The sequence below is a fragment of the Variovorax sp. GW823-FHT04F07 genome, assembly GCF_058795995.1.
On record NZ_JBXAIG010000001.1, the window covers coordinates 1,066,923 to 1,122,634 of the forward strand.

53 protein-coding genes and 1 tRNA gene (2 of these 54 cut by a window edge) are annotated in these 55,712 nt (G+C 67.6%); 15 read left to right on the forward strand and 39 right to left on the reverse strand.

Annotation, left to right across the window (positions count from 1 at the left end; genetic code table 11):
• Window positions 1-910 carry the 5' portion of a 2Fe-2S iron-sulfur cluster-binding protein gene (locus AC1RAA_RS05005; protein ID WP_492696345.1) on the reverse strand. It extends 80 nt beyond the left edge of the window, so the window shows 910 of its 990 coding nt (coding positions 1-910); it begins with the start codon at window positions 908-910; the stop codon falls past the left edge of the window.
• A 133-nt stretch (window positions 911-1,043) separates the two neighbouring features.
• Between AC1RAA_RS05005 and AC1RAA_RS05010 the strand changes: the two genes are divergently transcribed.
• The gene (locus tag AC1RAA_RS05010; RefSeq protein WP_062477812.1) at window positions 1,044-1,964 is read left to right on the forward strand and encodes a LysR family transcriptional regulator; all 921 of its coding nucleotides are present in this window, start codon (window positions 1,044-1,046) and stop codon (window positions 1,962-1,964) included.
• Here the strand turns inward: AC1RAA_RS05010 and AC1RAA_RS05015 are convergent.
• Window positions 1,961-2,410, reverse strand: coding sequence for a 2'-5' RNA ligase family protein (locus AC1RAA_RS05015; protein WP_492726893.1), 450 nt, complete (start codon window positions 2,408-2,410; stop codon window positions 1,961-1,963). The two genes, AC1RAA_RS05010 and AC1RAA_RS05015, sit on opposite strands and share 4 nt — an antisense overlap.
• A 335-nt stretch (window positions 2,411-2,745) precedes the next feature.
• On the opposite strand from AC1RAA_RS05015, the gene AC1RAA_RS05020 reads away from it, so the two are divergent.
• Window positions 2,746-3,360 carry a porin family protein gene (locus AC1RAA_RS05020; RefSeq protein ID WP_062477817.1) on the forward strand — a complete coding sequence of 205 codons (615 nt, stop codon included), beginning with the start codon at window positions 2,746-2,748 and terminating at the stop codon, window positions 3,358-3,360.
• Here the strand turns inward: AC1RAA_RS05020 and argE are convergent.
• The 9 genes from argE to guaB form a co-directional block, all read right to left on the reverse strand.
• The gene (argE, locus tag AC1RAA_RS05025; RefSeq protein WP_492726895.1) at window positions 3,357-4,463 is read right to left on the reverse strand and encodes an acetylornithine deacetylase; all 1,107 of its coding nucleotides are present in this window, start codon (window positions 4,461-4,463) and stop codon (window positions 3,357-3,359) included. The two genes, AC1RAA_RS05020 and argE, sit on opposite strands and share 4 nt — an antisense overlap.
• 4 nt (window positions 4,464-4,467) lie before the next feature.
• Window positions 4,468-5,391 (reverse strand): DMT family transporter, encoded by a 924-nt coding sequence (locus AC1RAA_RS05030; RefSeq protein ID WP_492726897.1) that lies wholly within the window; start codon window positions 5,389-5,391, stop codon window positions 4,468-4,470.
• A gap of 2 nt (window positions 5,392-5,393) precedes the next feature.
• Window positions 5,394-6,113, reverse strand: coding sequence for an alanyl-tRNA editing protein (locus AC1RAA_RS05035; RefSeq protein WP_492726900.1), 720 nt, complete (start codon window positions 6,111-6,113; stop codon window positions 5,394-5,396).
• 77 nt (window positions 6,114-6,190) lie between these two features.
• Window positions 6,191-7,021: a helix-turn-helix transcriptional regulator gene (locus AC1RAA_RS05040; RefSeq protein WP_492726902.1), complete on the reverse strand. Its 831-nt coding sequence runs from the start codon at window positions 7,019-7,021 to the stop codon at window positions 6,191-6,193.
• Between the two features lie 182 nt (window positions 7,022-7,203).
• Window positions 7,204-7,998 (reverse strand): restriction endonuclease, encoded by a 795-nt coding sequence (locus tag AC1RAA_RS05045; RefSeq protein ID WP_492726904.1) that lies wholly within the window; start codon window positions 7,996-7,998, stop codon window positions 7,204-7,206.
• A 446-nt stretch (window positions 7,999-8,444) separates the two neighbouring features.
• Window positions 8,445-10,061, reverse strand: coding sequence for a glutamine-hydrolyzing GMP synthase (guaA, locus tag AC1RAA_RS05050; RefSeq protein WP_159271746.1), 1,617 nt, complete (start codon window positions 10,059-10,061; stop codon window positions 8,445-8,447).
• 11 nt (window positions 10,062-10,072) lie between these two features.
• The gene (locus tag AC1RAA_RS05055) at window positions 10,073-10,507 is read right to left on the reverse strand and encodes a type II toxin-antitoxin system VapC family toxin (protein ID WP_070060761.1); all 435 of its coding nucleotides are present in this window, start codon (window positions 10,505-10,507) and stop codon (window positions 10,073-10,075) included.
• A complete protein-coding gene (locus AC1RAA_RS05060) occupies window positions 10,504-10,752 on the reverse strand; it encodes a type II toxin-antitoxin system Phd/YefM family antitoxin (protein ID WP_056580613.1) in 249 nt (82 codons plus the stop codon). The genes AC1RAA_RS05055 and AC1RAA_RS05060 overlap by 4 nt, the downstream gene beginning before the upstream one ends.
• A gap of 77 nt (window positions 10,753-10,829) precedes the next feature.
• Window positions 10,830-12,299 (reverse strand): IMP dehydrogenase, encoded by a 1,470-nt coding sequence (gene guaB, locus AC1RAA_RS05065; RefSeq protein ID WP_062477841.1) that lies wholly within the window; start codon window positions 12,297-12,299, stop codon window positions 10,830-10,832.
• Between the two features lie 128 nt (window positions 12,300-12,427).
• Between guaB and AC1RAA_RS05070 the strand changes: the two genes are divergently transcribed.
• Window positions 12,428-12,946, forward strand: coding sequence for a DUF4124 domain-containing protein (locus tag AC1RAA_RS05070; protein ID WP_095745380.1), 519 nt, complete (start codon window positions 12,428-12,430; stop codon window positions 12,944-12,946).
• Window positions 12,947-12,961: 15 nt separating this feature from the next.
• Here the strand turns inward: AC1RAA_RS05070 and AC1RAA_RS05075 are convergent, their stop codons facing one another.
• On the reverse strand, window positions 12,962-13,309 hold the full coding sequence (locus tag AC1RAA_RS05075; RefSeq protein WP_062477848.1) for an RnfH family protein: 348 nt from the start codon (window positions 13,307-13,309) through the stop codon (window positions 12,962-12,964).
• Window positions 13,309-13,755: a type II toxin-antitoxin system RatA family toxin gene (locus tag AC1RAA_RS05080; protein ID WP_062477851.1), complete on the reverse strand. Its 447-nt coding sequence runs from the start codon at window positions 13,753-13,755 to the stop codon at window positions 13,309-13,311. Before AC1RAA_RS05080 ends, AC1RAA_RS05075 begins: the two co-directional genes overlap by 1 nt.
• Before the next feature lie 62 nt (window positions 13,756-13,817).
• On the opposite strand from AC1RAA_RS05080, the gene smpB reads away from it, so the two are divergent.
• The 6 genes from smpB (at window position 13,818) to AC1RAA_RS05110 (ending at window position 17,392) form a co-directional block, all read left to right on the forward strand.
• Window positions 13,818-14,294 carry an SsrA-binding protein SmpB gene (smpB, locus tag AC1RAA_RS05085; protein WP_062477854.1) on the forward strand — a complete coding sequence of 159 codons (477 nt, stop codon included), beginning with the start codon at window positions 13,818-13,820 and terminating at the stop codon, window positions 14,292-14,294.
• 95 nt (window positions 14,295-14,389) lie between these two features.
• The gene (locus tag AC1RAA_RS05090) at window positions 14,390-14,770 is read left to right on the forward strand and encodes a COG4315 family predicted lipoprotein (RefSeq protein ID WP_492726907.1); all 381 of its coding nucleotides are present in this window, start codon (window positions 14,390-14,392) and stop codon (window positions 14,768-14,770) included.
• Between the two features lie 24 nt (window positions 14,771-14,794).
• Window positions 14,795-15,301, forward strand: a complete 507-nt coding sequence (locus AC1RAA_RS05095) for an RNA polymerase sigma factor (RefSeq protein ID WP_307635791.1) — start codon at window positions 14,795-14,797, stop codon at window positions 15,299-15,301.
• 15 nt (window positions 15,302-15,316) lie between these two features.
• A complete protein-coding gene (locus AC1RAA_RS05100) occupies window positions 15,317-16,141 on the forward strand; it encodes an anti-sigma factor family protein (protein ID WP_492726909.1) in 825 nt (274 codons plus the stop codon).
• Window positions 16,142-16,218: 77 nt separating this feature from the next.
• Window positions 16,219-16,614 carry a COG4315 family predicted lipoprotein gene (locus AC1RAA_RS05105; RefSeq protein WP_119556624.1) on the forward strand — a complete coding sequence of 132 codons (396 nt, stop codon included), beginning with the start codon at window positions 16,219-16,221 and terminating at the stop codon, window positions 16,612-16,614.
• A gap of 100 nt (window positions 16,615-16,714) precedes the next feature.
• Window positions 16,715-17,392: a hypothetical protein gene (locus tag AC1RAA_RS05110; protein WP_492726911.1), complete on the forward strand. Its 678-nt coding sequence runs from the start codon at window positions 16,715-16,717 to the stop codon at window positions 17,390-17,392.
• A gap of 13 nt (window positions 17,393-17,405) precedes the next feature.
• Here AC1RAA_RS05110 and AC1RAA_RS05115 read toward each other — a convergent pair whose 3' ends face one another.
• The 12 genes from AC1RAA_RS05115 to AC1RAA_RS05170 all read right to left on the reverse strand — a co-directional run bounded on the left by AC1RAA_RS05115 (window position 17,406) and on the right by AC1RAA_RS05170 (window position 33,611).
• Window positions 17,406-18,323, reverse strand: a complete 918-nt coding sequence (locus tag AC1RAA_RS05115) for a DMT family transporter (RefSeq protein ID WP_492726913.1) — start codon at window positions 18,321-18,323, stop codon at window positions 17,406-17,408.
• 16 nt (window positions 18,324-18,339) lie between these two features.
• Window positions 18,340-20,178 (reverse strand): translational GTPase TypA, encoded by a 1,839-nt coding sequence (gene typA, locus AC1RAA_RS05120; RefSeq protein WP_095745387.1) that lies wholly within the window; start codon window positions 20,176-20,178, stop codon window positions 18,340-18,342.
• A complete protein-coding gene (gene truB / locus AC1RAA_RS05125) occupies window positions 20,175-21,131 on the reverse strand; it encodes a tRNA pseudouridine(55) synthase TruB (protein ID WP_492726914.1) in 957 nt (318 codons plus the stop codon). The genes typA and truB overlap by 4 nt, the downstream gene beginning before the upstream one ends.
• A 2-nt stretch (window positions 21,132-21,133) precedes the next feature.
• On the reverse strand, window positions 21,134-21,505 hold the full coding sequence (rbfA, locus tag AC1RAA_RS05130) for a 30S ribosome-binding factor RbfA (RefSeq protein ID WP_070060772.1): 372 nt from the start codon (window positions 21,503-21,505) through the stop codon (window positions 21,134-21,136).
• A gap of 21 nt (window positions 21,506-21,526) precedes the next feature.
• Window positions 21,527-24,505, reverse strand: coding sequence for a translation initiation factor IF-2 (gene infB, locus AC1RAA_RS05135; RefSeq protein ID WP_447744320.1), 2,979 nt, complete (start codon window positions 24,503-24,505; stop codon window positions 21,527-21,529).
• Between the two features lie 23 nt (window positions 24,506-24,528).
• Window positions 24,529-26,013: a transcription termination factor NusA gene (gene nusA / locus AC1RAA_RS05140; RefSeq protein WP_062479821.1), complete on the reverse strand. Its 1,485-nt coding sequence runs from the start codon at window positions 26,011-26,013 to the stop codon at window positions 24,529-24,531.
• A gap of 17 nt (window positions 26,014-26,030) precedes the next feature.
• Window positions 26,031-26,660, reverse strand: coding sequence for a ribosome maturation factor RimP (rimP, locus tag AC1RAA_RS05145; protein WP_095745389.1), 630 nt, complete (start codon window positions 26,658-26,660; stop codon window positions 26,031-26,033).
• 187 nt (window positions 26,661-26,847) lie between these two features.
• Window positions 26,848-28,056: a YbfB/YjiJ family MFS transporter gene (locus AC1RAA_RS05150; RefSeq protein WP_492726917.1), complete on the reverse strand. Its 1,209-nt coding sequence runs from the start codon at window positions 28,054-28,056 to the stop codon at window positions 26,848-26,850.
• A 19-nt stretch (window positions 28,057-28,075) separates the two neighbouring features.
• Window positions 28,076-29,716, reverse strand: coding sequence for an ABC transporter ATP-binding protein (locus AC1RAA_RS05155; protein WP_492726919.1), 1,641 nt, complete (start codon window positions 29,714-29,716; stop codon window positions 28,076-28,078).
• Window positions 29,713-30,756, reverse strand: coding sequence for an ABC transporter permease (locus AC1RAA_RS05160; RefSeq protein ID WP_062479825.1), 1,044 nt, complete (start codon window positions 30,754-30,756; stop codon window positions 29,713-29,715). Before AC1RAA_RS05160 ends, AC1RAA_RS05155 begins: the two co-directional genes overlap by 4 nt.
• Window positions 30,749-31,762, reverse strand: a complete 1,014-nt coding sequence (locus AC1RAA_RS05165) for a microcin C ABC transporter permease YejB (RefSeq protein WP_062479827.1) — start codon at window positions 31,760-31,762, stop codon at window positions 30,749-30,751. Before AC1RAA_RS05165 ends, AC1RAA_RS05160 begins: the two co-directional genes overlap by 8 nt.
• 16 nt (window positions 31,763-31,778) lie before the next feature.
• Window positions 31,779-33,611 carry an extracellular solute-binding protein gene (locus AC1RAA_RS05170; RefSeq protein WP_354342079.1) on the reverse strand — a complete coding sequence of 611 codons (1,833 nt, stop codon included), beginning with the start codon at window positions 33,609-33,611 and terminating at the stop codon, window positions 31,779-31,781.
• Between the two features lie 37 nt (window positions 33,612-33,648).
• On the opposite strand from AC1RAA_RS05170, the gene fabI reads away from it, so the two are divergent.
• Together fabI and AC1RAA_RS05180 are read left to right on the forward strand one after the other, a co-directional pair.
• Window positions 33,649-34,431 carry an enoyl-ACP reductase FabI gene (fabI, locus tag AC1RAA_RS05175; protein WP_095745393.1) on the forward strand — a complete coding sequence of 261 codons (783 nt, stop codon included), beginning with the start codon at window positions 33,649-33,651 and terminating at the stop codon, window positions 34,429-34,431.
• Window positions 34,432-34,457: 26 nt separating this feature from the next.
• On the forward strand, window positions 34,458-35,306 hold the full coding sequence (locus AC1RAA_RS05180; RefSeq protein WP_492726922.1) for a DNA ligase: 849 nt from the start codon (window positions 34,458-34,460) through the stop codon (window positions 35,304-35,306).
• Between the two features lie 45 nt (window positions 35,307-35,351).
• On the opposite strand, the gene AC1RAA_RS05185 is transcribed toward AC1RAA_RS05180, so the two are convergent.
• On the reverse strand, window positions 35,352-37,649 hold the full coding sequence (locus AC1RAA_RS05185) for an arginine/lysine/ornithine decarboxylase (RefSeq protein WP_062479834.1): 2,298 nt from the start codon (window positions 37,647-37,649) through the stop codon (window positions 35,352-35,354).
• 216 nt (window positions 37,650-37,865) lie between these two features.
• Here AC1RAA_RS05185 and AC1RAA_RS05190 point away from each other — a divergent pair, with 216 nt between their 5' ends.
• From AC1RAA_RS05190 to AC1RAA_RS05200, 3 genes are all read left to right on the forward strand, one after another.
• Entirely contained in the window at window positions 37,866-38,291 is a 426-nt protein-coding gene (locus tag AC1RAA_RS05190; protein ID WP_139701638.1) for an NfeD family protein, read from the forward strand.
• Between the two features lie 58 nt (window positions 38,292-38,349).
• Entirely contained in the window at window positions 38,350-39,279 is a 930-nt protein-coding gene (locus tag AC1RAA_RS05195) for an SPFH domain-containing protein (protein ID WP_056580537.1), read from the forward strand.
• Between the two features lie 35 nt (window positions 39,280-39,314).
• Window positions 39,315-39,405, forward strand: a tRNA-Ser gene (locus AC1RAA_RS05200).
• 115 nt (window positions 39,406-39,520) lie between these two features.
• On the opposite strand, the gene AC1RAA_RS05205 is transcribed toward AC1RAA_RS05200, so the two are convergent.
• From AC1RAA_RS05205 to AC1RAA_RS05265, 13 genes are all read right to left on the reverse strand, one after another.
• The gene (locus AC1RAA_RS05205; protein WP_307588416.1) at window positions 39,521-40,264 is read right to left on the reverse strand and encodes a GntR family transcriptional regulator; all 744 of its coding nucleotides are present in this window, start codon (window positions 40,262-40,264) and stop codon (window positions 39,521-39,523) included.
• Window positions 40,265-40,322: 58 nt separating this feature from the next.
• Window positions 40,323-41,084 (reverse strand): aspartate/glutamate racemase family protein, encoded by a 762-nt coding sequence (locus AC1RAA_RS05210; protein ID WP_159271731.1) that lies wholly within the window; start codon window positions 41,082-41,084, stop codon window positions 40,323-40,325.
• A gap of 16 nt (window positions 41,085-41,100) precedes the next feature.
• A complete protein-coding gene (gene hydA / locus AC1RAA_RS05215) occupies window positions 41,101-42,528 on the reverse strand; it encodes a dihydropyrimidinase (RefSeq protein WP_492726925.1) in 1,428 nt (475 codons plus the stop codon).
• 50 nt (window positions 42,529-42,578) lie between these two features.
• A complete protein-coding gene (locus AC1RAA_RS05220; RefSeq protein WP_492726927.1) occupies window positions 42,579-43,307 on the reverse strand; it encodes a maleate cis-trans isomerase family protein in 729 nt (242 codons plus the stop codon).
• A 25-nt stretch (window positions 43,308-43,332) separates the two neighbouring features.
• Window positions 43,333-44,658 (reverse strand): MFS transporter, encoded by a 1,326-nt coding sequence (locus AC1RAA_RS05225; protein ID WP_062482552.1) that lies wholly within the window; start codon window positions 44,656-44,658, stop codon window positions 43,333-43,335.
• 218 nt (window positions 44,659-44,876) lie between these two features.
• Window positions 44,877-46,103: a pyridoxal-phosphate-dependent aminotransferase family protein gene (locus AC1RAA_RS05230; protein ID WP_492726931.1), complete on the reverse strand. Its 1,227-nt coding sequence runs from the start codon at window positions 46,101-46,103 to the stop codon at window positions 44,877-44,879.
• Window positions 46,104-46,140: 37 nt separating this feature from the next.
• Window positions 46,141-46,911 (reverse strand): fumarylacetoacetate hydrolase family protein, encoded by a 771-nt coding sequence (locus AC1RAA_RS05235; protein ID WP_492726934.1) that lies wholly within the window; start codon window positions 46,909-46,911, stop codon window positions 46,141-46,143.
• Window positions 46,912-46,944: 33 nt separating this feature from the next.
• The gene (locus AC1RAA_RS05240) at window positions 46,945-47,739 is read right to left on the reverse strand and encodes a 2-keto-4-pentenoate hydratase (RefSeq protein WP_492726936.1); all 795 of its coding nucleotides are present in this window, start codon (window positions 47,737-47,739) and stop codon (window positions 46,945-46,947) included.
• Complete coding sequence (locus AC1RAA_RS05245) at window positions 47,715-49,091, reverse strand: amidase (RefSeq protein ID WP_492726939.1); 1,377 nt, start codon at window positions 49,089-49,091, stop codon at window positions 47,715-47,717. The genes AC1RAA_RS05240 and AC1RAA_RS05245 overlap by 25 nt, the downstream gene beginning before the upstream one ends.
• A gap of 6 nt (window positions 49,092-49,097) precedes the next feature.
• Complete coding sequence (locus tag AC1RAA_RS05250) at window positions 49,098-50,138, reverse strand: TRAP transporter substrate-binding protein (protein WP_354342090.1); 1,041 nt, start codon at window positions 50,136-50,138, stop codon at window positions 49,098-49,100.
• A 55-nt stretch (window positions 50,139-50,193) separates the two neighbouring features.
• Entirely contained in the window at window positions 50,194-51,501 is a 1,308-nt protein-coding gene (locus AC1RAA_RS05255; RefSeq protein ID WP_095745403.1) for a TRAP transporter large permease, read from the reverse strand.
• Window positions 51,498-52,157 carry a TRAP transporter small permease subunit gene (locus tag AC1RAA_RS05260; protein ID WP_492726943.1) on the reverse strand — a complete coding sequence of 220 codons (660 nt, stop codon included), beginning with the start codon at window positions 52,155-52,157 and terminating at the stop codon, window positions 51,498-51,500. Before AC1RAA_RS05260 ends, AC1RAA_RS05255 begins: the two co-directional genes overlap by 4 nt.
• Window positions 52,158-52,305: 148 nt before the next feature.
• Entirely contained in the window at window positions 52,306-53,133 is an 828-nt protein-coding gene (locus tag AC1RAA_RS05265) for an IclR family transcriptional regulator (protein WP_159271724.1), read from the reverse strand.
• A gap of 252 nt (window positions 53,134-53,385) precedes the next feature.
• Between AC1RAA_RS05265 and AC1RAA_RS05270 the strand changes: the two genes are divergently transcribed.
• Window positions 53,386-55,712, forward strand: the 5' portion of a protein-coding gene (locus tag AC1RAA_RS05270; protein WP_492726945.1) for a hybrid sensor histidine kinase/response regulator. It continues 703 nt past the right edge of the window; only the first 2,327 of its 3,030 coding nucleotides appear in the window; the start codon lies at window positions 53,386-53,388; its stop codon lies off the right edge, out of view.

Consider the following 55,712-nt stretch of genomic DNA (forward strand, 5'->3'; position numbering starts at 1 on the left):
CCTCCACCATCGGCGGCGAGCCGCACAGGTAGGCACGCCAGCCGTCGAGCCCCGCGGGCAGGTCGGCGCGGATCGCATCGGTGATGAGGCCCAGCCGCTGGCCGTCGCGCGCAGGGCCGGCGACCACCACGACGTGCACCTTCAGGCCGGGGTGCTGCGCCTGCAATTCACGCAGCTCGGGCAGGCCGTACACGTCGGCGTCGGAACGCACGCCGAGGTAGAGGTGGATCGGCTGCATCAGCCCCGCCGCGACCGCGCCGCGCACGATCGACAGGATGGGCGCGAGCCCCGTGCCGCCCGCCGCGCAGAGCATCGGCCCGCGGTGCTTGGTGCGCAGGTAGGCGGTGCCCAGCGGGCCGCTCACGCGCACCGTGTCGCCCACGCGCAGCTGCTCGAAGATGTGGGCCGTGACGCGCCCGCCCGGCACGCGGCGCACATGGAATTCAAGCTCCGCGTCGCGGCTCAGCCCGGCCATCGAGTACGGCCGTGCCAGCTCGGGGCCGAACTGCAGCTGCGCGTACTGCCCCGGCGAGAACGCCAGCGGCTTGTTGGGCTTGAGGCGCAGGCGGCGGATGTCGTGCGTGAGCACGTCGATGCCCGTGACCGTGGCCTTGAGCACGCGCGCCGGGTGCACCACCACCTCGTCGGGCTCAGGAATCTCGATGGTGCAGCTTTCGGTCAGCGTGCTCTGGCAGGCCAGCACGTAGCGCTCGCCCTGCCCGTCGGGCCGGATCGCGTCCTGGCCGCCGTCGAGCAGCTGGCCCGACACCACCTTGCAGCGGCAGGTGCCGCAGCGCCCCGACATGCAGCTGTACGACACCGGCACCTGGTGCTCGCGCAGCACCTCGAGCAGGTTCGCGCCGGGGCGGACCTCGAGGGTGCGGGCAAGGGGGTGAATGTGCAGGTCCATCGTCGGGCTCTCTTTTTCTGGCGCCGGCGGCAGGGCCGGCTTGTCTCTGGGCACGGATGATGCGCGGCCTCTTCCGATTGACCAATAGAATCTGATGAATCGGCTGTATCACCGCCATGAATAAAGGTGCGCCATGCAACTCAAGGACATCGATCTCAACCTGCTGCTGGTGTTCGACCGCATGCTGGCCGAGAAGCGCGTGTCGGCCGTGGCCGAGTCGCTGGGCCTGTCGCAACCCGCCATCAGCAACGCGCTGGCGCGCCTGCGCAAGCTGCTGGGCGACGAGCTTTTCCTGCGCACCGCGCGCGGCATGGAGCCCACGCCCTTCGCGCTGCAGCTGGCCGAACCGGTGGCCTATGCCATGGGCGCGCTGCACACGGCGCTCAACCAGCAGGTGGTGTTCGACCCCGCCACGAGCACGCGCAGCTTCACGCTCGCCATGACCGACATCGGCGAGATCTACTTCACGCCGCGCCTCATGGAAACGCTCTCGGCCGCCGCGCCGGGCGTGACCATCAGCACGCTGCGCAACAACACCGCGACCCACCTGCGCGACGACCTGGAGGCCGGCCATGTCGACATCGCCATCGGCCTGCTGCCGCAACTCAAGTCGGGCGTGTTCCAGCGCCGGCTGTTCCTGCAGCGCTATGTGTGCCTGTTCGCGGGCACGCACCCGCTGGCGCGCAAGCGCAGCGTGTCACTGAAGGACTTCAGCGCGGCCGACCACGTGCAGGTGCAGGCCGCCGGCACGGGCCACGGCAAGGCCGACGACGTGATGGCGGCGCAGGGCATCCAGCGCCGCATCCGGCTCAAGGTGCCGCACTTCGTGGCCATCGGCCACATCCTGCAGTCGAGCGAAATGATCGCGACCGTGCCCGAGCGGCTGGCGCGCAGCATCGCCGAGCCCTTCGGCCTGGTGTGGCGACCGCACCCGGTGGCGCTGCCGCAGATCGCGATCAACCTGTTCTGGCACGCGAAGGTGCACCGCGACCCGGGCAACCAGTGGCTGCGCGGGCTGCTGTTCGACACCTTTGCCGATCAGGACGGCGCCTAGGCGGGCCAGCGGCCCAGCACCTCGTGCACGCCCTCGCCTACGTGGCTGTCGATGAGCACCAGCGAATGGGCGATCCAGGGGGCAGGCGCTTCGAGCGCGTGCTTTTCGAGCTTGCGCCGCGCATAGGCGACGGTCATGTGCGGCGTGAACGCGCGTGAGGGCTTCAGGCCGACATCGGCCAGCGCCTCGCCCAGGCGCTGCCTGAACGCGCGCAACGCCGCAACGTTGGCCTCGTCGTCGGCGCACAGCACCAGCGCGCCCTTGGCGTAGCTCATGGATTTTTCGAAAACGACATCGAGCGCCGGCACGGGCACCGCGGCGGCAGCGGTCGATGCCTGGGCCACCTTGTCTGCGGGCACCTGGTCGTGGTTGCCGAGGTCGAACAGCGTGACGTGCAGGCGCGGCGCCTCGACCACCGTGCCCTTCAGGGCGTGTTGGGAGTTCATGCGTGCGCCGAGCGCGGCGATGGTTTCGGCGTCTTGCGGGGTGGGAAGCAGTGCGAAGAAAAGCGAGTGCGGCAGCGGCGCCTTGCGAGGGGCCTGGGTGCCGCGAGGCCGCGGCAGGGGCCGCGGCGGGGGATCGATTCCGGGAAGAAGAAGCTGAGCTGACATGCCTCGATCATCGCCCATGGCAAGGGCCCTTCATGAGGCCTTCAGCAAACGCGAAGCTCGCCTTCAGCTTGGTTTTTGAGAATCGTCGGACGGTGGCGGCAAGGCGAACAACGACAAGCCGCCCATCCACGCATTCATTCAATCGATCAATCAACCAACAGGATTTCATCTTGACGAAAACGCAAGCCCGCCTCGCACTCGCAGCTCTTTGGCTCGGCACCGCCTCCGTCGGCGCCTTCGCCGCCGGTCTCGACAAGGACACCGGGCTGTATGTCGGCGGCGCCATCGGCCGCTCCAGCTACAGCCTGTCGTCCTCGAAAAACGCCCCCGTGCCCGTGCCATGGGGCGGCAAGAAGGCCGACAAGAGCGGCACGTCGTACAAGCTGTACGGCGGCTACCGCCTGACCGAGCACTTCGGCGTGGAAGCCGGCTACGCCCGCCTCGGCAGCGTGAGCCAGTGGAGCTCGGCTTATGGCGGCTCCAGGCTGCAGACCGGCACCGGCCAGGTCTTCTACGCCGCCGCCACCGCCCGCATGCCGCTGGGCGACGCCTTCGCCCTCAATGGCCGCCTCGGCGTGGCACGCGGACGCATCTCCGGCGACAACAAGTGGGCCCCGGCCAACCAGCGCATTTCGGGCAGCGGCACGGGCCTGATGGTCGGTGTCGGCGCCGAGTACCGCATGACGCAGAACCTCGCGATCACCGCCGACTACGACTACTTCGGCAAGCTGTCGAAGCAGGCCAAGGGCGGGATGTTCACGGTGGGTTTGAAGGCGAACTTCTAAGCGGTCGCCGCCCAGGCGCCGACGCCGGCCAGGAAATGGTCGGCGGCGCGCAGTTCACTGGCGGCAATCCACTCGTTGGGCTGGTGGGCCTGCGCGATCGCGCCGGGTCCGCACACCAGCGACGGAATGCCGGCCTGCTGGAAAAATCCGGCCTCGGTGCCGAACGGGATCTCACCCGGAGGCCACAGTGCGCCCCAGCGCCTGGCGGTCTCCGCGGCGGCGCCCTCACCTTCTTGTGCGCAGAGCGCCGGCACGCCGGCCAACTGCGTCATCTCGACGGCCACTTCGGGCGAAACGCCCGCGAGCAGCCGCGCCAACTCCCCTTTCACCATCGCCGTGCTGGCCGCATCCGTCGGCCGGAACTCCCACGTCACCTCGCAGCAGCCGGGGACGATGTTGATCGCCGTCCCGCCGTGGATGCAGCCGACGTTGAAAGTGGTGCGGTTGCCCTGCGCGCGCAGCGCATGCCCGAAGCGCGCGAGTTGCGCGATCAGTTGCGCGGCCGGCTCGATCGCGCTCACGCCCAAGGCCGGATCGCCGGAATGGACCGGCCGTCCGCTGAAGGTGATGCGGTGGCCGAAGAAGCCGCGATGGGCCAGCCCCACGCGCATCTGCGTCGGCTCGCCGATGACGGCCAGCGCCGGTGTCGGTATATCGGTGCGCATCGCGGCGATGAGGCGTGGAACGCCGAGGCACCCGACTTCCTCGTCATAGGACAGCGCGAGGTGGATCGGACGGCGCAGCTCAAGGCTGCGCCATGAAGGTACCGCTGCGAGGCACGCTGCGATGAAGCCCTTCATGTCAGCCGCGCCACGGCCATGCCACCGGCCCTCGCGCTCAACGAGCGTGAAGGGGTCCGAGTCCCAAGCCTGACCGTCGACGGGCACCACGTCGGTGTGACCGGACAACACGATGCCGCCTGCCACGTCAGGGCCGAGGGTCGCCAGCAGGTTGGACTTCTCGCCGTCGTCGCTGGGGATCAGCCGCGCCTCGACGCCGTGCGCCGCCAGGTAGTTGGCCACCCACTGGATGAGGCCGAGGTTGGAGCGGTGCGAGGTCGTGTCGAACCCGACCAGGGTGCGCAGGAGTTCGACGGTGTCCATCGGCTCAGACCGCGACCTTCGCGCGCCTCGTCGGCTGGAAGGTCGTGACGAAGAAGCCGAGCAGGATCAGCGCAATGCCGGCAATGTGGAAACCACGCACGGGCTCGCGCAGCACGAGGAACGCCAGCAGCGCCGTGAACAGCGCGACAAGATGGAACGACACGCCCGTCACCGTCGCGCCCAGCGTCGCGACGCAGCGGCTCCACAGGATAAAGGCGAACAGCGACGCGAAGAGGCCGATGTAGAGCACCGCGCCCACCGAGGCCGCATCGGTCGGAATGCGCGCGCCGCGTGCCAGCTCGATCACCCAGAACGGCATCAGCACCACCAGCCCGGCGGCCATGGTCGCGGTCAGGAACACAAGCGGACTGAGGGCGGCCGGCTTGCGCCGCAGCAGCACCGAGTACACGGCGTAGTTGGCCACGGCCAGCAGCACCAGCAGCTCGCCGCCGCCCAGTCGCAACGCCAGCAGGTGCGCCAGTTCGCCACGCGCCACGATCCAGGTCACGCCGAGGAACGAGATGCCGATGCCGAGCAAGGCCTTCCAGGTGATGCGCTCGACACCGAGCACCACGGCGGCCAGTGGCACCATCAGCGGCAGCGTCGAGTTGAGGAACGCGACGCTGGTGGCGGGCACCGTCTGCAAGGCGAGGTAGCCGAGCGCGTTGTAGCCGGCGATGCCGAAGGCGCCGCAGGCCGCGATCAGCCGCCAGTGCCGCGCGAGCAGCCCGCGCTCGCGCCACGCCTGCGCGCCGACGAACGGCGCCAGCACCGCCAGCGCCACGACCCAGCGCCCCACCGCGAGCGACACGGGCGGAAAGACCGGCCCGAGCGCGCGCCCCAGCACGAGGTTGCCGGCCCAGAAGGCCGGCGGCAGCCACAGCAGCCACACCGGATGCGACCAGAGCGCCAGCAGCGACCTGCGCATGCCTACAGCCCCTGCAGCCCGATGCGCACGCGACGGTTGGAGCGGCCCTTGTTCTCGATCTTGAGAATCCGCACCGGGCGCGATGCACCAGTGGACGCGAGGTGCGTGCCGCCGCAGGCCTGCCGGTCGAGCCCGGCGATCTCGACGATGCGGACCAGCCCCTCGGCCGAAGGCGGCGGCGCCACCGAACGGGAGCGCAGCAGCCCCTGCTCGCCGTGGGCGGCGGTGACCGACACGTAGTGCGTCTGCACCGCGAGGTCCTGCGCGATCACGTCGTTCAGCTCGGGCTCGAGCGCCCGCAGGCGGTCGTTGTCGGCGCCGGGCAGATCGAAGTCGATGCGCGCGGTGCCGTCGTCGTTCATCTGCACGCCGGTGACCAGCGCGCCGTCGAAGTCACGGAAGACCAGCGCGTTGAGCACATGCAGGTCGGTGTGCAGTTCGCGCATGCATTGCCGGAAGACCGGATCGACCTCGACCTGGACGTCGCCCGTGATCTCGATGCGATCGGGCAGCAGCACCCAGACGAGGCCGCCCTCCTCGGAAAAACCGGTGACGGGCACCTCACCGCCCTGCCAGCGGACGACACCGCGGTCCGGCAGCTGCCCGCCGCCGCCGGGATAGAAAGGATGCTGCGACAGCCGCACGGCACCGGGCCGCGATTGGAGGACCTGGGCGTCCAGCCGCAGGATGTCGGCATGTTCCTGGCAGAAGAGTCGTGTCATGGGGGGCCTTGCTGAGAAGCCTCAGCATGGCAGGACGACCCGAAACGCTATTGGTTGAAATTGCGCCCGCGGCTCGATCAGTTCGCCCGGGCGCGCACGTACTGCAACGGCGTCATGCCGAAGGTGCGCTTGAAATGCTTGTTCAGCGCACTCTGGTCGTAGAAGCCCGACGCGAGCGCGGCCTCGGCCACGGGCTGACCCGCATCGAGCTGCCGCAACGCGGCCCGCAGGCGCAGCTGCGTCAGGTAGGTGTGCGGAGTCAGCCCGAGCGTGCGGTGGAAGGCGCCGATCAGCTGGAAGGTCGTCAGGTCGGCGGCCTGCGCCATCTGCTCAAGCGTCAGCCGCTCGGCATGGCCATCGCGCATCAGCTCGAGCACAGGTGCGAGCACGCGCGCCTCCGAGGGCGCGACCGGCACGCGGGGCCCGGCCTGCCCGTGCGCGGCGAACAGCGCACCGAAGCTGCGCACGAGCAGTTCCTGGTGCAGCAGTGCGTCGGTTTCGCCGTCGAGCGCGCGGTGCAGCGCCAGGAAGCGCGCGATGAGGTCCGGGTCGCGAAAGACGTTCGATGTGAAGTGCCGGGGCTGGTCGATGCCCAACGATGCGAGCACGCCCTGGAGCCCCTGCCCGGCCAGATAGAACGACCGGTAGCGCCAGCGCGGGCTGCCGGCCATGCGACCCGAGTGCGGCTCGCCGGGGTTGAAGACGAGCAGCGCCTGCGTGTGAGCCACATCGGTGCGGCCCCGGCTCCTGAACTCCGAGCCCCCCACTTCCGTGACGGCGACCACGAGGGAATCGTGCACGTGCGGGGCGTAGTCGTGCGTCGTGAAGTCGGCATGGAGCATGTCCATGCCCGGCACGCCGGGTGCGTGCCAATACCGCGAGGTGTTGCGAGGATCGGAGCGGGCCAACGGGCGTCCTTTCGCGCGAAAGGCGGCGGCATTCCGAGCCGCCGCATCAGGTGCGATTAGATCGCAAGGGGCGTGCCAGTGCGTGCCTTGGTGGACGTCAGATGAGCTTCATGCGTACCTCGATCGATGAATCGAGATGCATACCAACCAGCCACCTACGCCTCTAGTGAGACACCGAATCTTTACAGCGTGTTGAGGTGATAGTAGTCATGTCCATGGAACGTCAGTGGCCTCGCTCGGGTGACATTGCAGTCCTCCGGTCCCGGCCGGTGCTTTAGCTGAGCATAGCCAAGCATGTCGAAAAAGCGATTCGCATCAACGAGCTCGATCGGCATGACCGCTTGCGTGCTACGTTGCGCCGCTTCACGCGCGCCGCGACGAAAGCGCGATGCGGATACATACACGCCCCGGGTATAGCCACCCAACATCAAGGCCCCCAGAAAGGCCCGGATTTGCTCCACATCCACAGCATCCCTACGCCGCTTGACTTGAACTCCGACCCTGGCGCCTGAACCATCCTCCAGTATCACGTCGACCCCACCATCGTTCGAATAGGCGGTCGCATAAGCCTGATACCCGAGATCGCCGAAAACGCTGGCCACCGTCAACTCGAACAGCCGCGGATGCATTGACGCACGCGCTTCGAACTTTCGCATCAGGTAGCGCCGCACTTGTTGAAGAGGCAGGTCGATATCGTCGAGCGCCAGCTCTTCCAGGACGGGGGCTGAAGCGAGCGTCACAGCCCAGTGCTGCCAATGCATTGCGGGCAGAACTGCGCGATCTTCCGCAATCCACCAGCCACAGGCAGGACAGATATGCAGACACACCTTCTTCTCCACGATATCCCCTCGAAGGATTACGTGAGGATGCCCTGGAGGGGGACCAGTGAAGTAGGGATTCTGAATCTCCAGATCATGGACGGCCGCGAAATCCTTGTAAGCGACATCCCATAGGTCCGGGTCATAGTGATCGTCCATCTGAGCAGCGCAATAGCTGCAATGAACCGGGTCTTCCTCCTCAACTTTCCCTCGCCAGAAGGGAAGCTCGCATCCGGAAGCACTCGAAGAAATTTCCGACGGGACATGTTGCCTTGGTTGATTCATACATCGCCTCCGTTCATCCTGCACCTCGCGAGGAGGTTAAGGCGGAAATTCGACCCGTACGGCATCATCAACAGCGGTGACCGGTACGCGGAAATCCGCCGCCGCCACTAGATCGCAGAAACGTGCGTCGTCGATTTTTCGAAACCAAGTCCTGCGCCCGGAAAGCATGCAGCATGCGGCCAGTCAATGCAATTGTGTCCCCCGCCACGCAGCGCCGCATGCCCCCAACGATCTCATCTACTTGTGATGGGCCTAAGAACACAAGCGTTCTTAGCCCAGCAGCTTTGGAAGATTTTTCGAGAGTGAGCGAGACCCCGGCGTCACTCCCACTCGATCGTCGCCGGCGGCTTGCTCGACACGTCGTAGGTCACGCGGTTGATGCCGCGCACCTCGTTGATGATCCGGCCCGACACCTTCTTGAGCAGCGCGTACGGCAGCTCGGCCCAGTCGGCGGTCATGAAGTCGCTGGTCTGCACGGCGCGCAGCGCGACGACGTAGTCGTAGGTGCGGCCGTCGCCCATCACGCCCACGCTCTTGACGGGCAGGAACACGGTGAAGGCCTGGCTCGTGAGGTCGTACCAGGTCTTGCCCGATTCGTCGGTGAAGTTGCGCAGCTCTTCGATGAAGATCGCGTCGGCGCGGCGCAGCAGGTCGGCGTATTCCTTCTTCACTTCGCCCAGGATGCGCACGCCCAGGCCCGGGCCGGGGAACGGGTGGCGGTAGACCATCTCGGGCGGCAGGCCCAGGGCCACGCCGAGTTCGCGCACTTCGTCCTTGAACAGATCGCGCAGCGGTTCGAGCAGCTTGAGGCCGAGCTGTTCGGGCAGGCCGCCCACGTTGTGATGGCTCTTGATGGTGACGGCCTTCTTGCTCTTGGCGCCGCCCGACTCGATGACGTCGGGGTAGATGGTGCCTTGCGCCAGGAAGGTCGCGCCCTTGTGGCCGCCGTCGCCGGCCTTGAGCTTGGCGGCCTCCTGCTTGAACACGGTGACGAACTCGCCGCCGATGATCTTGCGCTTGGCTTCGGGGTCGCTCACGCCGGCGAGCTTGCCCAGGAACAGGTCGCTGGCATCGACGCGGATGACCTTCGCGTGCAGCTTGCCTTCGAACATCTCCATGACCATGTCGCCTTCGTTCAGGCGCAGCAGGCCGTGGTCGACGAACACGCAGGTGAGCTGGTCGCCGATGGCGCGGTGGATGAGCGCGGCAGCCACGCTCGAATCGACACCGCCCGAGAGGCCCAGGATGACTTCTTCATCGCCCACCTGCTCGCGGATCTTCTGCACGGCTTCGGCGATGTGGTCGCGCATGACCCAGTCGGGCTTGGCTTCGCAGATGCCGAGCACGAAGCGGTCGATGATGGCCTTGCCCTGCACCGTGTGCGTGACTTCAGGATGGAACTGCAGCGCGTAGTAGCGGCGCGCCTCGTCGGCCATGCCGGCGATGGGGCAGCTGTCGGTGCTGGCCATGAGCTTGAAGCCGGGCGGCAGCTCGGTGACCTTGTCGCCGTGGCTCATCCACACGTTGAGCATGCCGAAGCCCTCGGGCGTGGTGAAGTCGGCGATGTCTTTCAGCAGCGCGGTGTGGCCATGGGCGCGCACGGCGGCGAAGCCGAATTCGCGCTTGTGGCCGCCTTCGACCTTGCCGCCCAGTTGGTGCGCCATGGTCTGCATGCCGTAGCAGATGCCGAGCACCGGAATGCCGAGGTCAAACACGGCTTGCGGGCACTTGTCCGTGGTCTCTTCGTACACGCTGGCGTGGCTGCCCGAAAGAATCACGCCCTTGAGGTGGCCGTCGGCGGCGTATTCGCGCACCCATTCGTCGGTCACGTCGCAGGGATGCACTTCGCTGAGCACGTGGGCTTCGCGCACGCGGCGTGCGATGAGTTGGGTGACTTGCGAGCCGAAGTCGAGGATGAGGATCTTGTCGTGTTGCATGGCGAAAGGACTCAGAGCGTTGAAATGTCGAACAGCTTGACGCCCGCGTGCGGCGCCGCCTGGATGAGATGCTCGTCGAAGGTGGCGAGCGGAAGGTTGAGCGATTTGGCGAGCCAGAGGTAGCCCGCATCGTAGAGCGAGACGCCCGCGTCGATGGCCACGGCGAGCACGGCCTTGTGCTGGGCCGGCGCGAGGTCGTGCAGCTCCACGCGGTGGCGGATGGCGTCGAGCACGCTCCACAGGCCTTCGACGGCCGATGCCGGGATGCGGCCGCTGCGCACGCCGTTGGCGAGGATGTTGGCGCACTCCCACTGCCAGGCGTTGGGCGCCTGTGGCTCGACCTCGTCGCGGCGGATGGCGGCGTAGAGCCTGCGGGTGTGTTCGCTGGCCTGGTCGGGCAGCAGCCAGGCGGCAGTGACCGAGGCGTCCATGACGAAAGCGGTCATGGCTGGCGTCCTTCGTTCAGAAGTTCGCGGGTCGTGGGGCCGGGCTGGATGGTGGCGTGCAGCGCGTCGATCTGCCCGAGCTCGCGGGCGATCTGCTCGTCGGTGATGACGGGCTTGCGGCGCACCGGCAGCATGCGCACGACTTCCTTGCCGTGGCGGGTGATGCGAACCTCCTCGCCCTTTTCGACCAGGTCGATCAGGGCCGAGAAGTTGTTCTTGGCTTCAGCGATGCCGATGGATTGCATTTGGGCCAGAAAATTTGAATCTGGCCCAAATTTTAAGCCGAGTCTGGCCTGACTTTCAAGGTCTGGCCAGATTGGGCTTACTCAGCGCGGTAGTTCGGGGCTTCCTTCGTGATCTGCACGTCGTGGACGTGGCTCTCACGGATGCCGGCCGTGGTGATCTCGACGAACTCGGCCTTGTTCTGCATGTCCTCGATGGTCGCGCAGCCGCAGTAGCCCATGCTGGCGCGCACGCCGCCGGCCATCTGGTAGACGATGGAGACGATCGAGCCCTTGTAGGGCACGCGGCCTTCGATGCCTTCAGGCACGAGCTTGTCGGTGTTGGGGTTGCCGGTGGTCGATTCCTGGAAGTACCGGTCGGCACTGCCCTGCTGCATCGCGCCGATGGAGCCCATGCCGCGGTAGCTCTTGTAGCTGCGGCCCTGGTACAGCACGATTTCGCCCGGCGCCTCTTCGGTGCCGGCGAACATGCTGCCCATCATCACGGTGCTCGCGCCGGCGGCGATCGCCTTGGCGATGTCGCCCGAGTAGCGCACGCCGCCGTCGGAGATCAGCGGAATGCCCGTGCCCTGCAGCGCGGTGGCGACGCTGTCGACCGCCATGATCTGCGGCACGCCCACGCCGGCGACGATGCGGGTGGTGCAGATGGAGCCGGGGCCGATGCCGACTTTGACGGCGTCGGCGCCGGCGTCGGCCAGTGCACGTGCGGCGTCGCCGGTGGCGATGTTGCCGCCGATGACGTCGACCTGCGGATAGTTCTTCTTGACCCAGCGCACGCGCTCGATCACGCCGGCGCTGTGGCCGTGGGCGGTGTCGACCACGATGGCGTCGACGCCGGCCTTCACCAGGGCTTCGACGCGCTCTTCGGTGCCATCACCCACGCCGACTGCCGCGCCCACGCGCAGGCGGCCGTTGGCGTCGCGTGCGGCATTGGGGAAGCTGGTCTGCTTGGTGATGTCCTTGACGGTGATGAGGCCCTTGAGCTCCCAGTCGCCGTTGATGACCAGCAGGCGCTCGAGCTTGTGCTTGTTCAGCAGCGCCTTGGCTTCGGCCAGCGTGGTGCCGTCGGGCACGGTGATGAGCCGGTCGCGCTGCGTCATGATTTCGCTGACGGGCACGTCGTAGCGGTTCTCGAAGCGCAGGTCGCGCCCCGTGACGATGCCGACGACCTTGCCGCCGTCGATCACCGGGAAGCCCGAGATGCCGAGCTGGTCGGACAGTGCCATCACCTGGCGCACGGAGTGCGTCGGCGTGATCACCACGGGGTCGCGCAGCACGCCCGACTCGTAGCGCTTGACGCGGGCCACTTCGGCGGCCTGCTGCTGCGCGGTGAGGTTCTTGTGCACGATGCCGATGCCACCCTCTTGCGCGATGGCGATCGCGAGGCGGGCTTCGGTCACGGTGTCCATGGCCGCCGAGACGAGCGGCAGGTTCAGCGTGATGTTGCGGGAGAACTTGGTGGCGAGAGACGTGTCCTTGGGCAGGACTTGGGAGAATGCTGGCACCAACAACACGTCGTCGAAGGTGAGCGCTTTGCCGAGAAGGCGCATGGGTGAGGCTCCAAAAGACGGATTGTAACGAGGCCCTCGCCCGCTTCGCCGGCGCGGGTTCTTTTTGACCGTTGCAAAACCGCCTATTCCGGATGTTGCAAAAAGTAAGGCCCAGCTAAACTCCGCGCATGAATCTCCTGCATTGGCTGGTACTGGGTTGTGCGTGCGCGCTGCCGCTCTCGGCGAGCGCGCAATGGCAATGGGTCGACAACAGCGGCAAGAAGGTCTTCAGCGACCAGCCGCCGCCCACCGACATCCCCGAAAAGAACATCCTGCGCCGCGCCGGCCCCTCGCCTTCGGCCCGGGCGCCCGCCCCGGCCACGCCGGCCCCCGAGGGAAGCAGCGACACGGCCGCAGCCCCCAAGGCCGCGCCGCCGCCCAAGCCCACGGGCGTGGACAAAGAGCTCGAGGAAAAGACCAAGAAGGCCGAGGCCGAGCAGAAGGCCAAGGAAGCGGCTGAAGCGGCAAAGATCGCCAAGGCGAAAGCCGAGAGCTGCGCTCGTGCACGCGAAGGCAAGGCCACCATCGACAGCGGCATCCGCCTGACCAAGGTCAACGTCAAGGGCGAACGCGAGATCATGGACGACGCGGCGCGCGCTGCCGAGCAGAAGCGCGTCCAGTCGGTCATCGACAGCGACTGCAAGTAAGCCGGCGACGGCCGCTCAGTAGCCGTCCTTGCCGCCCTTGCGCTTGTTCGCGAACAGGCCCGTGCCGCGTGCCCCCTGGCGCTGGAAGCGTTCACGGCGCGCCACCTTCGGATCGACCGTGAGCGGACGGCACAGCTCGATGCGGTCGCCGTCCTTCAACGGCTGCTCCCACGCCACCGCCCGGCCCCAGATGCCCGGCGTCATGGCATGCCGCCAGTCCAGGTCGGGAAAGCGCTGCATGAGATCGCTGGCCTTCACCGCCTCGGCCACCGCGGTGCCGGGCGCGAGCTGCAGGACCTGCTCGAACACCTCGCGCGCCGCCGGCGAACAGCTCAGCGTGACCTCGATGCGGCGATCGGCCATCAGCCTTCGCCGTAGACCTGTTCGGCGCGCTTGACGAAGGCTTCGACCAGGCTCGAGGCGATGGTGTCGAACACCGGCCCCACCAGGGCCTGCAGCGCGAAGTTGCTGAAGCCGTAGCTCATCTGCAGTTCGACGCGGCAGGCGCGTTCGCCCTGCTCGCCCACGGGGTGAAATTTCCAGGTGCCGTCCAGGTTGGAGAACGGCCCGTCGACCAGCTTCAGCTGCACCTCGCGGCCTGCGATGTGCGTGTTGCGGGTGGTGAAACTCTGGTGCAGCCCGGCGAAGGCCAGGCCGACTTCGGCGGTCATGCCGCCCTCGTCCTGCTCAATGACGCGCGACTTGTCGCACCAGGGCAGGAACTGCGGGTACTTCGCCACATCGGTGACGAGCGCGTACATTTCTTCGGCGCTGTACCAGATGAGGACGGACTTGTGGACTGTTTTCATAGAATCGGCACAGCGTGCGCGACGGATTGTATTGAAGCCATGCGCCCCCAACTTCTCGAGCCATGGCCACCAAGAAACAAGACACCTCCTCCCGCATCGCCGACAACAAGAAGGCCGCCTACAACTATTTCTTCGAAGAACGCTTCGAGGCCGGCATGGTCCTCGAGGGCTGGGAAGTCAAGTCGCTGCGTGAAGGCAAGGTGCAGCTGACCGACGGCTACGTGGTGATCCGCGACGGCGAGCTGTTCGTGGTCGGCTGCCAGATCAACCCGCTCAAGAGCGCCTCGACGCACGTCAATCCTGATTCGGTTCGCACCAAGAAGTTGCTGCTGCACAAGGAAGAGATCAAGCGCCTCGTCGGCAAGGTCGAGCAAAAGGGCTACACGCTGGTGCCGCTGAACCTGCACTGGAAGGCCGGCAAGGTGAAGTGCGAGATCGCACTCGCCAAGGGCAAGGCCGAGCACGACAAGCGCGACACCATCAAGGACCGCGAAGGCAAGCGCGAAGTCGAGCGCGCGATGAAGAGCCGCAACCGCTGATTTTTCTTTTTTTGGGCGGCATGGAATAAAACGCGCTCTGCGGGCGTTTGTGCGGTGTCATCGATCCTCGATGCCATCAACCCAGGAGTCTTTCCATGTCACCTATCCGCATGTCCTCCGTCGGCATCGCCGCCGCACTGCTCGGCAGCCTGCTCGCCCTCCCCGCGTTCGCCCAGCCCAAGGCCGCCGATGGCGCACTGGTCGGTGCGAACGGCATGACGCTCTACACCTTCGAAAAGGACACGGCCGGCAGCGGCAAGTCGGCCTGCAACGGCGGCTGCGCCACCAACTGGCCGCCCTTCATGGCGGCCGACAGCGACAAGCCCAGCGGCGACTTCACCATCGTCACGCGCGACGACGGCAAGAAGCAATGGGCCGCCAAGGGCTGGCCGCTGTACTACTGGGTGAAGGACACCAAGCCGGGCGACAAGACCGGCGACGGCGTCAACGGCACCTGGAAAACCGCCAAGCCCTGAGTCGGACAGGCTCCCGGCCCACCCATGGACGCCCGCCTGCTGGTCGAGCACATCCCGAGCCTGCGCCGCTATGCGCGCGCGCTCACGGGCAATGCCTGGGCGGCCGACGACCTGGTGCAGGACACGCTCGAGCGCGCCTGCGGCAAGTGGCGGCTCTGGGTGGTGGGCACCGACCTGCGCGCCTGGCTCTTCACGGTCATGCACAACCTCTTCGCCAGCCAGGTGCGACGCCGGCCGCCACCGCATGCGGTCGTGCCGCTGGACGACGTGGCGCCCGAGCAGCTGCAGGGTGGCGCCGATCCGGGCCTGGGCCTCGACCTGCAGCGCTGCCTGATGCTGCTGCCCGAAGAGCAACGCGCCGTGCTGCTGCTGGTGACGCTCGAAGACCTGTCCTACGCCGAGGTGGCGAAGGTGCTCGGCATTCCGATCGGCACCGTGATGTCGCGCCTCTCGCGCGCCCGCCTTCGCCTGCAGGAGCTGATGGACGGCGCCGCCGCGTCCAGCCGCCCCGGCCTGCGCCGCCTCAAGTGACGTGAAGCACCCGCCATGAACCGCCCCACCCTGCCCCCCACCGACGACGAGCTGCACGCCTGGGTCGACGGCCAGTTGCCGCCCGAACGCCGCGAGGCGGTCGAGGATGCGCTGGCGCGCGATCCGGCCGTGGCGGCCCGCGTGGCGGCCTGGCATGCCCAGCGCGACGCCTTGCGCCGCCTGCACGGCGGCCTGCTCGACGAACCTGTGCCTGCGCCGCTGATGGGCGTGCTCGAGCGGCGCCGTGCCGAGGCCGGTCGCTCGGCCCCCTGGCTGCGCTGGGGCGGCATGGCCGCCGGCCTGCTGGTCGCCTTCGCGACCGGCTGGCTCGGCAATGCCCAGTGGTCGAGCGCGCCGCGTGCGGCCGGGGCCTCCTTGGCGCGCGCACCGGCCGTGCGCGAGTTCGTGCGCGACGCCTCGGTGGCCCACGTCGTCTACACCCCTGAGAAACGGCACCCCGTCGAAGTGGCCGCCGCTGAGCAGCAGCACCTGGTGCAGTGGCTGTCCAAGCGCCTCGACCACCCGCTCAAGGTGCCCGATCTGTCCTCGCTCGGCTACACGCTGGTCGGCGGACGCCTGCTGCCCGGCGAAACCGGCGCGCGCGCGCAGTTCATGTTCGAGGACGCGGCGGGTGAACGCATCACGCTGTACATCGGCACGCTCGACGCGCAGGCCGCGGACGCCGCTGCCTCGCGCGAAACCGCCTTCCGTTTTGCTTCGGACGGCGCCGTGCCGAGCTTCTACTGGGTCGACCGGGGTTTCGGCTACGCCGTGGCCGGTCGCCTGCCGCGCGATGCGCTACTGAGACTCGCGACCCTGGCCTACCGCGAGTTATCGTAGCGACGGCATAAACTGCCGGTTCGCGCATTCACCTGGCTTGTTTTCGCGATTGATTTTTCAACTGAAGGAGAAACTGCATGAAATTGCTCAGCGCCTCGATCCTCGCAGCGGCTCTGCTCGCCGGCTGCGGCGGCATGTCCACCAAGACCGCTGGAGCGCCCGACACGCCCACCCGCACCGCCGACGGCGTGCTGGTCGGCCCGAACGGCATGACGCTCTACACCTTCGCCCGCGACACCGCCAATGCCGGTACCTCCGCCTGCAACGGCCAATGCGCCACCAACTGGCCGCCGCTCGGCGTGGCCGATGCCGCCAAGCCCATGGGCGGCTACACCATCGTCGTGCGTGAAGACGGCAAGAAGCAGTGGGCCTACAAGGGCTGGCCGCTGTACTACTGGGCCAAGGACACCAAGGCCGGTGACAAGACCGGTGACGGCGTGGCCAACGGTGCCTGGAAGGTTGCCCGTCCCTGATACCGCTGATGTGATGGCGTCGGTCTGAACCGGCGCTTTCAGCGACCCAAGCCTCGGCATCTGCCGGGGCTTTTTTCATGGTGCACGGCAGAATGGCCCGATGACTTTTGCCGACACCCACCCGGATGCCTTCCACGCGCTTGTGTCCCACGGCCTCATCACCGACGCGCAGCACGATGCCGCGCTCGCGCATCCCGAGGCCACCGCCCTGCCACCGATTCCCGGCCCCGCGCATGCACTGGCCTGGATGCGCCTCAAGAATCTGATCGCCGAGGAAGAACTGGATGCGGCTGTGGAACGCCTCGAAGCCGCCTCGCCGGCCGTCGCGGCGTTCACTGAAGCGGAAGACATCGCCTATGACGCAGACGACCTGCTGGACCTCGGCACGACCGGCATCACGCACGAGGCCGTGGCCGCGCTGTTCAACGAAGGACTGATCGACACCGAGACCCGCGACCTGGCGCTGCGTGCTGCGCCCCTGACCGGCGCGCCCGCCGCCCTGGGCCCCACGCTGGGCTGGCTGGTGACCGACGGCCTGCTCGACACGGCGCCGTTCGAAGCGCTCCGCGCCCGTGTTGCCGCCGAGCCGGCCTTCGCGACGGCAGCCGACCACCGACGCATCCTCGACGAAGCCCAGGCGATCGTCGCCGCCGACGAGCAGGAGACCGTCGACATGCTCAAAGAGTTCGCGCGCAGCCAACGAGCCAGCTGGCGCAACTTCGGAATGATCGTGGTGGCCGTCGTGATCGTGATCGGCTGGTACCTCTTCGGCCGCTGAGGGCGGCGAAAGGTCAGTGCGCGCCCGGCAGCGCGCTGTCCGCCAGCGTGGTGCGGCGCCCACGCAGCGCGAGCAGCTCGTTGAACACCAGCGCGCCAATCACGAGCACGCCGCCCGTCAGCACGCTGGCCGCGGGCGTCTCGCCGGCGCCGAGCCAGGCCAGAGCGATGCCGAAAATCACCTCGAGCAGCGCCAGCAACGCCACCTCGGGCGCCTTGAGCACCTGCGCGCACAGCACCGAGAGGACGCAGGGAATCGCCAGCTGAAAGACACCCAGGAAGGCCAGCAGTCCCAGGTCATGGGGGCCGGCATGGAACGGCCAGGCCAGCGGCAAGGTGACGAGTGCGGAGAGGGTCGCGCCGATCAGCACCGCGGGCACCAGGTCGACATCCTGCCCCTTGGCGTGCGCATGCTGGACCACGGTCCATTGCGTCGCGCCGGCCAGCGGCACGCACAGCGCCACCAGCGTGCCGACGAGCGACCCGCCACCACCGCCCAGCAGCTGCGTGCCGTACATCCAGCCGATACCCAACCCGGCGACCACGATGGCCGCCCAGGTGCGTGCGGGCAACTTGTGCCCGATGAAGAGGCGCGCGGCCAGTGCAGTGAAGAGCGGCCCGAGCGCCATCGTGACGAGCACGCTCGCTGTGGAGGTCAGCGTCAGCGCCACCATGAAGGCCGTGAACATCACGGCCCAGCAGACACCCGAGATCCAGAGCGAGTGCCCGCCGCGGCGCAGCTGCGAGAACACCGCCCGCCCCCGCCAAAGCGGCAAGATCACCAGCAGCGCCAGCATCGTGAAGAGGCTGCGCCAGAAGGTGATCTCGAAACTGTGCGCCTGCGCCAGGTGCCGCGTGACGACGCCCGCCGTGCCCCACATGAGGGTCACGACGACCATCAGCCCGACAGCGGCGCCGTGCGTCAAGCGCATGGCCGATCGAAGGCGATCAGCCGTTCGACGTGTCGCGGCCGGCGCGCTTGCGGTCGCTTTCCTTCAGGAAACGCTTGCGCAGGCGCACGCTCTTGGGCGTGATTTCGACCAGCTCGTCGTCCTCGATGAACTCGACGCCGTATTCCAGCGTGAGGTCGATCGGGGGCGTGATCTTGATCGCGTCTTCCTTGCCGCTCACGCGGAAGTTGGTCAGCTGCTTGGTGCGCGTGGCGTTCACGACCAGGTCGTTGTCGCGGCTGTGGATGCCGACGATCATGCCTTCGTACACCGGATCGTTCGCCTTCACGAACATGCGGCCGCGGTCGTCCAGCTTGCCCAGCGCGTAGGTGAAGATTTCACCGTCGTCCATCGAGATCAGCACGCCGTTCTTGCGGCTGCCGATCTCGCCCTTGTGGGCTTCGTAGCTGTCGAAGATGTTGCTGATGAGGCCCGAGCCGCGCGTCAGGTTCAGGAATTCGTTCGTGAAGCCGATGAGGCCACGCGCCGGAATGCGGTACTCCAGGCGCACGCGGCCACGGCCGTCCGGTTCCATGTTGACCAGCTCGCCCTTGCGTTCGCCCAGTGCCTGCATCACGCCACCCTGGTGGGTTTCCTCGATGTCGGCCGTGACCAATTCGATGGGCTCGTGCTTTTCGCCGTTCACGGTGCGGAACACCACGCGCGGCTTCGACACGGCCATCTCATAGCCTTCGCGGCGCATGTTTTCCAGCAGGATGGTCAGGTGCAGTTCGCCGCGGCCCATGACTTCGAAGATGCCTTCTTCGTCGGTCTCGCTCACGCGCAGGGCCACGTTGTGCTGCAGTTCCTTTTGCAGGCGGTCCCAGATCTGGCGGCTGGTCACGAACTTGCCTTCGCGGCCGGCCAGCGGGCTGGTGTTCACGCAGAAGTTCATGGTCAGGGTCGGTTCGTCGACCTTGAGCATGGGCAGCGGCGCAGGCTTGTCCTTGTCGGTCACGGTGACGCCGATGCCGATGTCGGCGATGCCGTTGATCAGCACGATTTCGCCAGGGCCGGCTTCGGTCGATTGCACGCGATCCAGGCCCTGGAAGGTCAGCACCTGGTTGACGCGGCCCTTGACGGTCTTGCCGTCCGGACCTTCCATGACCAGCACGTCGGTCATGGGCTTGAGCGTGCCCTGGCTGATGCGGCCCACGCCGATACGACCGACGAAGGTCGAGAAGTCGAGCGCGGAAATCTGCAGCTGCAGCGGTGCATTCGGGTCACCCTTTTGCGACGGCACGTGCTTCAGGATGGTGTTGAACAGGGCCGACATGTCGGGGCCCCACTGCTCGCCAGGAGCGCCTTCTTCGAGCGACGACCAGCCGTTGATGCCCGAGGCGTACACCACGGGGAAGTCGAGCTGTTCGTCGGTCGCGCCGAGCTTGTCGAACAGGTCGAAGGCGGCATTGACCACCTTGTCGGGGTTCGCGCCGGGCTTGTCGACCTTGTTCACGACCAGGATCGGCTTCAGGCCCAGGGCCAGCGCCTTCTTGGTCACGAAGCGCGTCTGGGGCATCGGGCCTTCCTGCGCGTCGATCAGCAGCACCACGCCGTCGACCATCGACAGCGCGCGTTCCACTTCACCGCCGAAGTCCGCGTGGCCCGGGGTGTCGACGATGTTGATGTGCGTGCCTTCCCAGGTCACGGCGCAGTTCTTGGCCAGGATCGTGATGCCACGTTCCTTTTCGATCGCGTTGTTGTCCATCACCGTGTCGACCACCTTCTCGTGCTCGGCGAAGGTGCCCGACTGGCGCAGCAGCTGGTCGACCATGGTGGTCTTGCCATGGTCCACGTGGGCAATGATGGCGATATTGCGGATTTGCTTGGTACTCATGGTGTCGCTTCGGTCTGTGGTGCGTTCAAAAGAATTTGCTGAATTTCGATGGGGTTCAGCAAGCGCCCCGGGATCAGTTCGCCGGCGCTCACGTGGGCGGTGCCCAGGAACGCCTGCGGGTCGGTGCCGAACACGGCCACCGCCTCGGCATCGGCCCAGCCGCCGCGGCGGCGCAGGCCCGAGAGAAAACGTGCGGCATCTTCGGCCGCGAGCGTGACGCGGCTGTGGCCGTCGACCAGCGCTTCGGGAGGCAACAGGCGTGCCAGGCGCTCGTCTTCGGTCATGGCTTCGAGCGCTTCGATGGTGACGCACTGCGCCTGCCCGAATCCGCCCGTGGCCGTGCGGCGCAGCGAGGTCAGGTGCGCGCCGCAACCCAGCGCCTCGCCGATGTCCTCGCCCAGGGTGCGAATGTAGGTGCCCTTGCTCACGCTCGCAACGATGCGAATGCTGGTGTCATCCAGCTGGGTCAGCGCAAGCTGGTGAATGACGACGTCGCGCGGTGCGCGCTCGATCTCGATGCCTTCGCGGGCGTACTCGTACAGCGCCTTGCCGTCTTTCTTGAGCGCGCTGTGCATCGGCGGCACCTGGCGGATCGGGCCGGTGAATTGGGCCTGGACGCGGGCCAGGTCTTCAGATGAGACCTGTACCGGGCGTTCGGCGATCACCTCGCCTTCGGCGTCACCCGTGGCGGTCTTGACGCCCAGGCGCGCGACTGCCTCGTAGGTCTTGTCGGCGTCCAGGTGCAGTTGGCTGAATTTGGTGGCGGCGCCGAAACACAGCGGCAGCACGCCTGTGGCGAGCGGATCGAGCGTGCCGGTGTGGCCCGCTTTTTCGGCGCGCAGCAACCACTTGGCCTTTTGCAAGGCCTGGTTGCTGGAAAACCCCAGCGGCTTGTCGAGCAGCAACACCCCATGCACAGGGCGCCGCTGCACCCGTGTGCGTGGCGCGTTCATCGCTAGTCGTCTTTCGAGCGCGAAGCAACGGCCTGTGCGATGAGCGCATTCATGTCGGCCGCACGCTCGGTGGTGCGGTCGAACAGGAAGTGCAGCGTCGGCACGGTGTGGATGTGCAGGCGCTTGAACAGGCCGTTGCGCAGGAAGCCCGCAGCCTGGTTCAGCGCTTCGGTGGTCTCCGCCACGTCGCCCGTGAGCAGGCTGAAGAAAACCTTCGCATGCGCATAGTCGGGCGTGACCTCGACCGCCTGGATCGTGACCATGCCCACGCGCGGGTCCTTCAACTCGCGCGCGATCAGCTCCGTCAGATCGCGCTGGATCTGGTCGGCGACCTTGAACGCGCGGTTGGGTGCGGCTGCTTTTCTTTTCGGCATGGCCTCTTTCGCGTCGAACGCTTACAGCGTCCGGGCGATTTCCTTGATCTCGAAGAATTCGAGCTGATCGCCCTCTTTGATGTCGTTGTAGTTCTTGAGCTTGATACCGCACTCAAAACCTTCGCGGACTTCGCGGACATCATCCTTCATGCGCTTGATCGAGTCGACTTCGCCGGTGTAGATCACCACGTTGTCGCGCAGCAGGCGGAAATGCGCGCTGCGGTTGACCGAGCCCGAAGTGACGTACGAGCCGGCCACGGTGCCGATCTTCGAGGCCACGAACACCGTGCGGATCTCGGCCGAGCCGATGATCTCTTCGCGGCGCTCCGGTGCCAGCATGCCCGACATCGCGACCTTGATCTCGTCGACGGCGTCGTAAATGATGCTGTAGTAGTTCAGCTGAACGCCGTTGCCTTCGGCCAGCTTGCGCGCACCGGCATCGGCCCGCACGTTGAAGCCGATGACCACCGCCTTCGACGCGATCGCGAGGTTGATGTCGCTTTCGCTGATGCCGCCGACGCCCGCGTACACGATCTGCACCTTGACTTCTTCGGTCGCCAGCTTGAGCAGCGACTGGGCCAGTGCTTCCTGCGAGCCCTGCACGTCGGCCTTGATGATGATGCGCAGCGTCTGCACTTCGCCCGCCGACAGGTCGGTGAACATGTTCTGCAGGTTCGCGGCTTGCGCCTTGGCCAGCTTGGTGTTGCGGAACTTGCCCGCGCGGTAGGTGGCGATTTCGCGCGCACGGCGCTCGTCGGCCATCACCATGAACTCGTCGCCCGCCTGCGGCACTTCGGTCAGACCCTGGATTTCGACCGGGATCGACGGACCTGCCGACTTGGTGGCCTTGCCGTCTTCGTCCAGCATGGCGCGCACGCGGCCATAGGTGGAACCGGCCAGCACCACGTCGCCGGTCTTGAGCGTGCCGGACTGAACCAGCACGGTGGCGACCGGGCCGCGGCCCTTGTCGAGCTGGGCTTCGATGACCAGGCCCTTGGCGGCGGCATCCACCGGCGCCTTGAGTTCCAGCACTTCAGCCTGCAGCAACACCTGCTCGAGCAGGTCGTCGATGCCCTGGCCGGTCTTGGCCGACACCGGCACGAACGGCACGTCGCCGCCGTACTCTTCGGGCACGACCTCTTCGGCCACCAGTTCCTGCTTCACGCGGTCCAGGTTGGCGTCGGGCTTGTCCACCTTGTTGATCGCAACCACGATCGGCACACCAGCCGCTTTCGCGTGCTTGATGGCTTCCTTGGTCTGGGGCATGACGCCGTCGTCGGCCGCCACCACCAGGATCACGATGTCGGTGGCTTGCGCACCACGGGCACGCATGGCGGTGAACGCCTCGTGACCCGGGGTGTCGAGGAACGACACCATGCCGCGTTCGGTTTCGACGTGGTACGCACCGATGTGCTGCGTGATGCCGCCGGCTTCGCCCGCGGCGACCTTGGCGCGGCGGATGTAATCCAGCAGCGAGGTCTTGCCGTGGTCGACGTGACCCATGACGGTCACGACCGGTGCGCGCGGCAGGGCTTCGGCCTGTTGCGCCGACACGTCCTCGTCGGTGAAGGCTTCGGGGTCGTCCAGCGCGGCAACCACCGCGTTGTGGCCCATTTCCTCCACGATGATCATCGCGGTGTCCTGGTCGAGCGACTGGTTGATGGTCGCCATCATGCCCAGCTTCATCAATTGCTTGATGACTTCCTGCGCCTTCACGGCCATCTTGTGCGCGAGCTCGGCGACCGTGATGGTCTCGGGCACGTGCACTTCGAGCACGCGCGCCTCGACCGGTGCGGCCGGTGCGTGCTGCTCGTCATGACCGCCACGGTCGTTGCCACGACGGCCACGCGGGCCTCCGCGCCAGTTGCCGCGGCTGACACCCCCGCTGGCATCGCCGCGGGTCTTGATTTCCTTCTTCTTGGCAGGATCGCCGGCCCAGCTCGACGAGAGCTTGGCGGACTTGACTTCCTTGCCAGCACCGGCAGCGGCAGGTGCTGCGGCGCCAGGGGCCGCAGGGGCGCCTGGACGGCCCGGCGGCGTGGCCGGCTTGTGCAGCGTGCCCTTGACTGTCGACTTTTCAGGCTGCGGCTTCTCGGGCGCCTTGTGCGGCACCAGCACGCGAGCCGGTGCGTTCATCATGGCGCGGATGGCTTCGGCTTCGGCCAGGGCCTTGCGGCGACGCTCGTCGAGGTCCTTGGCGCGGGCGGCCTCTTCGTCGGCACGGGCCTTCGATTCGGCGGCAGCCTTGGCCTTGGCGTCTTCCTTGGCCTGCGTGGCGGCGTTCTGTGCGGCCAGCTTCGTGTCGGCAGCCTGCTTTTCGGCAACGGCAGCGGTTTCTGCAGCCGCAGCGGCGGCGGCCACAGCGGCCGGTGCAGCCACCGGCTGCTTCGCGGCTTCCTTGGCCGAGGCCGCGGCGGCTTCGGCGGCCTTCTTCTCGGCGGCGATGCGCGCAGCTTCCTGCTCAGCCTGTTCGGCGCGCTCGGCCTTTTCGGCCTGCTCGCGCTCGCGGGCTTCGGTTTCTTCGCGCTGGCGACGCTTCTCGGCCAGCTCTTCTTCCTGGCGGCGGATCAGCTCGGCCTGGCGGCGTGCGTCTTCCTCGCGGCGGGCCAGTTCGGCTTCGTCGATCTGGGGCGCGGCCGGTGCGGCGGACGTTTCGGCCGCCTGCTGCTGCGCGCCTTCGGCCGTGGCCGGGTGGCCTTCATCGCGCTGGATGAAGGTGCGCTTCTTGCGCACTTCGACCTGGATGGTGCGGGCGCGACCGGTGGCGTCGGCCTGCTTGATCTCGCTGGTCGACTTCTTGGTCAGCGTGATCTTCTTGCGCTCGGGCTCGGCCGTGCCGTGGCTGGCCTTCAGGAAGCCGAGCAAGCGCTGCTTGTCGGCCTCCGTGAGTGCATCGGTGGCGGCCGCTTTGGGCACGCCTGCGCTCTTGAGCTGGTCAAGCAAGGTTTCGGGAGTCTTCTTGAGCTCGTTCGCGAACTCGGCGACAGTGGTACTGGACATATTGCTTTCGTGCCTCCATACCGTCACTCTTGGCCGGCGAACCAATGTTCGCGGGCTTTCAAGATGAGGGCTTTGGCGTCATCGGCGCTCAGGCCGGTGATTTCGGTGAGTTCATCGACCGCGAGGTCGGCCAGGTCGTCACGGGTGTTCACACCCGCTTCGGCCAGCTGCGGAATCAGGTCGGGATTGAGGCCTTCGAGGTCGCGCAGGTTCTGCGAGACGGTTTCGACACCTTCTTCCTTGGCGATTTCCATGGTCAGCAGCGCATCCTTTGCACGGGCGCGCAGCTCATTGATGGTGTCTTCGTCGAAGGCCTCGATCTCAAGCATCTCGGAGATCGGCACGTAGGCCACCTCTTCGAGGCTGTTGAAACCTTCCGAAATCAGGATGTCGGCGATTTCCTCGTCGACATCGAGCTTTTCCATGAAGAGCTTGCGGCTGGCATCGGTCTCGGTCGCCTGCTTCTGGGCCGACTCGTTCGCGTCCATGATGTTGATCTTCCAACCGGTGAGGTCGGAAGCCAGGCGCACGTTCTGGCCGCCGCGGCCGATGGCGATCGCGAGGTTTTCCTCGTCCACCACCACGTCCATGGCGTGTTTTTCTTCGTCGACCACGATCGACGAGACATTCGCCGGCGCCAGGGCACCGATCACGAACTGGGCCGGGTCTTCGCTCCACAGCACGATGTCCACGCGCTCGCCGGCGAGCTCGTTCGTGACGGCGTTGACGCGGGTGCCGCGCACGCCGACGCAGGTGCCGATCGGGTCGACACGCTTGTCGTGCGAGAGCACGGCGATCTTGGCGCGCGAACCGGGGTCGCGGGCGCAGCTCTTGATTTCGAGCAGGCCTTGTTCGATCTCGGGCACTTCCTGGCGGAACAGCTCGATCATGAACTCGGGGGCCGAGCGCGACAGGATGATCGGCGCGCCGCGCAGCGTCAGGTCGACCTCCATGATCATGGCCCGCACGCGGTCGCCGTTGCGCAGGTTTTCCTTGGCGATCATCTCGCTGCGGCGCAGGCGGCCTTCGACGCGCCCGGCTTCCACGATGATGTCGCCCTTGTCCAGGCGCTTGACGGTGCCCACGAAGATCTTGTCGCCGCGCGACATGAAGTCGTTGAGCAGCATCTCGCGCTCGGCGTCGCGGATCTTCTGCAGGATCACCTGCTTGGCAGCCATGGCGCCGATGCGGCCGATCGGCACCGAATCGACGGATTCCTCGATGTATTCGTCGACCTCGATGTCGGGCATCTCCTCACGAGCCTCGAAGAGCAGGATCTCCTGGTCGGGCAGTTGCAGGCCGGCTTCGTCGGGGACCACGTGCCAGCGGCGGAAAGTCTCGTAGTCGCCGCTGTCGCGATCGACCGCCACGCGGATATCCACGTCACCCTGATGGAGCTTCTTGGTGGCTTGCGCCAGTGCGGATTCGACCGCGCCGAAGACCACGTCGCGCTCGACGTTCTTCTCGCGCGAGATCGCATCCACCAACATCAACATTTCGCGATTCATGCCACCACTCCTCTTGTTCAGTCCGGAACGTTCGTTCCGTCGTCAATATCCGAAAAACCCGGTTGGGTTTTGGCCTTGCGGCCCTTGAAATCCACAATCGGCGCAAGCCGCGCATCGCGCAGCTCGTCCAATACGAAGCCCAGCGCATGCAACGGTGCAGGCGCGCGCTTCTTGCTCACTTTTTGACCCGGCTTGGTCTCGGGCGCATCGCTCCAGACGATCTGCCAACCCGAACCGCCTTCAGCACGCTCCAGCGTGCCGCGAAACTTCTTGCGATTGGCCGACACCTGGCCCGCCGCGGCAGCGCCCATGGGCGCCTTGAGGGTGATGTCGATCACCGCGCCCACGAATCGCTCGAAATCCTGTTCATTGCGCAAGGGGCGATCGATACCGGGCGAGGAGACCTCGAGCCGCTTGTAATCGACCGCATCGACTTCCAGCGCGAATTGCAGCTGGCGCGTGACCTTCTCGCAGTCTTCCACCGTCACGAAGGGTTCGGGCACGCCGGCCGCCACATCTTCAGAGGTGGGGGGCGTCCAGGGCAAATCAATCGTCACGCGCAGCAATCCACCGGCCGAGCGTTCGACCTCGACCAGGTCGTAGCCGAGACCGGCCACGGTTTGCTCTACTGTTTGCTGCAATGCCACGTGTTTGAAAGCGCCTTCTGAATCAATGCCCAAGCCGCAGCACCCGCCCACCACGGATGCCACGACGCCAAATAATTGCTGCTTGAGAATGCATAGACCAAAAAAAACGGGCGGTTGGTACCCGCCCGTTTGGTCGTGAGCCTCGAATTATATGCTATTCGCGTGCATAAATGAAGGACATCGGTATTCAGGCGGCCACAGGGCGCCGGTATTTCGACCAGACCACGGCAAACAGCACCGCGCCCAAGGCCAATGCGGCTGCCGCCACCAGCAAAGGCAGCTCGAAAGAACCGGTGCGCTGGGCCAATGGTGCCGCAAACAGCGGCCCGATGATCTGCCCCACCCCGTAGGACGCTGTGGCATAGCCGATCAGCCCGGCCGCGGCATTGCCGCGCAGCCGTCGGGCTTCCCGCATGGCGAAAAGCGTGATGGCAGTGAAAGGCATGCCGAGCAGCAGGCTGCCCAGCGCAAAACCCGCAATGGTCGGCCAGGCCACCGAAAAAACGACGCCGAGCGCCTGCAATGCATAAGCGGCGGCCAGCAGCAGCCGGTTGTCCCAATGCACCGGGGCGCGGGCGCCGATCAATGCGCCCGGAATGATGGCCGCGCCGAACAGCGGCCAGAAGAAATCCGGCCATGGCGATCCCGGCAGCGCCTGCCGGGCGATCACGGGCAGGAAAGTGGCAGTAATGATGTAACCAAAGCCTGCCAGCCCATAGAGCGCGACCAGCCAGATCGCATCGCTGCGGGCTGACGCCGATCCAGAGGCACTGCCCGCTGCAACAGCCGGACTCGCCACTGCCCCGCCCGCCGGCGCCCCCACCCGCTCGCCGTCATCGAACACCCGCCAGATCACCGCGATCAGCACCACGGCCAACAGCCCGAGGCCGATCCAGCCCGCTTCCGACCCCCACCGGCCCAGCGCCCCGCCCAGCAGGCCGGTCATGGCGATCCCGATGCCCGGCCCTGTGTAGATCACGCCGGCCAGCATGGGCGAATTCGTCTCGGCCAACCGGCGCAGCCCCCAGCCCGAGGCAAACACGAAAACCCAGGCGCTCATCACCCCGGCCGCCGCGCGCAACACGCCCCAGCCGACGAAGCTGTGCAGCAGCCCCATGCCGACCAGCAAGGCCGCCGTGGCCAGCAACCCGCCGCGCACCATGCTCGACGCCTTGATGCCGATGGCCGCGCAGCTGACCGCGCCGAAGAAATAGCCCAGGTAATTAAGAGACGCCAGCAAACCGCCGCCGGCCAGCTCGAGCTTTCCCTCGCTCAGCATGATGGGCAGCATGGGCGTGAAGGCGAAGCGCCCCAGGCCCATGGCCACCGCCAGCGTGACCATGCAGGCCAGCGCCGCGCGCCAGGCACCGCGCCGGTCGTGTCCGATACTCGACATTTCTACCCGTCTCCGTTTTTTATTCCAGCAGCGCCGCCGCCACCAGCTTCTGTGTGTAGGGATGCTCGGGGGCGTCGAGGACGCGCAGGGCCGGCCCGGATTCGAGGATCGCGCCGTCCTTCATCACGATGACCTGGTGCGCCATGGCGCGGATCACCTCGACGTCGTGCGTGATCAGGAGGTAGCTCAGCCCCCGTTCGCGCTGCAGCCGCTGCAGCAGGCCGAGCACCTGCTTCTGGATGGTCACGTCGAGCGCGCTGGTGGGCTCGTCGAGCACCAGCAGCCGCGGATCGACGATCAGCGCCCGGGCGATCGCCAGCCGCTGGCGTTGCCCACCCGAGAACTCGTGCGGATAGCGGTCGAGCAGCGCGGGAAACTGCGCCTCGCTCAAGCCCACGTCCGCCAGCGCCGCGAGCGCGCGCGCCCGGCGGGCGGCGGCGTCGAGCTCGGGCGCATGCACGCGCAGCCCCTCGCCCACGATCTGCTCGACCGTCATGCGCGGCGAGAGCGACGAGAACGGGTCCTGAAACACGACCTGCATCGTGCGGCGCAGCGCCAAGTCGGAAGCGCGGTCCACCGCCCAGCCCTTCCCCGTCACCTGCAGTTCGCCCCGGTGCTTGAGCAGGCCGAGCGCGGCCAGCGCCAGCGTCGACTTGCCCGAGCCCGATTCACCGACCACGCCCAGCGTTTCGCCCGGCGCGATCCGGAAATCGGCGCCCTGCACGGCGACGAACTCGCCCTTGCGGAACCAGCCCGCGAAGCCAGGACGCGACACCGGATAGCTCACGCGCAGCGCCCGGGCCTCGAGCACCGGCGGCGCCGCGCCATCGGCGGCCGCCTCGGCCACGTCGCGCGCCGGATGGCTGTCGATCAGCTTTCGGGTGTAGGCATGCTGCGGCGCCTCGAACACCGTGCCCACCGGGCCGTGCTCGACGATGTGGCCGCGCTCCATCACCGCCACGCGGTCGGCGAAACGGCGCACCAGGTTCAGGTCGTGGGTGATGAGCAGCACGGCCATGCCGTACTTGCGCTGCAGATCGGCCAGCAGCTCGAGGATCTGTGCGCGCACCGTGACGTCGAGCGCCGTGGTCGGCTCGTCGGCCAGCAGCAGGCGCGGCTTGCAGGCCAGCGCCATCGCGATCATGGCGCGCTGGCGCTGCCCGCCCGAGAGCTGGTGCGGATACGACCTCGCCCGCCGCGCCGGCTCGGGAATGCCGGTGTCGGCCAGCAGCTGCACGGAAGCCTCTTGCGCCGCACGGGCCGACAGCCCTTCGTGCAGCTCGAGCACCTCGGCGATCTGGTCACCCACGGTGTACAGCGCATTGAGCGCGGTCATCGGCTCCTGGAAGATCATCGCGATCTCCTTGCCGCGAATGCCGCGCAGCTCGCGCTCCGGAATCGACAGCAGGTCGCGCACACCGCGCTGCGCCTGCGACCCCGACAGGGTCGCCACCCCAGCGAGGTCGGCGTTCTGCACCAGCCGCAGCAGCGACAGCGCCGTGACGGTCTTGCCCGAGCCCGACTCTCCGACCAGCGCGAGCTTTTCGCCCGCCGCGATCTGCAGGTCGATGCCGTGCACCACCGGCTTGCCGCTGAACGAGACACTCAGCCCCTTCACATCGAGCAGGGGTGGGTTCTTGATGTCGCGCGTCGTCGTCATTTGTCGGCCTTCCGGGGGTCGAGCGCATCGCGCAGCGCGTCGCCCATGAAGGTCAGCAGCATCAGCGTGACGACCAGCACGCAGAAGGTGGACAGCGAAATCCACCAGGCGTCGATGTTCCCCTTGCCCTGGCTCAGCAGCTCGCCTAGCGACGGCGTGCCGGGCGGAACGCCCAGGCCGAGGAAGTCGAGCGAGGTCAACGCGAGGATGGCCGCGCTCATGCGGAATGGCAGGAAGGTGACGACCGGCACCATGCTGTTGGGCAGGATGTGACGCCACATGATCTGCAGGTTGCCCACGCCGAGCGCGCGCGCGGCGCGCACGTAGTCCATCTGGCGGTTGCGCAGGAACTCCGCGCGCACGTAGTCCGACAGCCCCATCCAGCCGAACAGGCTCAGCAGAATCAAGAGCAGCGACACGCTCGGCGTGAAGATCGCGCTGAAGATGATCAGCAGGTACAGCTCGGGCATCGCGCTCCAGATCTCGATCAGGCGCTGGAAGGTCAGGTCGATCTTGCCGCCGAAGAAGCCCTGCACGGCGCCGGTCGCGATGCCCAGCACCACCCCGACCACCGTGAGCGCCAGCGCGAACAGCACGCTCACGCGAAAGCCATAGATCAACTGGGCCAGCAGGTCGCGCCCGCGCTCGTCGGTGCCGAGCAGGTTCGCGTGCGAGGGTGCGGCGGGGTTCGGCGGCTTCGAGAAATAGTTGAGCGTGGCCGGGCCGTAGCGGTTGGGCGCATAGAGCGCCCAGTTGTCACCCTGCGTGATGCGCTGCTCGATGAAGGGGTCGAGGTAGTCGGCCGGCGTTTCGAAGTCGCCGCCGAAGGTCTTCTCGGAATAGTCGCGCAGCACGGGGAAGTAGGTCTGGCCTTCGTAGCGCACCACCAGCGGCTTGTCGGTGGAGAGCACGTCGGCGAACAGGCTCAGCACCACCAGCGCCGAGAAGACGACCAGGCTCCAGAACCCCAGCGGGTTGCGGCGGAAACGGCGCCAGGCACGGCGCCCGGGGCTCACGGACACGGCGGCGGCTTCAGTCAAACTTCACCCTCGGATCGACCCAGACGTAGCAAAGATCGGAGATGAGCTTGGTCACCAGCCCGATCAGCGTGAACAGATAGAGCGTGCCCAGGAACACCGGGTAGTCGCGCCGCAGCACGCTCTCGTAGCTCAGCAGGCCCATGCCGTCGAGCGAGAACAGCGTCTCGATCAGCAGCGCGCCCGAAAAGAAGGCGCCGATGAAGGCGGTCGGAAAGCCCGTGATGATCGGGATCAGCGCATTGCGGAACACGTGCTTCCACAGAACCTGCCGCTCGGCCAGCCCCTTGGCGCGCGCTGTCAGCACGTACTGCTTGCGGATTTCCTCGAGGAAGGAGTTCTTGGTGAGCATCGCGGTGATCGCGAAGCTGCCCAGCACCATGGCCGTCACCGGCAAGGTGATGTGCCACAGGTAGTCGACGATGCGCGCGCCCCAGCTCAGCGACTCCCAGTTCGGCGAGGTCAGCCCGCGCAGCGGGAACCACTGCAGCTGGCCGCCGAAGATCACCAGCAGCGCCACGCCCAGCACGAAGCCCGGGATGGCGTAGCCGACGAGCACGAGAAGCGTCGTAAAGAAGTCGAAGCGCGAGCCCGCGCGCACCGCCTTGGCCACGCCCAGCGGCACCGCGATGAGGTAGCTGATGAAGAAGGTCCACAGCCCCAGGCTGATCGACACCGGCAGCTTCTCCTTGATGAGCTGCCACACGTCCTTGCTCTGGAAGAAGCTCTTGCCCAGGTCGAAGCGGGCGAACTGCTTGAGCATCTGCCAGAAGCGCTCGGGGGCCGGCTTGTCGAAACCGTAGAGCGCCTTGATCTCGGCCACCTGCTTGGCGTCGAGCGTGCGGCCGGTGGGACCGCCCGAGATGCGGTTCTCTTTGTTGGTGAGCTGCGAGAGCAGCTGTTCGGCCGGACCGCCCGGCACGAACTGGACGATGGCGAAATTGAGCAGCAGCACGCCGAACAGCGTGGGAACGATCAGCAGGAGGCGTCGGATCAGGTAGGCGGCCATGCGTGTTCTTGTTCTCTTACTTGGCGCTCGGCTCGATCCACCACATCGTCAGCATCGCCGACCCCGCCAGCAGGCGTTGCGGCAAGGGCGCGTCCGGGCGACGCAGCTTTCGCTTGTGGGCAATGAAATACTGCTTGCCGTAGTACATCGGGGTCATGTAGTGCTGGTGGAGCAAGTAGCGGTCCAGCAGCCGCGCGGCCGCCGCGAGCGAGGCGCGGTCGTGGCTGTTGACGATCACCTCGACGATCTCGTCGACCACCGGGTCGCTGATGCCGCTCAGGTTCTGGCTGCCCTTCTCGCTCGCCGATTTCGAGCCGAAGTCGTCGTACAGCTCGTTGCCCGGGCTCGACGAGCCACCGACGAGGCTGATGGCCATGTCGAAATCGAAGTCGTCCAGCTTCTTCTTCAGCAGGCTCGGGTCGCGCAGGCGGTAGTCGAGCCGGATGCCCAGCTTGCCGAGGTTGCGCGCATACGGCGCGAGCACCACGCCCGAGCTGCGGTCGGCGATGTCGATGGTGATCACGAACGGCGTGCCGGCCTTGTCGCGCAACGCACCGTCGCGGTAGGTCCAGCCGGCTTCCTTGAGCAGCTCCTGCGCCTTCACGAGGTTGCGCCGCAGGCCTTCGGCGGTGTCGCCGCTGCTGTCGGGGCGCGGCAACTCGCCCTTGGTGTTGTCGAGGTAGCGCTGCCGGGTCTTGAGCTTGTCGATCAGCGCCTGCTCCTCTGGGCTGACCTCGGGCTGGGCCATGAGGTCGTCGCTGTTCTGGAAGTAGCTCTGGGTGCGCCCGCGGCGGCCGTAGAACAGGTGGGCATTGAGCCAGTCGAAGTCGAAGGCCAGCGCCAGCGCCCTGCGCACGCGCATGTCGGCAAAGCGCGGCTGACGCAGGTTGGGCGCCAGGCCCTGCATGCCGGTGAAGCGGCGGTGCGCGATCTCTTCCTTGACCAGCTCGCCGGAGTCGAAGCGGCGGCCCTTGTAGCGGCGCACCCACGCGATGATCGAGCGCTCTTCCATCGCGTCGAGCGCGCCGGCCTTGAGCGACTCTTCCTCGCCGAGCGAGTCCTTGAAATACTGGTACGACACCGTGTCGTAGTTGAACATCCCCTTGCGCACCGGGAGGTTGGCGGCCCAGTAGTCGGGGCGCCGGCGGTAGGAGATGAACTTGCCGAAATCGACCCTGTCCACCGCGTACGGCCCGCTCGCGATCGGCGCCTCGGTCACGATCTGGTCGAAGGGCTTGCCCTTGCCCCAGGCGCTGGAGAACACCGGCAGCCCGCCGATGATCATGTGCAGCTCGGCGTTCTGGCGCACGAAGTCGAAGCGGATGGTGCGCTCGCCCGTCACCACGGCCTCCTTGATGTCGGCCCAGTACGAACGGAAGGTCGGCCCGGCCGCCTTGCTGCGCAGGGTGTCGAAGGAGTACTTCACGTCTTTCGCCAGCACCGGCGAGCCGTCGGAAAACCGCGCCTTGGGGTTCAGCCGGAAGGTGACGCTCAAGCGGTCGGGCGCCAGCTGGATGTCTTCGGCCAGCAGGCCGTACTGCGAGAAGGGCTCGTCCTCGCTCGGCGTGGTCAGCGAATCGAAGAGCAGGCCGTACTCGGAGAACACGAAGCCGTTGGCGCTGTAGCCCATGCCCACCGGGGGCACGCCGCGCAAGGTGAAGGGGTTGAGCTTGTCGAAGCTGCCGGCGGCCGACAGGGTCAGGTCGCCGCCCTTGGGCGCGTTGGGGTTCACGTAGTCGAAATGCGTGAACGACGCCGGGTACTTGGGCTCGTAACCCATGCCCAGCCCGTGCGCCGCCCACGAGGGCAGCGCCAGGAGCGCCAACATCCAGAGCAGCCAACCTCGCATGCGAGAATTCTGCCCAAGATTTTCACGAGGCAACTTCATGGGCTTTCTTTCCGGCAAGAAACTGTTGATCACCGGTGTGTTGAGCAATCGCTCCATTGCATATGGCATTGCCAAGGCCTGTCACGACCAGGGCGCGGAACTCGCCTTCAGTTATGTCGGCGAGCGATTCAAGGACCGTATCACCGAATATGCCGCAGACTTCGGCTCGAAACTGATTTTCGACTGCGACGTGGGCGACGATGCGCAGATCGACAAGCTCTTCACCGACCTCGCGCAGACCTGGCCCAAATTCGACGGCTTCGTGCACAGCATCGGCTTCGCCACGCGCGAATCGATCGCCGGCGACTTCCTGGAAGGCCTCTCGCGCGAAGGCTTCAAGATCGCGCACGACATCAGTGCGTACAGCTTCCCGGCCATGGCCAAGGCGGCCCTGCCCTACCTCAACGACAAGTCGGCCCTGCTCACGCTGACCTACCTGGGTGCCGAGCGCGCACTGCCCAACTACAACACCATGGGCTTGGCCAAGGCCTCGCTCGAGGCGTCGGTGCGCTACACCGCCGCCTCGCTCGGCCCGAAGGGCATGCGCGTGAACGGCATCAGCGCCGGCCCCATCAAGACGCTCGCCGCCAGCGGCATCAAGAGCTTCAGCAAGATCCTCACGGCCGTGGCCGACGCCTCGCCGATCCGCCGCAACGTGACCATCGAGGAAGTCGGCAACGTGGCCGCCTTCCTGCTGAGCGACCTGGCCAGCGGCGTGACCGCCGAGATCACCTACGTGGACGGCGGCTTCAGCAACGTGGTCGGAGGCATGGCGGAGTAATTTCCCGGCTCCCAGCGCCTGCCACCGTGTTGAATCGACGCTCCCTCCTCCTGCTTGCGGGACTGGGCGCAGCCCTTTCGGGTCGCGCCGCGTTCGCGCGCGCCGCCGCGCCTGCCCTGATGCTGGCCGAGGTGTACCGCCCCGGCATGTCGCTCGCGGGCTACTGGGTCAGCGAGAAGTTCGACGGCGTGCGCGGCTACTGGGACGGCCAGAAGCTCTGGACCCGTGGCGGCGAACCCGTCGTGGCGCCGGCCTGGTTCACGGCCTCGCTGCCCAAGCAGCCGCTCGACGGCGAACTGTGGGCGGGACGTGGCCGCTTCAACCACACGATGTCCACCGTGCGCAGCCAGACGCCCAGCGACACCGCCTGGCACGAGATCCGTTTCATGGTGTTCGACCTGCCCGCCCAGGGCGGCGACTTCAACACCCGCCTCGCGGCGCTGCGCAAGCTGCTGCCGATCACCGACGCGCCCTGGGTGGTGGCCGTGCCGCAGCAGCCCGCCACCACGCACGAGGACCTGCAGGCGCTGCTCGACAAGACCGTGAAGATGGGCGGCGAGGGCCTGATGCTGCACCGGGGCGCGTCGATGTACCGCGGCGAGCGCAACAACGACCTGCTCAAGGTCAAGCCCTTCGAGGACGCCGAGGCCCGCGTGGTCGCGCACCTGCCCGGCAAGGGCAAGCACCACGGCCGGCTCGGCGCGTTGATGGTCGAGATGCCCGACGGCCAGCGCTTCCGGCTCGGCACCGGCCTGACCGACGCCGAGCGCGACCAGCCGCCGCCGATCGGCAGCCTGGTGACCTACCGCTACAACGGCACGCACCCGAGCGGGTTACCGAAGTTCGCCCGCTTCATGCGCGTGCGCGAAGGCTAGCCCCGCCTTCGCAGACCGTGCCCCTCACCGGGGCACGCTCCTCTCTCAGCTTGCCTGACGCACGCAGTCCGCGTAGTACCGCTTCTTGCCCGTCTCGTCGATGCGCGCCACCAGGCCGTGGATGTCGGTCTCGAAACCCGGGCACTGCAGGTTGAACTCGCGCGAGAACTTGAGGTAATCGACGATCTTCTTGTTGAACACCTCGCCCGGGATCAGCAGCGGAATGCCCGGCGGGTACGGCGTGATCAGGCTGGTGGTGATGCGGCCTTCGAGCTCGTCGATCTCCACGCGCTCGGTCTTGCGGTGAGCGATGTGGGCGAAGGCGTCGCTGGGCTTCATGGCCGGCGTCAGGTCGCTCAGGTACATCTCGGTCGTGAGGCGCGCCACGTCGTAGCGCGCGTACAGCTGGTGGATGTGCTGGCACAGGTCGCGCAGGCCCAGGCGCTCGTAGCCCGGGTGCTGCTGGCAGAACTCGGGCAGGATGCGCCACATCGGCTGGTTGCGCGCGTAGTCGTCCTTGAACTGCTGCAGCGCCGTGAGCAGCGTGTTCCAGCGGCCCTTGGTGATGCCGATGGTGAACATGATGAAGAAGCTATAGAGGCCCGTCTTCTCCACGATCACGCCGTGCTCGGCGAGGAACTTGGTCACCACGCTGGCGGGGATGCCGGTCTCGGCAAAGTTGCCTTCCAGGTCCAGGCCCGGCGTCACGATGGTCGACTTGATCGGGTCGAGCATGTTGAAGCCATCGGCCAGCTCGCCGAAGCCGTGCCAGTTGCGCGGCGACTTCTTGCTCTTGGGCTTGCCGTTCTTCTCGCCGTGCATGATCCAGTCTTCGGCGCGGCCGATGCCCTCGTCGACGAGCTTCTCGGGGCCCCAGACCTTGAACCACCACTCGTCCTTGCCGAACTCTTCCTCGACCTTGCGCATGGCGCGGCGGAAGTCCAGCGCTTCGAGGATGCTCTCTTCCACCAGCGCGGTGCCGCCGGGCGGCTCCATCATGGCGGCGGCCACGTCGCAGCTCGCGATGATCGCGTACTGCGGGCTGGTCGACGAGTGCATCAGGTAGGCCTCGTTGAAGAGGTCGCGGTCCAGCGCGCGGTTCTGCGAGTCCTGCACCAGCACGTGGCTGGCCTGGCTGATGCCGGCCAGCAGCTTGTGCGTCGACTGCGTGGCGAACACCAGCGACTCCTTCGGGCGCACGCGGCGCTTGCCCATCGCGTGATACGCACCGTAGAACGGGTGGAAGGCGGCGTGCGGCAGCCAGGCCTCGTCGAAGTGCAGCGTGTCGACGTAGCCGTCGAGCATGTTCTTGATGGTCTCGGTGTTGTAGATCACGCCGTCGTAGGTCGACTGCGTGAGCGTCATCACGCGCGGCTTGACCTTGTTCGGATCGACGTCGGCGAGCAGCGGGTTGGCCTTGATCTTGGCCTTGATGGCGCTCTGCTCGAACTCGCTCTTCGGAATCGGGCCGATGATGCCGAAGTGGTTGCGCGTGGGCTTCATGAACACCGGAATCGCGCCGGTCATGATGATCGCGTGCAGGATCGACTTGTGGCAGTTGCGGTCGACCACCACCACGTCGTCGGGCGCCACCGTGTGGTGCCACACCATCTTGTTGCTGGTGCTGGTGCCGTTGGTCACGAAGAAGCAGTGGTCGGCATTGAAGATGCGCGCCGCATTGCGCTCGCTGGCCGCCACCGGGCCGGTGTGGTCGAGCAGCTGGCCCAGTTCTTCCACCGCGTTGCAGACGTCGGCGCGCAGCATGTTCTCGCCGAAGAACTGGTGGAACATCTGGCCCACAGGGCTCTTCAGGAACGCCACGCCGCCCGAGTGGCCCGGGCAGTGCCACGAGTACGAACCGTCTTCGGCGTAGTCGATCAGCGCCTTGAAGAACGGCGGCTGCACGCCTTCCAGGTAGCTCTTGGCCTCGCGGATGATGTGGCGCGCCACGAATTCGGGGGTGTCCTCGAACATGTGGATGAAGCCGTGCAGCTCGCGCAGGATGTCGTTCGGGATGTGGCGCGAGGTCTTGGTCTCGCCGTAGATGTAGATCGGCACGTCGGCGTTCTTGCGACGCACCTCGCCGATGAAGCTGCGCAGGCTCAGCACGGCCGGGTCGAGGTCGGGGCCGACCGAGAACTCTTCGTCGTCGATCGACAGGATGAAGGCGCTGGCGCGGCTTTGCTGCTGCGCGAACTGGCTCAGGTCGCCGTAGCTCGTGACGCCCAGCACCTCGAAGCCCTCGCTTTCGAAGGCCTGCGCGAGCGCGCGGATGCCGAGGCCCGAAGTGTTTTCGGAGCGGAAGTCCTCGTCGATGATGACGATGGGAAAGCGAAATTTCATGAGCGGGGCTCCGGACAGGCAGTCAGACAGGCAATGAGCGAGGCGCGAAGTGTACGGAATTCGGATGACGGATTGCGTCGGGCGCCTGCAAGCCCCGTGGGGTGCGCCGGCCGGGACGGCCCCGGCGGGCGCCATATCCCTACGCGACACAGGCGCATGGCGCGCCATGCCGCAGAATGGCGAAGGTCCAAGTAACAAAAGAAGAGAGGAGTTGCCATGGGAAATCCCACCTTCTGGTGGTTGATCGCCGGCGCGGCCATCGTGGCCGAGTTGTTGTCCGGCACGGTGTACCTGCTGCTGCTGGCCGCCGGCTTCGCCGCCGCAGCCATCGCCGCCCACCTGGGCTTCAGCCTCGTCACGCAACTGCTGGTGGCCGCCGTGGTCGGCGTGGGCGCGGTCGTGACCTGGTACCTGATCCGCCGCAACCGCCCTGCCGAGCCCTCCAGCGAGGCCAACCGCGATCTCAACCTGGACATCGGCGAGAGCGTGTACGTCGATGCCTGGAACCTCGACGGCACCGCCACCGTGCGCTACCGCGGCTCGCAATGGACCGTCGTGCTGCGCGCGGGCCATGCGCCCTCCACCGGCGAACACCGCGTGGTCGAGGTGGTCGGCAGCCGCCTAGTGGTCGACAAGATCTAGCAGATCTAACAGTTCAATCGGTCAGTCAGAAAAACGCATTCGAAAAGGAAGCAACACCATGGAATTTTCAGTTCCTCTCATCATCCTGGTCATCGCGATCATCTTCATCAGCCAGTCGGTCAAGTTCGTGCCGCAGCAGAACGCGTGGGTGCGCGAACGCCTGGGCAAATACCACGGCACCATGACGCCCGGCCCGAACTTCCTGATCCCGTTCATCGACCGCGTGGCCTACAAGCACAGCCTGAAGGAAATCCCGCTCGACGTGCCCAGCCAGATCTGCATCACGCGCGACAACACGCAGCTGCAGGTCGACGGCATCCTGTACTTCCAGGTGACCGACCCGATGCGCGCCAGCTACGGCTCGTCGAACTACATCGTGGCCGTGACCCAGCTGGCACAGACCTCGCTGCGCAGCGTGATCGGCAAGCTCGAGCTCGACAAGACTTTTGAGGAGCGCGACGTGATCAACGCCCAGGTCGTGGCCGCCATCGACGAAGCCGCGCTCAACTGGGGCGTGAAGGTGCTGCGCTACGAAATCAAGGACCTGACGCCGCCCAAGGAAATCCTCTTGGCCATGCAGGCGCAGATCACCGCCGAACGCGGCAAGCGCGCGCTCATCGCCGCCTCGGAAGGCCGTCGCCAGGAACAGATCAACATCGCCACCGGCGAACGCGAAGCCTTCATTGCCCGCTCCGAGGGCGAGAAGCAGGCTCAGATCAACAACGCGCAAGGTGAAGCCGCTGCCATCACGGCCGTGGCCACCGCCACGGCAGACGCCATCGAGCGCGTGGCCGCGGCCATCCGCCAGCCGGGCGGCGAACAGGCCGTGCAGCTGAAGGTGGCCGAGCGCGCCGTCGATGCCTACGGCAAGGTGGCCGCCGACTCGAAGACCACGCTCATCGTGCCGAGCAACATGACCGAGACGGCCGCGCTGATCTCGTCGGCCATGCGCATGATCCAAACCGGGAAAAGCGCCGGCCCGAACTGAAACGGCTGAAAACCCGCGCTACAATCGTGGGCTCAGGAGCGGTGGATGAGCGGTTTAAGTCGCACGCCTGGAAAGCGTGTGAGGGTTAATAGCCCTCCGCGGGTTCGAATCCCGCCTGCTCCGCCAAAACGATGCCCCAGTAGCTGCCAAGCTGCTGGGGCTTTTTGTTTGTTGGGCGCCCGCAATGGGTTTGCCTGTGCCTTGCGGACATCGGGCATGCCGTTGCCCGACCTCCTCCGGTTCAGCTGAACACGCTTTCGAGATCGACCTCTTCCGCGCTGTCGTCCAGCTTCAGGCTCTGCTCGATGTGGTCGAGGTGATGCAGCATCAGCTTCTCGGCGCGTGCGGCGTCGCCGCGGTTCACGGCGGCGACGATCTCCTCGTGCTCGTCGGCGCGGCAGCTGGTGGCCGTGGGGGCGTCGTACAGCGAGATGATCAGGCAGGTCAGCACCGACAGCTCGCGCATCGAACGCGCCAGCGCCGAGTTGCCGGCCAGCTCGGCCAGCAGCACATGGAACTCGCCCGACAGCCGCACGATGGCACGCTTGTCGTCGCGGCGCCGTGCATCGGCCTCGAGCTCGATGTGGCGTTGCAGGCGCTCCCGCTTGGCGTCGTCGAGCGTGCGGATGAGGCGGCGCAGCACGCCGGGCTCGATGAGGCGGCGCGCCTCGAACACGTCCTGCGCCTGCTCGATGGTGGGCTTGGCGACGAAGGCGCCGCGCTGCGGCACCAGCTCGACGATCTGCTCGTGCGCCAGCCGGGCCAGCACCTCGCGCACCTTGGCGCGGCTGGTCGCGAAGATCGTGGCCAGCCGGTCTTCGCCCAGCTTCGTGCCCGGCGCGAGACGGTGTTCCAGGATGGCGGCCGATATCTTCTCGGCGATCTCGTCGACGCTGTGTTCGCGGGCGTTGGGGGCACCGGTCGTGCCGGTGGCGCCAGTCGCGCCGTTCGCGCTGGTCTTGCGGGCTGGGGCTTTGGTGGGCATCGGCGCCGATTCTATCGACGCCCCCTCGAGGCTGCAGAGCGTCACGGGGCCCGCGACCTCAGCCTGGCGCGCGGGCGCCGTCGCGTGCCAGAAGCCGCGCCAGCGCCTCGGGCAGCCCGTGGTTCGGCTTGATCGGCGGCGGCGCAAAGCTGCCCAGGCGCGCCGGCGCGGGCGCCAGCGACACGAGCGTCTGCGCATGGCACACGGCGCTCGACACGCCGTCGACCACGGGCACCGGAATGCGGTCCTTGATGGAGCGCGCCAGGCCCGCCAGCGGCGCGCCGGCAATGATGATCACGTCCGCGCCGTCGTCCTCGATGGCCGACATGCACAGGGCCTCCAGCCGCTGGCCGTGGTCATCCTGCACATGGCCGATGTCCTTGAGAGGACCGTCCAGGCTGCGGATGCTCGCCAGCCGGTCGATGAGGCCATTGGCCTGCACGCACTCTCGGTACCACGCCGTGATGCGGCGCGAGATCGCGACGATCGAGAAGCGCTTGCCCAGCAGGCACGCGCTCATGAGCGCGGCTTCGGTGAGGCCGACCACGGGGATATCGAGCGCCTCGCGCAGGCCGTCGATGCCGGGGTCGCCGAAGGCCGCGACCACGATGGCGTCGTGCCGCGTGTGGTGCTCGGCCGCGAGCGTGGCGGCCGCGTAGGCGCCGATCAGCGATTCGAAGCGGGTCTCGATGTAGGCCACGCCGAAGGGCGCCGTGAGCACCTCGATGTGCGTGTCGCTCGCGGCCGCACGCCGGGCCTCGGCCGCGATCAGGTCGGAGACGCTTTGCGAGGTGTTGGGGTTGATGAGCAGCAGGTTCATGGCGGTGGCTCCAGGTTCAGGCGGGTCGGCGGCTGGGCAGCAAGGTGGGCTCGCCCCGGCGCAGGAATTCTCCGCGTCCGGCGCGCGGATGGAAGCATTCGCCGTCCCACACGACCTCGCCGCGCGCCAGTGTCAGCGCCGGCCAGGCCTTCACCTCGATGCCCTCGTAGGGCGTGTAGTCGACGTCGTGGTGCAGGTCGGCATTGCGGATGGCGCGCGGCGTGGTGCCCCAGACCACGAGGTCGGCATCGGCACCGACGGCGATCGTGCCCTTGCGCGGGTGCAGCCCGTAGGCCTTGGCGGGGTTGGTGGACGTCAGCTCGACGAACTTGTTGATGGTGATGCGCCCGTCGAGCACGCCGTGCGAGAACAACAGCGGCAGCCGCGTCTCGATACCGGGAATGCCGTTCGGGATGTGGCGGAACGCCACCTCTTCGCCGCCGGGCTTCTTGCCCTCGGGCGCGTCGTAGCGGAACGGCGCATGGTCCGACGAGAAGATCGTGAACAGCCCGTCGGACAGCCCGTTCCAGATCACCTGCTGGTTCTCGCGATTGCGCGGCGGCGGGCTGCAGACGCACCGCGCGCCCTGGTAGCTGTCGTCGATGCCCAGGTCTTCAGCGGTCAGGAACAGGTACTGCGGGCAGGTTTCGGCGAACACGCTCAGGCCGTGCGCGCGCGCCCAGCGGATCTGCTCGACGGCTTCGCGCCCCGACACGTGCACGATCATGATCGGCACGTCGACCAGCTCCGACAGCGCGATGGCGCGGTGCGTCGCCTCGCGCTCGACCAGCATCGGCCGCGAATGCGCATGAAAGCGCGGCGCGGTGCGCCCGCTGGCTTCGAGCCGCTTGGTCAGCCACTCGATGCAGTCGGCGTTCTCGGCATGGATCATGGCCATCGCGCCCTGCTCTCTCGCCACCGACAGCACGTCGAGGATCTGGCCGTCGTCCAGCTTCAGATCGTCGTAGGTCATGTAGATCTTGAACGAGGTGTAGCCCTCGGCGATGAGCTGCGGCAGCTCGTGCTTGAGCACCTCCTCGGTCGGGTCGCTCACGATCAGGTGGAAGGCGTGGTCGACGTGGGCGCGGCCCTCGGCGCGCTGGTGGTAGTCCTGCACGGCGGCGCGCAGCGACTGGCCCTTCTGCTGCGCGGCGAACGGAATCACGGTGGTCGTGCCGCCGCAGGCCGCGGCGCGGGTGCCCGAGCCGAAGTCGTCGGCCATGCGCACGGGCGGCTCCATCGGCTGGTCGAGGTGGCAGTGGGCGTCGACGCCGCCCGGCGTCACGTAGCGGCCGGCGGCGTCGATCTCCTGCCGGCCGGGCGGCAGGCCGAGGCCGAGCTGCACGATGCGGCCGCCGGCGATGCCGATGTCCGAATCGAAGGTGTCGCTGGCGGTGGCAACGCGGGCGTTGCGCACCACGAGATCGAGGTCGCGGAAGGTCATGGTCTTTCTTTGCTTTTCTGTCTGTCTGTGTCGGGGACGGTGGCGAACGCTCAGGCGTTCGCGTCGAACAGCCGGCCCCAGCCCTTCACAGCGCCCGGCGCGACGCCGACCGTCTTCAGCGCGCGCCAGACCACGGTGGCCACCGAGTCGTAGATCGGGATGCCGAGCTCGTGCTCCATCTCTTCGACGAGCTGCGCGCCGCTAAGGTTGGTGCACATGATGGTGATGGCGTCGGGGCGCTGCTGCGCCACTTCGCGCAGCATGCGGCGCAGCGTGTCGGGCTCGACCTCGCTGAACGAGAAGTTCACCGTGAGGTCCAGGTGGCGCTCGGCCACGCAGTCGATGCCGATGCCCGCGTAGTTGGCGACGATGCGCCGCTGCACGTCCTCGACGTACGGCGACACCAGCCCCAGCGTGCGCGCGCCCTGCGCGGCCAGCAGTTCGTTGAGCGCCAGCACCGAGGTGGTCGCCGGGATGCCGGTGGCCTCGGTGATGCGCGCGCACAGCGCCTGGTCTTTCTCGAAGCCGAGCCAGCTGGCCGAGGTGCCGCTCCAGCAGATGGTGTCGACGCGCGCGTCGGCCAGCAGCCGCGCGGCTTCGAGGATCTTGCTGTCGTCGAACTGGTTCAGCGACGCGTCGCGCATCGAGATCTCGGTGACGGTGAAGCGCGAGAAGTGCGCCGAGACGCCGGGCACGGCCGCGACCATCGCGCTGGTCAGCGGCTCGAGCGCGGTGTTCGAGGAAGGCGTGAGCACGCCGATGAGTTTGCGAGAGGTCATGGGATGGAAGTCGGGGTGGTTGGCATCAGACCGGCAGCTTCTTGCTGTAGTCGATCAGCATCGTCGAGCAGACGAAGAGGCCCGCACCGGCTGCGGTGAACAGCATGAGCGCCATGAAGTACGAGCCCGTGGCCTGCACGATCAGGCCGACCACGATCGGCACGCCGATGCCCGCCACGTTGCCGCCCAGGTTCATCGTGCCGCCCAGGAAGCCGACCCGGGCACGCGTGCCGAGGATCGACGGCACGCACCAGAACAGGCCGCACCAGCGCAGGAAGAACAGCGTGACCGACAGCAGCACCACCACGGCGACCGGGTCGGTGATCCGCGTCACCATGAAGATGGCGATGGTCGCGATGATCGACGAGATGCCGAACAGCGTGCGCAGCACCTTGCTCTGCGACGCGCCGGCCGCCATCCATTTGTCGGCCAGCCAGCCGCCGAACATTTCGCCGACGAAGCCCGAGAAGAACATGATGAACACCGCGCCGCCCATCTGCTTGATGTCGAAGCCGTGCACCTTCGACAGGTAGTTGGGCATCCAGGTGAGCAGGCCGTAGAACAGCGCGTTGAAGCACATCCAGCCGAAGAACATGCCCCACACCGAGCGGTAGCGGAAGAAGTCGAGCACGCGCCCGCTCGCATTGGCCGATTCCTTGGCGGCATCGGCGGCATGACTGGCCTCGATGTAGCGCGCCTCGGCTTCGTTCACGTCGGGATGCTGGCGCGGATGGTTGCGGATGTAGCGCCAGGCGAAGTAGCCGGCGATGACGGTGCCGACACCGGCGATCACGAAGGCCAGGCGCCACGAGCCGAGCACGGCGATCAGCGCCGAGATCAGGATCGCGCCCAGCGCCGCGCCTAGGGGGGCACCGCCGTCGAGCAAGGTGGCGCCGCGCCCGCGTTCGGTCTGCGTCATCCAGATGCCGTTGAGCTTGCCGCCCGCCGGGTAGATCGGCGCCTCGGCCGCGCCCAGGCCCAGCCGCGTGAGCAGCAGGGGCACCCAGCCGGTGCAGGCCGCGGCGATGGCCTGGAAGAAGCCCCAGCCCACGGTGGCGCCGGCAATGACGACGCGCGGGCCGAAGCGGTCGGCCAGCATGCCGCCCGGAATCTGCATCAGCGCATAGGTCCAGAAGAAGGAGCTGAGCAGCAGGCCCTGCACGGCCGGGCCGATGTCGAATTCCTTGGCGATCAGCGGCATGGCCACCGAGAGCGAGGCCCGGTCGATGTAGTTGATCGAGATCAGGAACAACATCATCAGGAAGATCTTCCAGCGCACCTTGGTGGGCTGGAGGGCGGCGTCGGGTGCTGCGGCGGTCGCCTTGGCGCCGTCCGTCATGGTGTTTTGCATCGGTTTGTCTCCTTGCAGTGGCACGGATGCCAGCTTGCAAGGAAACGACCCGGCACGCTGGCGAACTTTGCAGTCGCGGGTCGGGCTGGTCCGGTCCAGTGCACCACCGAGGCTGTGGAGCGGAATTTAGGCTTTGTCGAAATCAACGTCAACATCAATGTTGACAATATTGTTGACGATAATGGCAAACACCTAGACCGCAGCCCCTTCCCGAGGGATCACGCGGCGTCGACGGCCGGTGTTTGCGCAAAGTACGCCATGGCCGCCAGCACCCCGCTGCCGGCCACCGGCACGCCGGCCAGCTTGAAACCCATCTCGATGCCGGTCAATGCGGCCATCAGCGTGAGGTCGTTGCAGTCGCCCAGGTGCCCGATGCGGAACATGCGGCCCCGCAGCTTGCCCAGCCCCGCACCCAGCGAGAGGTCGAAGCGCTGGTGGATGAGGCGGCGCAGGGCGTCGGCATCGACGCCCTGCGGCGTGATGACGCCGGTCAGCACGGGCGAGTGCACGCGCTCGTCGGCGCACTGCGTCGGCAGGCCCCAGGCCTGTACGGCGGCGCGCACGCCCCGGCCCCAGCGCTGGTGGCGCGCGAAGATCACGGGCAGGCCCTGTTCGAGCACCATGTCCAGCGCCTCGCTGAGGCCGTACAGCAGGTTCGTGCTCGGCGTGTAGGGCCAGTAGCCGCCCTGGTTCATTTCGATGATCTCGTCCCAGGCCCAGAAGGCCTTGGGCAGGCGCGCCGTCTTCGCCACCTCGAGCGCCTTGGGCGACACGGCGTTGAAGCTGATGCCCGGCGGCAGCATGAGGCCCTTCTGCGAGCCGCTGACGGTGACGTCCACCCCCCACTCGTCGTGCCGGTAGTCGGCGCTCGCCAGGCCCGAGATGGTGTCGACCATCAGCAGCGCCGGATGGCCCGCTGCATCGATCGCGCGGCGCACCGCGGCGATGTCGGAGGTGACGCCGGTTGAGGTCTCGTTGTGCACCACGCACACGGCCTTGATGTGGTGTGTGGTGTCCTGGCGCAGGCGCTGCTCGATGAGGTCGGCCTGCACGCCGTGGCGCCAGCTGCGCGGCAGGCCGGTCTCGTCGGTGCCTTCGAGCGCGAGGAACTCGGGCTCCAGACCGAGCCGGCGCGCCATCTTCTGCCACAGCGTCGCGAAGTGGCCGGTCTCGAACATCAGCACGTGGTCGCCCGGGCTCATCACGTTGACCAGCGCCGCTTCCCAGGCGCCGGTGCCCGACGCGGGATAGACGACGACCGGGTGCCGGGTCTGGAACACCTGCTGCAGCCCGCCAATGACCTTCTTGCCCAGCGTGGCGAACTCGGGCCCGCGGTGGTCGATGGTCGGCAGGCTGATGGCCCGCAGGATGCGGTCGGGCACGGGGCTGGGGCCCGGGATCTGCAGGAAGTGGCGGCCGCTGGGGTGGTTGTCGAGCGCGATCATGGGGGTTGTCTCCGTTCTGGATGGGTTGTGGAAATTGCTAGAGCTGCACCGACGCGTGGCCGATGCCCGGGAATTCGGCGGTGACGAGGTCGCCCTCGCCCGCTTCGAGAATGCCGACCCAGGTGCCGGTCGTGACCACGGTGCCGGCCGCGACGGTCTCGCCATGGCGCGTGGCATGGCGCAGCCACGCGGGCAGCAGCCAGGCGGGATCGCCGAGCGAATGCGTGCCGCGGCGCACCACGCTCGCCCGCGCGCCGATGTGCACCTCGCAGGCCTGTGCGGCCCAGTCGCGGACGACGAACGGCACCCACTCGCCGAGCACCAGCGCGCCGTGCGATTGCAGGTCGGCCAGCTTGCACAGCGCGGGCGCGTCGAGGGCCTCCTGCCAGCGGGAATCGACGATCTCGATGGAGACCGTCATGGCGTCGACCAGGGCGCGTGCGCTGTCCGCGTCGAGCTTCGATGCCGACGCCGCATCGACGTCGCGCCCGAGCCGCAACGCGATCTCGGCCTCAATGCCGCGGAGGTGAAACGGCCAGTCGCCGGCCGTGGCCGGGCTGGTCCACACGCCGCGCGGCGGCAGCGGCGCATGCGTCAGCACGGCATCGCGTGACGGGCCGCCGGCCTTCCAGTACCGGGGCGACGCCGCACCGAACCAGCCGAGCGCCTGCGCCACCTGCTGCTGCACGGCGTAGGCCTCGTCGGCCTGCGCGAGCCCTCCGGCCACCTCTGCCGCCGGGCACGCGAGGCGCGCGCCGCGCGCACGCACCAGCGCCTGCGCCACCGCGTCGATCGTTGAATGGGACATATCGGGTTCCTCCAGTGATCCCAGGAAAGACATTCAGAAGCGCGCGTGCAACGGCGCGAGCCCCTTCACTTCCGCCCGTACGGCCGTGCCCTGCGAGGCGAACAACATGCCGGTGCACGAACCGGTCGTCACGACCTGGCCGGCCCGCAGGCCTTCGCCCCGGGCCGCGCCTTCGTTGGCCAGCCACACGAGCAGCGCGCCGACATCGGGGTGCGTGTGCTCCCCGACCGTGTGGGCGACGACCTGCGCGTCGAAATGCATCACGACCTCGGTCTGTGCCAGGTCGAGCCATGCGCGCTCGAAGGGCGCGGGCTCGCCGAGCACCAGGCCGCCGTGGCACAGCAGGTCGGCCAGCAGCGCCGAGGGGCTGGCGTCGAGCCAGTCGATCAGGCGGGTTTCGGCCACCTCGATCACGGGCAGCACTTCTGCGATGGCATCGGCGACCTCGTCGCGGGTGTAGTGCAACCCACGCGGCGGCAGGTCGGCGCCAAGGCGGAACGCGAGCTCGGCCTCGACGCCGCGCAGATGCCATGCGCCGCCGACCAGCGACGCGCCGCCGGGCACCAGCCCCTCGGCCGGCAGCGGCGCGCACACGGGCTCGCGGCCCGGCGCGCTCGCGCCGACCTTCCAGCCGCCGACCGCACCGAGCGCCGCCAGCGTCGCGTCCTGGATCGCGTAGGCGGCGGGCCGGTCGTGCGACGGCAGCAGCGCCGACATCACGCGCCGCCCGTCGCGCCGCGCGCGGCACAACGCCTGCGCGGCCTCGGCCGGCGCGAGCTGCGCCGCCACGGCCTCGGCCGGCGTCACAACGCGGGGAAGCGCCGCCACGGATGGGCCTGTTCGAACGAACGCGCGAGCGCGAGCAAGGCGTCGTCCGCCCCTTCGCGCGCCACGAGCTGCACGCCGACCGGCAGGGCTCCCGCAAAGCCGCAGGGCAGCGCGATGGCGGGCAGGCCCACGGCGTTCGCGAAGCCGGCGAACACCGCGTGGCCGCGCGGGCCGACCTCGCGCCCGTCGATGCGCGTGGGATGCGTCTCGCCGGCGGGCCAGGGCAACGCGGCGGCGGCGGGCGTGAGCAGGAAGTCGTAGCGGTCGAACAGCTGCGCCAGCGTGTTGCGCAGCCGCTCGGCTTCGTACAGCAGCTCGAACAGCTCGCTCGCGCTGGCCTTGCGGCCGTTCTCGGCGTTCGCCTGCATCGCGGGGCCGAACAGCGATGCGTCGAAGGGCCGGCTCGACAGCTCCTGCGGATGCGCCACCAGCCAGGCCAGGCCGACCTGCGCCAGCAGCGGCCAGCGCTGGTTGACCGCCTCGGCGATGCCGAAGTCCTGCGCCGTCGTCACCTCGTGGCCGAGTTCGGCCATGTGGCGCGCGGCGGCTTCAGTGAGCGCCGCGATCTGCGGATCGACCGGGTGATCGCCGAAGCGCGGAATGAAGAGGATGCGCGCGCGTCGCGGGCCCGCGCCCTCCTCCACCGGCCGGTCGCCGATCACCTGCATCACCGCCGCCACGTCGGCCACGCTGCGCGCGATCGGGCCTGCGACTTCGAAGCCCAGGAAGATCGGCGGCAGCCCGTCGCCGCGCGGCACGCGGGCGCGCGAAGGCTTGAAGCCGACGAGGTTGGTGTGCGAGGCCGGCCGGCGAATGGAGCCGCCGCCGTCGGTGCCCAGCGCAATGGGGCAGCCGCCCGCGGCCACCAGCGCCACCGCGCCGCCCGAGGAACCGCCGGGCGTGAGCGCCGGGTCCCACGGGTTGCCGGTGGGGCCGAACACCGGGTTGTCGGTGTAGCCCTGCATCGTGAACTCGGGCACGTTGGTCTTGCCGAAGATCACGGCGCCGGCTTCGCGCAGCCTGGCCACCGGCAGCTCGTCGCGCTCGGCCACGACGCCGACCAGCGCACGGCTGCCCCAGTGCGTGGGCAGGCCGCGCACCTGCAGGTTGTCCTTGATGGTGACGGGCACGCCGTCGAGCGCGCCCAGCGCCCGGCCGCTGCGCCAGCGCGCGGTGCTCTGCTCGGCCGCGTGCGTAGCGCCTTCGCTGTCGAGCGTGATGAGCGCGTTCAGCCGCGGGTTGACCTCGGCGCTGCGCTGCAGGCAGGCATGCAGCGCGTCGGTCGGGGTGAACGACGCATCGCGAAAGCCTGCGGCGAGCTCGGTCGCGGTGAGTTGCCAGAGCGATGGCATACCGGGCTACTTGAGACCGACCACCGGGCCGACGACCTGCTTCCAGGTGGCCGAGCACTTGTCGTAGGACTTGTCGCAGAGTTCGCTCCAGATCGGCAGCGACACCGTGGTCAGCGCGTCGCGGATCATCTGCTGGTCGCCCGGCTTCACCGGCACGTCCTTCATCGCGAATTTCTTGACGGTCTTGCACGGCTCCTTGCCGACATTGCAGCGCGAGGCGTCGTCGAACAGTTCCTTCGAGTAGCCCCACACCTCGGTCTCGAACTTGCGGAAGGCGTCGGTGAGCTTCACTTTCTGGTCGGCGCTCAGTGCGTTCCACTTCTGCAGGTTGATCGCGTACGCATTGAGCGCGATCTGGAAGCCGATCGGCATGAAGTGCGTGGTGACCTCGGGCCAGCCCGCCGAGTTGGCCGAGCTCGGGCCGGTGATGGCGCAGTCGGTCACGCCGCGCTCCAGCGCCTGCTGCGTCTCGCCGAAGGGAATGGTTACCGGGATGCCGCCGAGCTTCTCGATGAACTTGGCGAGCGACTGGTCGTACACGCGCACCTTCTTGCCCTTCAGGTCGGCCAGGCCGCCGATCGCCACCTTGCAGAACACCACCTGCGGGCCGAAGGGATAGATGCCCAGCAGCTTGCCGCCGTGGCGCTCCTGCAGCCGCTTGTCGAAGGCCTCGCGGTAGGCATCGACCACCTTGCGTGCCACCTCGTAGTCGGTCGACAGGCCCACGATGTCGGGGCCCAGGAAGAAGGGCTCGTCGCGCGACACCTGCGCCAGGCGCAGGGTGACGATGTCGAACAGGCCCGACTTCAGCACGCGCAGGCCGTCGGCGTCTTTCACGCCCAGCACGTCCATCGGCTTGTAGTCGGCGTCGATGGGCAGGCCCGTGTTCTTCGCGAAGTTCTCGAAGAAGGGCTGCTCCTTGGTCTGCTGGATCAGCCCGGTGGCCACCAGGTTGCCGGCCACGCGCAGGCGGGCGTTGTCCGCATGCGCCGGCAGCGCCAGCGCGAGGGTGGCCGCGATCAGCGGGAGAACGAATTTCAGTTGCATGCCTGACTCCTTGAAAGGTTGAAAGGTGGTTCGAGAGCGGGAGGAAAAAGTGCCGTCACTTGCCGAACAGCAGGTTCGGCAGGTAGGTCGCGATCCAGGGGTTGTGGATCAGGATCGCGGTCATCACGACCATGGCGACGAAGAAGGGCAAGGTGCCCTGGAACACGTCGTTGATCGAGCCTTCGCCGCGCACGCCCTGGATCACGTACAGCGTCATGCCGATCGGCGGGCTGATCAGCGAGATCTCGCACATCAGCACCATGAAGACGCCGAAGAACACCGGGTCGATGCCCGCGGCCTGCACGATGGGGAACACCACCGGCAGCGTGCCGACCAGCATCGGCATCGTCTCCAGCGCGATGCCGAGCACCAGGTACAGCGCCGCCAGCATCCACAGCAGCATGATGGGCGACACGTCGGCCGACTTGATGAGGCTGGCCAGCGCCTGCGGCACGCCCAGCATCGAGAGCACGAAGTTCAGGTACAGCGCCGCCACGAGGATGAGCGCCGTCATCGCTGTGAGCCGCATGGTCGAGCGGAAGCACTCGTGCAGCATCGAAACGTTCAGCTTGCGGTAGCCCGCCGCGATGGGCAGGCAGACGATCACGCCCAGCGCCGCGCTTTCGGTGACGGTGGCCCAGCCCGTGTAGATGCCGCCCATCACCACCGCGAACACGGCCAGCGGGCCCAGCAGGTGCACCGAGTGGCGCAGCTTCTCCGCGAGTGCGGTGCGGCCTTCGCGAACGCCCGCCACCGACGGCCGCCACACGCAGATCGCCAGGATCGTGAGCAGGAACAGCACCGTCATGATCGCGCCGGGCAGGATGCCGGCCATGTACAGCCGCGCTGCCGAGGTGTTGGTCATCGAGCCGTAGATGATGAAAGCCACCCCGGGCGGAATCAGGTTGCCCAGGCTGGCGCCGGCGGCGATGGTGCCCAGCACCATGCGCTGGTCGTAGTTGCGGTTCTTGAAGGCGGGCAGCGCAACCGTCGAGATGGTGGCCGCGGTGGCCACCGACGAGCCCGACACCGCGGAGAACAGCGCCGATGCACCGATGTTGGTGTGCAGCAGCCCGCCCGGCATGCGGTTGAGCCACTGGCCCAGCGACTGGTACATCTTGTCGGTGGCACCGCCGCGCATCAGGATCTCGCCCAGCAGGATGTACAGCGGGATCGACAGCAGCAGGTAGTCTTCGCCGGCGGCCCAGAGCTGCTCGCCGACGGCGTTGATGGCGGGCATGCCGAAGTGGATCAGCGACCCGAGCAGGCCGACGACCAGCATCGTGGTCGCGACATGGAAGCCCAGGAACATCAGGCCCAGCATGATGGCCAGGCCGGCCAGGATTTCGAGCGGCCCGATCACGAGGCGACTCCGGTGGCGTTGGTGACGCTGGCGGCGGCGGCATGCGCGGTCGACGCCTGCGCCGGGGCCTTGATCTGGACCTCGGTCTCGGCCTCGATCTCTTCCTCGAGCGTCTGCGGACCGAAGCGCTCGTTGAGCTCGCCCGTGCGGCGCCGCACGAACAGGCGCAGCGCATCGAAGGCCGCCCAGGCCGCGACCAGCGCGAACATCAGGTAGCCGCCGAGCCAGATCGATTGCGGAATCCACATCGGCGTGGCGAGCGGCGTGGCGGCCGTGCTTTGCAGCTCGATGCTCTCGACCACGACGTTGTAGCCGCGCCAGAGACACAGCACCGCCAGCGCCGCGAGGCTCACCATCGCGAGCATGTTGAGCAGCGCGCGCGTGCCGACCGAGAAGCGCGACAGTAGGAAGTCGACCCGCGTGTGGCTGCGCGTGATCAGCGTGTAGGCGAAGCCGAAGGCGCCGACGATGCCGTAGGTGTAGGAGCCGATCTCGTCGATGCCCTGCAGGCTGAACGAGAACACCTTGCGGCCGAGCATTTCGACGCAGGTCATGACGGACAGCGCGATCAGCCACCAGCCGCAGGCGATCACGGTCCAGTCGCAAACCCGCGCCAGCGTTCGGCTGATGCCGTGCTGTGGAAGCAATGTTTTCATGGTTTTGTGCAAGGAGGTGCGGTTGAAGGGCAAGCCATTGGAGCGCGCGCCGCACGCGCGCAGCGGACTATCCCGCTGCGCGGGACGGTCGAAAAAACGGCTTAGGAATCAAGCACTTGGCGCGCTGCGCCAGTGGAATGCACGCGCCTCAGCGGGCGCGTCCGCCGTAGGCGGCGGTGATCTCGTCGGCGGCGGCGCGCACGGTGGCGCCCAGGTGCGGGAAGTCGGTGCTCTTGATGCGCTGCGTCGGGCCGACCAGCGAGATCGCCCCGAAGGGCTGGCCGTGCTCGTCGCGGATGGCGGCGGCAATGCAGCGCAGGCCGACGGCGTTCTGCTCGTCGTCGATCGCATGGCCCGCGCGGCGCACTTCGCCCAGCGTTTCGTGCAGCCGCGAGGCGCGCGCGATCGTGTTGTTCGTGAGCTTGGGCAGGCCGTAGGTGCGCAGGTACTGCAGCACGTCGTCTTCCGACATCGCCGCCAGGATCGCCTGCCCCATCGCGGTGCCATGCAGCGGCGCACGGAAGCCCGGCTTGCCGATGGCACGCATGAGTTCGCGGCTCTCCACCTGCGTGACGAACACGATGTCGCCCAGGTCGGCGATGCCCAGGTTGATGCTCTCGCCGGTGCTGTCGCGCAGCCGGCGCATCACCGGCAGCGCCAGGTGCGCGATGCGCCGGCGGCGCCCGAAGGCCGCGCCCACCGAGAAGCAGCGCACGCCCACGTACCAGAGGTTGGTCTCGCGATCGAACTGCACGAAGCGCCGCTGCTCGAGCGTGGTGAGCAGCCGGTGCGCGGTGGACGACGACAGGCCCGTGTGCGCCGCGATGTCGACCAGCCGGAAGCCTTCGTCGTCCTCCGCGAGGAGTTCGAGCAGCTGCATGGCGCGCGTGAGCGACTGCACGGTGCTGTCGTTGTCGCGGTCGATGCGGGTGACCTTGGGGGCCTTGGCGGAGGTGCGCGGCGAGCTGGCTGTCATGGCGTGCCTTGTGCAAATTGCGTGCCATCCGGCCTGCCCGTCCGGCACGCGATCTGGCCGCCGATGGTCTGCGACAAACGATCTGTCAACCACGGTGTTTGCACCAATGTCGACATTTCTTGATACAGCGATCACCCGATGCGCCCCGCAGGCGTGCATCACGCTCGCCCCCGCGGTGCGCCCGCGCGCGCGGCGGTGCCCTACCATCGCGGGCATCTTCTTCCTGCCCGCTCCGATCACCCGGATGCCATGATGCCCAGCGATCTCCCGCGTTTCTTCGGCTTCGGCGCTTCGCGCGCCACCCCACGCGGTGTGATCAGCCTGCTGAACCGCTACCAGCGCGCGCTGCTGTACGTGGGCGGCGCCGTCACCTCGCTCGTGCTGCTGGCCGCCACCGGCGTGATGCTCTCGTCGCAGGTGCGCGACTACGTCGCCGAGCGGCAGGCCGAGTTCAATGCGCGCAAGGCGCTGCTTCACCTCGAACTCTTCGTGCGCCAGGGCTCGGCGCGGATCAACATCTTTCACGAGGAAGGCGCCTGGGAACGGCGCGCACGCGCGCCGCAGTCGCTGGTCGACGCCTTCGCCGCGCACGACGGCCGGCTGGTGCTGCCCAGCAACAAGGACTTCCCGCCGATGCTGCTGCTGGGCGACCTCTCGGCGCAGCGCCCGGCCGACAGCTTCGCGCAGTACCTCGGGCTGGCCGAAGAGGTCGGCTACCGCTCGGCGGCCTACACGAAGACGCTGACGCTGCACTCCAGCTACTTCTACGCGCCCGACCTGCGCTTCCTGGCCGTGGTGCCGGCCCCCGCCGCGGCCGACCTGTTCGAACGCCACGGCGCGCGCACAACCGAAGACCTGCTCCAGCGCATCGCGCCGCCCGAGCTCGGCGACCTGAGCGACCCAGCCGTCGTCGCCCGCCTGCGCGACAGCGGCACGGCCGTGTGGCTGCCGCCGGCCGTGAGCCCCTTCACCGGCGAGACGGTGCTGCGGCTGGCGCAGCCCGGCTTCCACGACGGCAAGCCCTTCGTCGTGCTGGTGAACGACTACCCGCTGGACATCATCACAGCGCACCTGTCGAACGAGCGCCACGACGAGGCCTCGATGTTCGTGGACCCGTCGGGCCGGGTGATCGCCGAGACGCACGGCCCCAGCGGCACCGAGGGCCTGCAGGCGCGCGCGCTGCAGCTCTCGCAGCCGTCGCTGGCCGCGAACGGCGCCACGCTGCAGTACCGCGATGGCCTCTTCACGCTGCGTGCTCCGATCGCCGACGCCAACTGGACCTACCTCTACGCCTTTTCGTGGCGCACCATCGCGTCCGAGCTGGGCCTGCGGCTGGCGCTCTATGCGGGCGCCATGCTGCTGCTCATCGCCTTCGTCTGGGCCGCGCTGCTCCTGCTCGACCGCAAGGTGTTCCGGCCCGGCTATGCGCGCTCCCAGCGCATCGTGGAGAGCGAGAACCTCAACCGCACCATGGTCGCGACCACGCCCTCGGGCCTGGCGCTGCTGCGCTACCCCTCGGGTGAGGTGCTGCTGCAGAACCAGGTGATGCAGGCCTGCACCGACAACGCGCGCCCCGAAGATCCGCCGCTGCCGCAGCGCCTGCTGCGCCTGTACGACGACGCCCCCGGCGCTCCCGAATGGCTGCCCGACCTGGAACTGCCCGTGACGCTGGCCGGCGGCGAGATCACCGAGCTGCTCGTGAGCGTGGTGCGCACCAAGTACCAGGGCAGCGACGTGCTGCTGTGCAACTTCTCCGACATCACGACGCGCAAGAACGCCGAGCGTGCACTGGAAAGCGCGCGCGAGGCCGCGCACCAGGCCAACCATGCGAAGTCGGCCTTCCTGGCCATGATGAGCCACGAGATCCGCACGCCGCTGAACGCGATCATGGGCAACCTCGAGCTGCTGCAGCGCTCGCCGCTGTCGGCCGCGCAGAACGAGCGTCTCGGCGCCGTGACGTCGTCGTCGACCGCGCTGCTGGGCATCATCAACGACATCCTCGACTTCTCGAAGATCGAGTCAGACCAGATGCGGCTGGAGTCGATCCGCTTCGACCTCGCGGACACAGCGCGGCAGGTGATCGCGGTCTTCACGCCGCTGGCGCAGGCCAAGCGCCTGGCGCTCGATTGCGTGATCGACGACGCCCTCGCCCCGCACCACCTCGGCGACCCGACGCGCCTGCGCCAGCTGCTCATGAACCTGCTGAGCAACGCGATCAAGTTCACCGACACCGGCGACGTGCTGCTCGAGGTCTACCTGAAGGACGATGCCGACCCTGCCTCGCCAGTGGTGATCGGCGTGAGCGACACCGGCATCGGCATGACGGCGGCGCAGCAGAAGGCGCTGTTCGAGCCCTTCACGCAGGCCGACAGCAGCATCGCGCGCCGCTTCGGCGGCACCGGCCTGGGGCTGGCGCTGTGCCGCCGGCTGGCCGGGCTCATGGGCGGCGACATCCAGGTGGTGAGTTCGCCAGGCAAGGGGAGCACCTTCCTGGTCACGCTGCCGCTGCCGGCCGCGCCCGCCCTGCCCCCGCGCGCACCCGCACCGCCGGCCACCGGCGCCGGCACCGCCGCGCCGAC

What these genes read in the sequence shown, in the direction of transcription:
- guaA (WP_159271746.1), bottom strand. Translation starts at nt 10,061, where the DNA reads ATGCAACACGACAAGATCCTCATCCTCGACTTCGGCTCGCAAGTCACC.
- AC1RAA_RS05165 (WP_062479827.1), bottom strand. Translation starts at nt 31,762, where the DNA reads ATGGCCGCCTACCTGATCCGACGCCTCCTGCTGATCGTTCCCACGCTG.
- AC1RAA_RS05170 (WP_354342079.1), bottom strand. Translation starts at nt 33,611, where the DNA reads ATGCGAGGTTGGCTGCTCTGGATGTTGGCGCTCCTGGCGCTGCCCTCG.
- AC1RAA_RS05090 (WP_492726907.1), top strand. Translation starts at nt 14,390, where the DNA reads ATGTCACCTATCCGCATGTCCTCCGTCGGCATCGCCGCCGCACTGCTC.
- AC1RAA_RS05195 (WP_056580537.1), top strand. Translation starts at nt 38,350, where the DNA reads ATGGAATTTTCAGTTCCTCTCATCATCCTGGTCATCGCGATCATCTTC.
- AC1RAA_RS05105 (WP_119556624.1), top strand. Translation starts at nt 16,219, where the DNA reads ATGAAATTGCTCAGCGCCTCGATCCTCGCAGCGGCTCTGCTCGCCGGC.
- AC1RAA_RS05100 (WP_492726909.1), top strand. Translation starts at nt 15,317, where the DNA reads ATGAACCGCCCCACCCTGCCCCCCACCGACGACGAGCTGCACGCCTGG.
- AC1RAA_RS05185 (WP_062479834.1), bottom strand. Translation starts at nt 37,649, where the DNA reads ATGAAATTTCGCTTTCCCATCGTCATCATCGACGAGGACTTCCGCTCC.
- AC1RAA_RS05080 (WP_062477851.1), bottom strand. Translation starts at nt 13,755, where the DNA reads ATGAAAACAGTCCACAAGTCCGTCCTCATCTGGTACAGCGCCGAAGAA.
- typA (WP_095745387.1), bottom strand. Translation starts at nt 20,178, where the DNA reads ATGAGTACCAAGCAAATCCGCAATATCGCCATCATTGCCCACGTGGAC.
- AC1RAA_RS05110 (WP_492726911.1), top strand. Translation starts at nt 16,715, where the DNA reads ATGACTTTTGCCGACACCCACCCGGATGCCTTCCACGCGCTTGTGTCC.
- AC1RAA_RS05035 (WP_492726900.1), bottom strand. Translation starts at nt 6,113, where the DNA reads ATGACACGACTCTTCTGCCAGGAACATGCCGACATCCTGCGGCTGGAC.
- AC1RAA_RS05010 (WP_062477812.1), top strand. Translation starts at nt 1,044, where the DNA reads ATGCAACTCAAGGACATCGATCTCAACCTGCTGCTGGTGTTCGACCGC.
- argE (WP_492726895.1), bottom strand. Translation starts at nt 4,463, where the DNA reads ATGGACACCGTCGAACTCCTGCGCACCCTGGTCGGGTTCGACACGACC.
- fabI (WP_095745393.1), top strand. Translation starts at nt 33,649, where the DNA reads ATGGGCTTTCTTTCCGGCAAGAAACTGTTGATCACCGGTGTGTTGAGC.
- infB (WP_447744320.1), bottom strand. Translation starts at nt 24,505, where the DNA reads ATGTCCAGTACCACTGTCGCCGAGTTCGCGAACGAGCTCAAGAAGACT.
- truB (WP_492726914.1), bottom strand. Translation starts at nt 21,131, where the DNA reads ATGAACGCGCCACGCACACGGGTGCAGCGGCGCCCTGTGCATGGGGTG.
- rbfA (WP_070060772.1), bottom strand. Translation starts at nt 21,505, where the DNA reads ATGCCGAAAAGAAAAGCAGCCGCACCCAACCGCGCGTTCAAGGTCGCC.
- AC1RAA_RS05075 (WP_062477848.1), bottom strand. Translation starts at nt 13,309, where the DNA reads ATGGCCGATCGCCGCATCGAGGTCACGCTGAGCTGTTCGCCGGCGGCG.
- hydA (WP_492726925.1), bottom strand. Translation starts at nt 42,528, where the DNA reads ATGACCTTCCGCGACCTCGATCTCGTGGTGCGCAACGCCCGCGTTGCC.
- AC1RAA_RS05265 (WP_159271724.1), bottom strand. Translation starts at nt 53,133, where the DNA reads ATGACAGCCAGCTCGCCGCGCACCTCCGCCAAGGCCCCCAAGGTCACC.
- AC1RAA_RS05030 (WP_492726897.1), bottom strand. Translation starts at nt 5,391, where the DNA reads ATGCGCAGGTCGCTGCTGGCGCTCTGGTCGCATCCGGTGTGGCTGCTG.
- nusA (WP_062479821.1), bottom strand. Translation starts at nt 26,013, where the DNA reads ATGAATCGCGAAATGTTGATGTTGGTGGATGCGATCTCGCGCGAGAAG.
- AC1RAA_RS05095 (WP_307635791.1), top strand. Translation starts at nt 14,795, where the DNA reads ATGGACGCCCGCCTGCTGGTCGAGCACATCCCGAGCCTGCGCCGCTAT.
- AC1RAA_RS05235 (WP_492726934.1), bottom strand. Translation starts at nt 46,911, where the DNA reads ATGTCCCATTCAACGATCGACGCGGTGGCGCAGGCGCTGGTGCGTGCG.
- AC1RAA_RS05045 (WP_492726904.1), bottom strand. Translation starts at nt 7,998, where the DNA reads ATGGACGATCACTATGACCCGGACCTATGGGATGTCGCTTACAAGGAT.
- AC1RAA_RS05155 (WP_492726919.1), bottom strand. Translation starts at nt 29,716, where the DNA reads ATGACGACGACGCGCGACATCAAGAACCCACCCCTGCTCGATGTGAAG.
- AC1RAA_RS05115 (WP_492726913.1), bottom strand. Translation starts at nt 18,323, where the DNA reads ATGCGCTTGACGCACGGCGCCGCTGTCGGGCTGATGGTCGTCGTGACC.
- AC1RAA_RS05210 (WP_159271731.1), bottom strand. Translation starts at nt 41,084, where the DNA reads ATGAACCTGCTGCTCATCAACCCCAACACCTCGCAAAGCGTCTCCGAC.
- AC1RAA_RS05260 (WP_492726943.1), bottom strand. Translation starts at nt 52,157, where the DNA reads ATGAAAACATTGCTTCCACAGCACGGCATCAGCCGAACGCTGGCGCGG.
- guaB (WP_062477841.1), bottom strand. Translation starts at nt 12,299, where the DNA reads ATGCGCCTTCTCGGCAAAGCGCTCACCTTCGACGACGTGTTGTTGGTG.
- AC1RAA_RS05245 (WP_492726939.1), bottom strand. Translation starts at nt 49,091, where the DNA reads ATGCCATCGCTCTGGCAACTCACCGCGACCGAGCTCGCCGCAGGCTTT.
- AC1RAA_RS05230 (WP_492726931.1), bottom strand. Translation starts at nt 46,103, where the DNA reads ATGATCGCGCTCGACAACCACCCCAGCGGCCGCCACTTCCTGCAGATC.
- AC1RAA_RS05015 (WP_492726893.1), bottom strand. Translation starts at nt 2,410, where the DNA reads ATGAACTCCCAACACGCCCTGAAGGGCACGGTGGTCGAGGCGCCGCGC.
- AC1RAA_RS05060 (WP_056580613.1), bottom strand. Translation starts at nt 10,752, where the DNA reads ATGCAATCCATCGGCATCGCTGAAGCCAAGAACAACTTCTCGGCCCTG.
- AC1RAA_RS05205 (WP_307588416.1), bottom strand. Translation starts at nt 40,264, where the DNA reads ATGCCCACCAAAGCCCCAGCCCGCAAGACCAGCGCGAACGGCGCGACT.
- AC1RAA_RS05250 (WP_354342090.1), bottom strand. Translation starts at nt 50,138, where the DNA reads ATGCAACTGAAATTCGTTCTCCCGCTGATCGCGGCCACCCTCGCGCTG.
- AC1RAA_RS05055 (WP_070060761.1), bottom strand. Translation starts at nt 10,507, where the DNA reads ATGACCGCTTTCGTCATGGACGCCTCGGTCACTGCCGCCTGGCTGCTG.
- AC1RAA_RS05220 (WP_492726927.1), bottom strand. Translation starts at nt 43,307, where the DNA reads ATGACCTCTCGCAAACTCATCGGCGTGCTCACGCCTTCCTCGAACACC.
- AC1RAA_RS05225 (WP_062482552.1), bottom strand. Translation starts at nt 44,658, where the DNA reads ATGCAAAACACCATGACGGACGGCGCCAAGGCGACCGCCGCAGCACCC.
- AC1RAA_RS05150 (WP_492726917.1), bottom strand. Translation starts at nt 28,056, where the DNA reads ATGTCGAGTATCGGACACGACCGGCGCGGTGCCTGGCGCGCGGCGCTG.
- smpB (WP_062477854.1), top strand. Translation starts at nt 13,818, where the DNA reads ATGGCCACCAAGAAACAAGACACCTCCTCCCGCATCGCCGACAACAAG.
- AC1RAA_RS05070 (WP_095745380.1), top strand. Translation starts at nt 12,428, where the DNA reads ATGAATCTCCTGCATTGGCTGGTACTGGGTTGTGCGTGCGCGCTGCCG.
- AC1RAA_RS05190 (WP_139701638.1), top strand. Translation starts at nt 37,866, where the DNA reads ATGGGAAATCCCACCTTCTGGTGGTTGATCGCCGGCGCGGCCATCGTG.